This is a genomic window from Nocardiopsis synnemataformans, assembly GCF_965343085.1.
Lineage (GTDB): Bacteria > Actinomycetota > Actinomycetes > Streptosporangiales > Streptosporangiaceae > Nocardiopsis > Nocardiopsis alborubida.
Window position 1 is genome coordinate 1 of record NZ_CBDRFA010000040.1, and the last position, 57246, is coordinate 57246.

The following is a 57246-nucleotide window of genomic DNA, read 5'->3' on the forward strand; positions in this document are numbered from 1 at the left end:
AGTGTATCCCGCCTGAGGTGTGGGATTTGCCCGAGATGCGGCAGGCGTGGGAAGAACGGGACGCCTCCACCGTCATCCGCTTGGTGCGGTGGAACACCGACCTTTCCCTGACGGCCCTGGTGAAGCTCACCGGACTGGCCCAGTCCACGCTCTCCGACATCGTCTCCGGCAAGACCGTCCTGAAGAACCTCGACAAGATCAACACCGCACTCGAAGGACTCAGCCTCTTCTGCCAACAGGCTCAGGAAGTTCCCAAGGAACCTCGGCTTCAACGGGTGGGCGAGACCTCCATGACTCCGTGGTCCGCTCACCGAGACGTCTTCGATATGGAGGAGTTCGCTCACGCCTTGGAGAGGCTTGAGAAGGCCTACACCACCGTCCCCTCCACGACGGTGCTCGCGCAGATCGGACCACTACATGGTCAGCTTTCTCAAATCATGTCCGCAGAGTATGAAGCTCAAAGATTGCGTGCGCGCTCTAATCTGCTTATGGGGCAAGTGCTCTGGGACGCTTCACAACGACGTGACGTCCATAGCGCCGCGGGACACTTGGACGAAGCTGCCGTCATAGCCCAGGCCATCGGAGACCACGACGTTCTCGCCCACGCTCTTCTGCGCCGCTCCTTCATCCCCCTCTACAGCCCCGCAGGGGACCCGCAACTCGCACTCGCCACAGCACGCCGAGCCATGATCACCGCACATGAGGACCGGGAACTGCGAGCCTTGGCGGCCTTGCACGTTGGCGAGGCCCACGCCCGTCTCCGCGACCACCACGACGCCGAGCAACACCTTGACCACGCTGATGCGCTGGCCCGAGAAGCCCCCGACCTTGATTCCGGTACCTGGGAAGGGCGCCGTCTACGCATCGCCGGATCGGTATACCTGGAACTCGACCAACCGTCGCGTGCCCAATCCGCCCTTGAACAGGCGGTGCACGTGCTTAGGGATCGCCCGAAGACGCGTGGGATCGCGCTGGCCAACCTCTCCTTGACACACGTCCGTCAACGCGAGGTCGAAGGCGCCACCACTGTGCTCCACCACGCTATGGATCTCTCCTGCACCACGCACGCGGGCGGAGCGACACCGCTGATCGCCTCGGTTGTCCGAGAGCTCGCTCCCTGGCGTACTGTTCCTGCCGTCGTCAACGTCCAGGACCGGTTCATCGACCTGCTGACCCGATAGGAACTCATGACCACCGACCAGACCACCGAGGCCAAGAACCGTCTGCGCCAGAAGGTATGGGACCGCCTGGACACAGCACATGCTGGCCGTACCGGCCCCGTGAGAGGGAAGATCCCGAACTTCCACGGAGCCGATCGGGCAGCCGAACACCTGGCCGCGCACCCGCGTTGGCAGAGTGCCCAGGTCGTCAAGGCCAACCCCGACAAAGCCCAGACCGAGGTCCGTCTCGCTGCCGTGCAGGACGGCAAGCTGGTATACATGGCGGTGCCGAAGATCGCCGGCACCGACCCCTTCTACCTCCTCGACCCCCACGCCCTCACCGTGCCGACCCATCTCGCTGTCACCGGCGCAGGAGCGGCTGAACACGCACCGCGCACCCGCCCGGAGAGGATGCAGCCGGTGGACGTCATCGTCTGCGGCAGCGTCGCCGTCAATCACCAAGGCGTCCGCATCGGCAAGGGTGCGGGGTACTCCGACATCGAGATGGGCCTCCTGGCCCATGCCGGACTCGTGCACGAGCACACCCTCATCGTCACCACCGTCCACACCCTCCAGGTCTTGGACGAACCCATCCCGGAGACCGGGCACGACGTGAGCGTGGACCTGATCGTCACCCCTGAGGGGATCATCACCTGTCCGCCCCGTCGCCGGCCCACTGGGATCATCTGGGAGGACTTGGAGGAGGAGAAGATCGACTCCATTCCGATCCTCCAGGAACTGCGCAAGTTCGCAGCATCCACAGGAGCCTCCGAATGCGGGTTCGAGGCCCGGCGCCAGTGGAGCCCGGTCCCTCACCGCGGTTCTGACGGGCAGGCGGGGTGTCACGCGGACCATTGGTCCGACGGCAACGCCATCGGCCAAGGGAAGTAGGCGCGCCCCCAGGTCCGCTGTCGCCCAGCGGACCGAGGGGCGGTGGGGGCCTTATTCCTTCGTTATCCTCAGCCCGCTGTACGCGTCGGAGTATTTGTCCAAAAGCCAGTAGGCCTCACGTCCGTTGCCGTTGTGATCGCCCCCGAACTTGGACGTGCAGTTGAGGTGTCCGCCGTATTCCCTGTTATAGATTCGAATGGAGTTATTGGAGCAGATCACGCTTTTTCCACTCACCGTGGCGTTGATACCGATCTCCAGCTTTCCGCCGTCGTTGTAAACGCTGTCGGTCAAGAGACGCAGCTTGTTTCGAATATCCACGGTGTCTTTGTCGGCGTGCAGGATACGGTCTCGCGACCGATCGCCTCCACTGGTGACCTTGAAATCGTCGTAGACGGTCGCGCCCTGCTTAGCGGTGATGGTTTTCTCCACCGTCGCCGTACCCTCGACCTCCACGTCCCCGGTGATCTTCGCGGGTCCAGCGACTTCCAGCTTTCCACTGTTGCTGTAGGCGCTGCTCTTCAGGAGTTGGGTTTCGACCCTGAACTGGGCGTTGGAGGTGTCCACCCAGAACATGTGGTTGCTCGCCGAGTCACTGCCCTTGGTGACCTTGAACTCTTCACGGACGACCGCGCCTCCCTTTGCGGTCAACTCTGCGGCCACCTCCACCTTGCCGCTGTCGGTGTAGCTGGAGGAGGTCAGCGTGCGGAGCTTGGATCGGACGTCCATGGTCTTGCCATCGATCCACAGGGCACGGTCCTGCTCCCTGTCGGTGCCCTTGGTGACCTTGAAGTCGTCGTAGACGGTCGCGCCGCCCTCGGCCTTCAACGCACCTTCGACAGTGAGGTTCTTGACCACCATGTCCGGCTTGAGGACGGTGACCATCACCGACCTCATGATCTCCACGTCACCGACCTTGCCTATGAGATAGAACGTCGTGGTCTGCTTGACGTCCTTGATCTCCTTGCGTTCGAGCTGAGTGACGTCCTCGGGCGGCTTGCCCCCGTACAACAGGGTGGTGGTGACCCCTTCCGACCGCTTCCAGGTCAGGACGACCTTCCCACCGTTGTCGATCTCGTAGACGTTGGCGGCGAAACCGTCGAGATAGAAGTCCTGCGGGAACTTGCCGGTGATGATGCTGAGGTTCCCCTGCCCCGTGCCCTCATAACCCTCGGTGATGCGCAGCTCCACCGCGCCGACCTCGTGGTTGACCGGGATCTCGGCGATCTGGAAGGTGAGCCCCTGGCCGGGTGCGATCTCGGTGTAGGGGGCGGTGGTGGTGAACTCGATCCGCTCACCGCTCCGGGAGGCGGTCCACCCGTTGAGGCTGATGGTGGACTCCACCCGCTCCAGGCTCAACGCCAGTTGGGCGGCCAGGTCCCCGGTGGGGATCTCCACGGTCAACTTCCTCAACCGCACCGGGTCGCGGCTGTTGTTGGAGGCCACGAACACCAACTGCGCGCGCTCGGGGTCCAGCTCACCGCCCTCCTCGGCGCCCTTGGGGGAGACCCGGATCGGGTACGGGGTCGTGTAGAGCGTGTACTCCAAGGCGGCCATGTTCTCCGGGCCGCTGCTCTGGGTCGCGATGATGGGCATACGCTGTGTCCTTGTCCGTTGTCGAGAGAGAGTCAGCTGTTCGGGCGTTGCGCGGCGACGGCGTCGTCCAGGACCAGGAACCCGGAGCGAAGGTGCGGCTTGGCCGCGGGCGGGCGTGTGGGGTCGGCCGCCTCGATCGGGTATTCCTCCCAACCCTCACCGACCGGTTCGGTCCACGACCAGGCACCGGTGACGGTCGAAGGGCGCGGCATCGACACCGCCGCCACCGGGGAACCGTTCACCTCCCGTTCGACGGTGGCGGCCAGGAGCGGGCCGGTCCGGAAGGACACCGACATGTGCTCCAACACCGGGTCCACGAACCGTCGGGGGATCTCCAGCCTCCCTACGGGCAGCACATCGGTGACCGCGTGTACGGGGGCGCGGGGGTCGATGAGCAGCATCACCTCGGCCGTGTCGTCGGGGTCCAGGCGGAGCCTGAGGCGTTCGCCGTTGCCGATGGGGCGCAGGTAGTCGGTGTCGGGTCCTTGGGGGGCGACCACCGTCTCCAGGTGCTCGTAGTCGCGGTTGAGCACGTATCCCACCAGGCCGTCGTCGGTCTGGGCGGCCTCGCCCAGGCGCACGGCCCACCGGTAACCGGTGGTGGCGGGGGCGGGCGGGTCGATGGCCTCACGCCAACCGAGGTCGGCTCGGGCCGGCCCCTCCAGCCGCATGTCCAGGCGGGCGCGGACTAGGGCCAAGGGGCGGCCGAGGAAGAAGGCGGCCCCGGCCGGGTCGGCGCCCCCGGGGTCGATCCCGGCCACCGCCTCGTCCACGGTGTCCAGCAGTGCGGCCAGTGTGTCCGGGCCCTTGCGCCGTACCGGTTCGAGTACCTCGTACAGATGGGGGTGGTCTTCACGCAGTTCGTCGAGGGTGTGCAGGTCCGAGCCGGGCAGCCTCCGCCAGGCGACCACCTGTTCCCCGCTATCGGGGTCCATGACCGTGCGCAGTTCCCCCAAGGCGTTCCCAGCCGGGTGGTAGCAGGCCAAAGAGGCGTCCAGTCGGTTGTGCAGTAGCCATCCGCACACTGGGTTGGCGGCGGGATCGAAGGCGGTCGGCTCCTCACCATCGGAGACGAGCGGTTCGAAGGAGAGCCGGGCCGGCTGGAGCAGCCGGGGGCCCAACTCCACGTACCGGTCCGCGCCAAAGTCGCCCACCGGATGGTCGGGCACCATCGAATCGGGGACGGCGTCCAGCGCGAAATGGGCAGGGTCGTCCTCGGGCACCAGGCGCACCGCTCGGCCGAACCGGTCCACGATGGTCAGGCTGGAGAACAGGATCTGTCCGGCGCGCAGATCGACGAACTCCGATTCGGGCCAGGGGTCGAACCGTCCGGGGAGCTTCCCCGGGTCGGGGGCCAGGCGCTGGCCGTCGCCGATCAGTTCGGCGATCTCGCCGGTGGGGGAGACGTGGCCTCCGGCCAGGCGCTGGGCCAGTCGGGTGGAGAAACCGTCCAGGCGTTGGGAGAGCAGATCGAGCTCTCCGGCCTCCTGACGCAGGGCCCGAATCGACGCCGGGTCGAGGTCGTCGCGGTAACGGGTGTAGGCGGCGAGCCTGCCGTCGAGGTCGGCGCCGGCGCTGGGCATCAGGTACTGCTTGCCGGCGATCTCCCTGAAGCCCTCCTCGCGCTCACCGCCCTTCCAGCGGTAGCGGACCCCGTCGAAGGTCCATCGGTCCGTCCCCTCCTCCTGGAAGGGGGTGTGGTAGTAGCGCAGGCTCCAGTGCAGGGACAGTGGTTGCCAGGCCTGCTCCCAGTCGTCGGTGCCGTACTCGGGCAGGGTGCCCTCGTGGTCGTCCAGGCCCAGGCTCTGGGCACGGGCGCGTTCGAGCACGAGGAATTCGGCGGCCAGCGACTCCAGAGCGGTGGGAAGCCCGGTCAGCTCCAGTCGATCCATCTCCTGACGCACGCCGGGCACGTCGACGCTGTTCCCGCCATCGGTGACCTTGGTGATGGCCTGGTCGGGGGTGCGGCAGGGCAGGAACCCCTCCCTGGAGAGCGGGGCGTGCAGTCGTGCCCCTTGGAGCAGGACGACCGGGTCGGCGGAGTGGTCGAAGCCCGTGTCGGGCACGCGCATCAGGACCCGGGTACCGGTGATCCCGTGTTCCTGCGCGTAGGAGCGCGCCTCCGTCTCCAGGTCCTCGTCCTCCCTGCCCCAGGGCAGGTCCTCACGACGCATACGGGCGAGCTCGGTGGCCAGTCGACGCACGGTGCCCGCGGCCCCGTCGGGGTTGTCCGGATCCAGTTGGGCGGCGATCTCGTCGGTGAACTCGCGGGGCTTGTCCTCGTAGGTGGGCATCCGCTCCATGAACCACAGGTGGTAGAGACGCTCGCGCGCGGCAGCCAGGTCACGTTCGATCCGGTCGTGCTCGGCCTGGAGCCGGTTGAGCTCGCCCACCAGGGAGTGTTCGGTGCGCAAACGCTGTTCGCGGACGGCGGCCGGTTCGGGCGGCAGCGCGGAGGGGTCGCCTCGGTCGACGATCTGCCAGGTGTAGCCGCCGGGTCCACGTCCGAAGCCGGAGCGGTGGGCGGCCCGATCCAGCAGGGTCCGTCCCTCGGGGCGATCCATTTCGTCCAGGGTGTCCAGGAGGAAGGCGCGGAACAGGTCGGCGTCCTGTTCGCTCATCGCCCCGGAGGCCTGGAGTTGCATCGCACCTTGGGCCTCGGCGGTGCTGTTGCCCACTGCCACGGCCACGTCGCGCCGATCGGGGATGGGGTCGTCGATCATCCCGGTGGGTTTCCAACCGATCCCCAGGACGGTGCCGGTGTAGAGCGACCGGCGCCGCTGTCCGGAACCCGAGGGGGCCCTCCACTCCAGGCTCTCCAACAGATCGGCGTAGTCGACGTCGTCGGAGAGGACGTCGCTGTCGGAGTCGGCGTACCATCCGGCCACGAAGTAGCTCAGTCGCTCCTCGCCCTCGACGTCCTCCAGTGGGTCGTGGATGGAGAAGACGTTCTCGTTGAAGGGCTGGTAGACGGAGAAGGCGAGCAGGCCCGGGCCGACGGCGGTGAGGAAGGGTTCGCCTTGGTCGTCGGGTTCTTTCCAAGGGGAGCCCTTGGTCAACTCCACCTTGCGGCCGATCTTGGTGGCCTCGGGGCGTGCGCTATGGGGGTCGACGAAGGAGACGGTGCCCTCCCACGCGTCCACGAAGTCGCTGTGCACCATCCAGGTCCGTACCTCGCGGGAGCCTGAACGGTAGCGGGTCACCAGCCACCGGTTGGGCACCAGGGGGAAGTCGCCGATCTCCCCGTCGGGGGTCTGGCGGCCCCGGGCGAGCGCCTCGGGCAACTGCCACTGGAGGTAGACGCCGGGCACGTCGTCGTTCTGCCACCACTGGGTGTCGTTGGAGAACGGGTCGGGGTCGGCTCCGCGCTCACCGTTGAGCACGGGGTAGTAGTTGGCGGCGGCCCGGTAGACGACGCTGGTGTCGCGCACGGTCTCGTTGACCGCCAGCGCCGCCACCTCGACGGGCACCACCAGGGTGTCGGACGCCGGGAAGCTCGTTGTGGTCATGGGGTGTCTTCCTAGTTCTGTGGGCGGGAGAAGCGCTGGATCTCGGGTGCGTTGACCATCTGGAGGGCGAACTGCGCCGGGGTCAGGGCGCCTGCGCCGACGGCCTCGGCCATGGCGGGCGCCAACGGGTCGCCGCCCTCGGTGACGGCGATGACGTCGGCGCCGAGCGCGGCGTCGGAGGGGTTGCGCAGGAAGCGGTCGAAGGCGTGCGTCTCCTGCGGGAACGGACCGAGTTCGGTGCCCACTTCCCCCTCGTTCGGGTCCAGGTTGCGCAACGCGAGCTGACCGCGGCTACTGACCCCGAAGTGCAGACCCTGCGGCGGTTCGGTGATGGCGAAGGCGTCCACCACCTCGGGGTACAGGAGCAGCACGATGTCCTCACCCACCCGTGCCCGGCGCGCCTCGCGGACCTCCTCGCCGTCACGATGAGCGGTGTAGAGGGTGTCGGGCCAGTTCGGCACCAGTTCGGAGCGGACCAGCACCGCCGACGCGGCCGTGACGGCTCCCTCCGCCGCCAACTCGTTGAGCGCGGAGTCCAGGACGTGGCCGACACCGACGCTGAGCGCCCCGTCCACGGCGGCCCGCACCCAACCGGGATCGATGTAGGCGAAGCGGACGCTTTCGGGCGGCAGGGCCCCTTCGTCGTCGCGGTCGTCGAAGGTGGGGACCACGTGGTCGAAGGGCACCTGTTCCAGTAGCCGCAGTCGGTCCAACCAGGCGGTGACCGGCTCCAACTCCTCCGACAGTACGGAGGTCAACGCCGCACGGGTCCGGCCACCGGCGACCATAGCCCGCAGGTCGGCCGTACGGGCCCGTAGCGGCGCGGTGCTCCGGGTACGGATGCGCTTTCGGCCCGAGAGCAGTGCCGGACCGGCGCCGCTGAGCGCCGCGGCCATCTCGCGTCCACCACCGGCGGTCAATAGCCGGTCGAAGGAGCGCCGTGCCCCGCCCGACCTCAGCAGAGCGGTGGTGTCGGCCACCGAGAGGTCCCCCGCTTCGGGTAGGGCGGCCAAACGGCGGGTGGCCGAGCGGGCCGCGGCCCGGTAGGCGAGCAGGTGGCGGCGGAACTCGGCGTCGGCCAGCGCCAGGGTGCGGCCCAGGGTGAAGGCGGCGGCGTAGGTGGAGTCGAAGATCCCGTACTCGGCCAGGTAGATCAGCGCGGAGCCGGCCGAGTCGAATCGGGGCGGCAGATCGTCGGGCAGTGGTCGAGCGGGGGCCGCGGTCAGCGGTCCCCGGTAGAAGGCGTAGCCGGCCTCCCCCGATTCCAGACGCTGGGGGAGCGGGGTGTAGCCGTTGGCCACGTACTCACGGGCGGTGCGTTCGGCGGCCGTGGCCCCGGAACCGTCCGGTACCCGCGACCGCAGCAGCAGATCGGGCTGTTCACCCTCGGGCAGCCCCTCGGTGGCCAGGTTGTTGACCACGTCCCCGAACCCGAGGGTGGTGCGGTCCTCCGCTTCGAAGGACCACGACCACAACGACACCAGCCGGACGTCGCCCTCCGGGGCGGTGCCGTCCAGGTAGGGCTCCCAGCCTTCCAGAGAGACCAGGTGAACGGCGTGCCGGCCTTCCGGGGCCGGGAAGCGGTTGGCGACCACCACCGAGGTCAGTTCGTCCTCGCGGGGCGGGTCGTCCTCGTATCCACTCCGGGTGTGGGTGGCGTCGGGCGGGCCGCCCTCCCGGGTGTGCGCGAGCAGCGCTGCCTCCTTCGCGCGGGGCAGTACCGCCGCCAACAGGTCTCCGGGGACCCGGACGGTGTCGCAGACCAGGTTCCATTCGTCGTCGAAGATCGTCTTGGGGTCGATCCCGGGTGGGGTGCCCTCCAGCTCTCCGTCGAGGAGCCCGCGGACGGTGCACGGTTCCACCAGCCCCAGGGCTTTGAGATCGTCGGGCAGTTCGTCCTCCCGGAAGACCAACAGCGCGGTCCACGGGATCTTGCGATCCTGGTCCGGCAGTATTCGTGCCCAGGCCAGAGCGGGCAGCTCGGTGGTGATGTGGGGGAGCAGGTGCTTGTAGTCGCCGACGGTGTCGGGGACCGGGTAGCAGGCCCGCACGTCGTCCTCGCCGAGCACGAACCGTTGGGTGCGCACGTCGAAGGGCTGCTTCGTCTGGGGCAGGTCCGAGCCGGTATCGAGGTCCTCGATGCCCTGGGTGAGGGTGATCTGATATTTGCCACCGGGGAGGGAGGGGATGCGGTGGTCGAAGAACCGGGTGCGGGTCTGTACGGGGTTCTCGGTCATGTCGAGGTGTCCTGTTCTCAGCCGGCGGGGACGAGCAGCGGCTCGCGGGTGAAGGCGACGGCGGCTTCGCATGCGTAGCCGGGCAGCTCGACGTCTCGGTCTCCCAGATCGAAGCCCAGCCCGGTCAGCGCGTCGGCGAGAGCGTCGCGCTCGCTCCTGGTGGCCGAGTCGACCGTGTCGCGGATCGTGGCGGCCGTGCCCTGGCGGTACACCGGAGCCGGTCCGTCCGGAGAGGCCTCGGGGTCCAACGGTTGCGGACCGTCCGGGACCAGAGTGGTGTGCGCCAGTGCCCTCTCGCTGATGTAGCCGGTGGTGGTGCCGTGGGTGACCGGAGGCGAGGTGAGTTCGACACCGGTGAGCCGGTCCGGGACCACCTGGTCTCCGGGTGCGGGCAGAGTGGACCCGGATCCGGGTCCGTAGAGGGCGGCGGGCATGGCGCCGCGCAGAGCGCCGTCCTCCCAGCCCGTCAGGGGCTCGGGGGAACCGTCACGTTCCAGCTCCACCCGGTGCACGCTGGTGAGACCGGATTCGTCCATGGGACGGATGCGCAGTGCCTCCGAGGAGTGCGCCGGGGCGGTGGCGTCCTTGTCCAGGTACAGATCGCGCACGGGCAGGGCCGAATCGGTGCGGAAGGTGAACCCCGCCGCCGAGACCTGCCAGGCCGGCCCCCGCTCGTCCCGGGCAGCGATGTCGTCACGCTCCTCGGACATCAGGCCGTTGCCCGCGATGATCCGCGCGGTGTGCTCCGGGGGCGGGAGCATCTCTCGAAAACCCTGCCAGTCCACCGTGGACCGGCCACTGTGCCGGCTCGCGCCGAAGTCGATGGTGAAGGAGACGAACCAGAGCTTGATCTTGGCCTTGCCGCCGGTGGGAGGCCCCCACACGTGGATGTCGGCGCCCACCTCGACCGTGATGGTGACACGGACGAACAGCAGCTTCACACTGGCCTGGACGCCGATGTAGACGCCGATGCCCACGTCGAAATGGAACGGCTTCCACTTGACCAGGGCGTCCAGCCACGCGTCCGCCCAGGCCTTGACCGGACCCGCGTGGAAACGCACCGCCAGCAGGCCGCCGGCCATCGCCGCCCCGGAGGTGAGGGCGAAGTAGGCCTGCCCGGTGATGCTCACCTGCGACCCCAGACCCCATTCCAGTCCCAGACGGGGCACTCGGGGGTAGTGCGCGGGCAGGTTCTTCTCGTAGTCCTTGTGGTAGCCGCCCACGGTGTAGACGAAGTCGCCCGCGTTGGGATGGTCACCGAACCACACCGCGAGCGCGTTGCCACCGCTGACCTTGCAGTTGGGATCCAACACGTACGAGGCGGGGGTGAGCTGGGAGCTCAACGACAGCTCGCCCTGGAGCGGCTTGAACACCGCGCTCACCGCCAGTTCGATGTTCGCGATCTTGCGTTCGCTCTCGGCGGGGAAGGACATCCCGCCCCGCCCCAGGATCGCCAACGCCAGGTCGGAACCGGCCTGGAGGACCATCACCGCCTCGCCCTTGAGCAGGTCGAAGCTGCTGAAGGCCATCCCTGCGGCGATCCACAACTCGTCCTCGGCCGGGGTGATCCACGGAGCCGCTCCACCGGTGAGGTTCTTGAGGATCTGCACCGGATCGCCCTTGGTGTCACCGATCGCCCCGGGGTCTTGGAGAGCCTGGACCAAAGGGAACCCCGGTACCTCACCGGCGTCGGCGGGCATCCGGATCCGGCTGTTCCACCCCATCCCGGCGGTGAACCCCCGAATCTGGAAGGGTGGGGGCCCGATCGCCTTGCGGGAGTTCAGCGCCCCGTAGGCGAAGAACGAGGGGTCGGTGCCCTCCTCGGGTTCGAAGAAGGCCGCGGCCCCGCTACCGGCCAGCGTCTTGGCGTCGACGGTGACCGCACCGCCGAAGACCCGCTTGTAGGCCGGGTCGTCGACGTCGCGCATGGTCAACGCGCCGGCGATCCTCAGGGGCGGCTTGCTGTAGGCGATCGAGACGATGCCGTCGGAGTAACCGGGTTTGAGACCGAGCGGGGTCACGGTACGGCCGGACATCCCGAGTCGACGTGAACCCCGGCCGCCTCGGTCCACCACCAGGAAACCCTCGATCCCGGCCACCACGTGCCGCCGGGCGCGGTTGGCCCGCAGCCAGGCTCGGGAGCGGCGTTCGGGGACGTCCTTGGGCAGAGCCCGACCCAGACCGTCACGCTGCTCGGGGTCCAGAACACGGCGCGCGCGGGCACGCAACGGCAGGGTCTCGACCGCGGCGCCCGGTTCCATGGAGGCGGACAACCAGGTGCCCTCGCTCAGCCGTTCGAGCTTCGGTGGCCGGGGGCCGCCGTCCACCGACTCCAGCCGGGCCGCGGCCTCACGTACCTCTTCCGCGGACAGGTCACGGTCGGTGTGCAGGACCTGCCAGTCGGCGTCGCCCTCGGCCACCAGCAGCCGGGCAGAGCCGTCGCGGTCGTGCACCACCGCCGTGCGACCGAGGTCGCCGGTTCCGGCCACGACGACGCCGTCCGGTCCGGGGTGCGCGGTCAGGGTGGTCGAGGGGGCCAGCGCGGCCTCCGGCAGCGCCGGGGCGTCGACGAAGCCGAGTGAGACTCCGAGGACGTGCAGTGGAACCGGATCGAGGCCTCGGGCGGTGAAGGGCTCAGAACCGTCGACCGGGGCGGTCAACTCGATGGGGAGGCCGTCCTCGGACATCAAGGTGACGGAGTGCCGTTCCCGATGGCCGTCGACCGAGGAACCCGAGGCCACGACGACCCTGGGTTCGGTGAATCCGGCGCGTACCAACGCGGCCAGGTCCTCGTCGAGTTCGTCCTCGGCCAGAGCGGCGTGGATCTTCGCCCCGGTGACGTGCTGATCATCGGCCTCGAAGACGATGTGTACGACTGTGCCCCGTTCCGGGGAGACTCCGCTGACGGACAGCCGGTCCAGGTCCACACGGGGGGTGTGGAGGCGTAGTTCGGGGGAGCCCAGAAGGGATTCCAAGCTTCGGGACGATCCGTCGAGATCGAACACCGAAGAGGGTAGTTTCACATTGTCGCGGGGGTCGTCCAGGAGAGAGCGCAACTCTCTGATTGTAAAGGGCATGACACCTCGAAGAAGACGGACGTGCGCGGAGCCAACGGGAAGTGGAGTCGCTCGCCTGTTGCGCGAGCGCGTCCCGATAACGGTGGACTGGTGTCCGCGTTCCGGGCCAGGAAACCACTTCAAGGCCGGTCGTCTGAGGAATTCTCTTCCCGGTGCCTATGGGCTGCCGGTATGTGGTGATTTGTTGACGAGGTTGCGTCAGAGTGTTCGGTAATTACAGACAAGAGAATTTTGGTTTAGGGGTAGGTCCGGAAAAACTGTGTCACGCTTTGGGAATCTGACGTATTGGGTTGTGCGTCGTCTTCGCCCGAGGAAGGGTTTGAAAGGGAACGTTGTGGTTTTCGCTCTGTTCGCGAAACCGGGCCCGCTCTTCGACCGGTGCGGCCACATCTTCGGGCCCGACTGCTCCCACAAGGAAAGGCCTCAGGAGGCGAGGACGAGGACGTGGATTAGGGCGACGAGGGTCCCTGAACTCAAGATGCGTCCCTCGGAGATCAGGCTGCGGACCTTGGCCAGGGGCACCCACTCGTAGACGCCCTCGTCGAACTCGGTCGGCCCCGCCACCAGCTCAGCTTCGCGGCCGGCGAACACTTGGTGGGGGCTGCCAACCGTGCCGATCATCGGCTCGAACGTGGCCACATGCTCCACCGAGCCCACCCGATGACCGGTCTCTTCCAGAGCCTCACACGCGGCCGTCTGCTCCGGTGTCTCCTCGGGGTCCAAGAGTCCACCGGGTAGTTCCCACCCCCCACACGTCGGACACGAACCGGTGCCGGTAGCTCATCAGAACGTGCTCGCCAGGCCGGTCCAGGACGGCGATCACCGCGGCCGAAGGCAGAGTAACCGTGTGGTGCTCGAACCTGTCCCCGGAAGGCGTGGTGATATCCGCCTTGCCCAACCGCACCCACCGATTGTCGTAGATGGTGCGTTCACCATGAACGGTCCAACGGCCGCTACCGTCCCCCGAACCCTCCGTACATCCCATGTACCGGACTGGCGTGACCGGACATGGCATGGAGATCGGGATCAGCCTCCTCGGAACGGTCCCGTTGACGGGGCCAGACCGGAGGCCATGGATAACCGCCCGGGCCACTCCACGGGTGACACGCGAGCTGAGGCTGAGTGATCCTCAGCTAAGCACCGTTTTCTGGCACACACTCGACCAAGCGGACACGCCCCTTCGCGGAGAAGTGCGGGAACCGATCCGTGCAGCATTTTCGTACTCTGACGTGCGGATTGGGCACTGGCTTACCCGTCTCTCCCTCTCTCCCCCCTCCGGAGAGCGGTAGCCCTAGGTGATCGCTCAACCACGGTGAACACCAGTGATTTTTCGCATCCCCGGACAACTCCCCTGCCTACGCTTTGGGCTGGAAGGTAGAACAGCACAGAATGTCTGGATACGGGTCCGTGCGCGATCCCCAGGACGCTCCGATGGAGTCCGCAGCCACGGCCGGGGATCCGATCAGTTCGCCGAGGAGAAGGAGTTCCCCGCATCAGGGGGAGGAGGAACGCCGTCGAGGTGATGGGACCGCTCTGGCGTGTGCTGTCGGGTATGACGGCGGTGTGGAGGTCGGGTGTGACCCACAGGTGTGTGCTCAGTGGTCGCAACGCCACTCGCTCCGGAAGGGAGTCGTTGGTGCACACCAAGGTGGTCTGGCCGTCTGCCATGGCGCGCACGTGTGAGGTGACGGCCAGGGTCGTTCCCGCCGCCGTCCCTACCCTCGCGGCCGGAGGAACGCTGTCTCCGCTGTCCCATCGTTGGAGGGTGAGCAGGCTCGGATCCCAGAACAGGGAGAACCCCGGCCCGCTCCTCACCTGGTAGGCGGGGCCGAACCACGCACCCATGGTGGACGCGAGCTCCAACGACTCCTCCTCACCCTCACACTTCTGTCCGTTTCCGTGGACAGCGACCACAAGCCCGGGCGGGCGGGTGGTTGTCCCGTACACGCTCTCGCACGCCTCCTCCATGCGCTCCGGGGTGGAGCGCACGCGCTCCGCCTACAACGCCGGCGGGCACGTGATTGAGGAAGCCATCGTGGTCGAGGGCGGTGAGCTGGTCACCAGCTATGAGGTCAACGAACTCGGACTGGTCACCGCTGTCACCGACCCTCGGGGCAACGAAGCGGATGCGCAGGCTTCGGCTTTCACGTCACTGATGCGCTACGACGTGCTCGGCCGTCTGGTCGAGGAACAGCTGCCCCAGGTGCAGATCGAACACCATGCCGAGCCCGCCGCCCCAGGCCGTCCCACGACCCGGTTCGGCTATGACCTGGTCGGCAACCTCACCCACCAGCAGGACGCCGAGGGACACACCTCCGTGTTCGGCTACGACCTCGTCGGACAGCAGACCACCAGCCGAGCTCCCGGCTTCACCGGAGTGGGCGGAACACAGGTGACCCCCCAGTCCAGCACCGAATACGACGCCTTGGGACGCGTCATTTCCCAGACCGATGCGCGGGGCAGCACCCGCACCTACACCTGGGACCAGCTCGGCAACCTGGCCACCATCACCGACCCCCAACTGGAGGGCTTCGCCGAAGCGGGGCAGTGGTCCTACTCCTACAACCCGGTCGGCGAACTCCTCGCCGTGACCGACCCGCTGGGAGCACGCACCGAAGCCACCTACGACGACCTCGGACACCAGGTCACCGACACCCAGATCGAACGCATCCCCGCAGCGGTGGCCTACACCACCCGCTACACCTACGACGCGGCGGGCAACGCCCTGTCCGTCGCCGACCCCCTGGACAACGCCACCACCAACACCTACAACCCCGCCGGAGAACTGACCCAAGCCACAAGCCCCACAGGCGAGACCAGCACGTTCGGCTACGACCTGGCGGGGCGGGCCACCACGGTCACCAATCCGGCTGGAACCCGGACGGTGACGGAGTTCGATCTGGCCGGACGCCAGATCCAGGAGAGCGTTCTCGACTCTGAGGGACAGGAGCTGCGGACCTCGTCCACCGCCTATGACGCCGCAGGCTTGCCCATCTTCCAGACCGATCCACTCGGCCACACCACCCAGACGGAGTTCAACGCCCTGGGATGGCTGACCCAGAGGGTGGAGCCGGTCAGCGACACCGAAACCATCACAACCACCTTCGGCTACGACGCTCTGGGGCAGCAGACCCGCATCACCGACGGCCGGGGCAACAGCACCTACACCACCTACACCCCCACCGGCCAGGTTCAGGACCTCATCGAACCCGCCACGGACGCCACTCCCGACCTGGCCGACCGCACCTGGACCACCTACTACGACGTCGCGAACAATCCCGTCCAACAGCATGTCCCCGGCGGAGTGGTGCGCGAGCGCACCTTCAACGCCTTCGGCAACCTGACCAGGGAGAGTGCCGCCGGAGCCGAAGTCGAAACCCAGGACCGCAGCTTCGGCTATGACCTGCTCGGCCGGCCCAACGCGATCGGTACCTCGGACGAGCACATCGAGATCGTCTACGACGACCGCGGCAACCAGGTCCAGTTCCTCGGCCCCACCACCGTCTCCTACACCGGCACCGCGCCCGGCACCACCACCAACTACGACGCCGCAGGCCGTGTCACCAACCGCCTGGACATGACCGGCACCACCACCTTCGCCTATGACGCCTCCGGCCGCGTCACCGAACACCATGACCCGGTCACCGGCACCGACCTGAGCATCGACTACAACCAGGCCGGCCTCACCGAATCCATCACCACCAACGGCGGAGCGGTCCGCACCTTCGCCTACGACGCACTCTCCCAACTAACCGAAGACACCCTCGTCTCCGCTGCCGGTGAAACGACCGTGTCCACCACCTACACCTACGACGACGCCGGACGCCTCACCGAACGCACCAGACAGGGAACCTCCACTACCGGCACCCACCACTACGCCTACGACCACGCCTCACGCCTGATCTCCTGGACCGCGCCGAACGGTGAAGAGACCGCCTACGCCTGGGACGCCTCCGGCAACCGGACCCAAGCGGGCACGGGAACCTTCCAGTTCGACGAACGCAACCGGCTGGTCTCCTCCAGCGACGGCGACGCCTGGTCCTACAACCCCGACGGGACCCTGAGCTCTGCGTTCGTCGACGGACAGCTGCGCACTCCGCAGTTCGACGGTTTCGAACGCATGGTCAGCTCAGGGAACGGTTCAGGCGAGTACGCCTATGACGCTCTGGGCAGAGTCGCGGAACGCACAACCGAGGGCGGTGAGGTCCACACCTTCGTCTACGCCGACCTGGAAAACAACCCGATCGGAATCCTGGACGGAACCGACACCCCCATCGCTGAGTACGGACGTGATCCCCACGGGCAGCTAGTCAGCATCGCCGACCAGGGCCAGGCCCCGGCACTGGCTTACAGCAACACCCACGGGGACTTGGCCGCGACCTACACGAGTACGGGTTCTCTCATCCAGGCCACCGACTACGGGCCCTTTGGAGAGACGGACGGTACCGAACCGGCGATGTCACTGGGTTACCAGGGCGAGTGGACGGACCCTGATACCGGCGACGTCAACATGCACGCCCGCTGGTACCAGCCCGAAACCGGCAGGTTCGCTTCCCGCGACACTATGACCCTGGAGCCGACGCCATCAGTACAAGCCAACCGGTACACCTACGCCAACGCTAACCCAGTTTTGTATACCGATCCCAGTGGACACTTCGTTCCTCTGGTCATCGGAGGGGTTTACCTCAGCGCGAAAGCTGTTGCTGCTATTAGCGGTGGTTTGGCGCTTGCTGGAAGTATGTACAGCGTAGGTATATACCAGCAGACGTCAAGACGTCCCATCAGTATTCGGACGCCTTCTGCGGAAGATCTGCACAGAATGTTTCCTGGCTTTAGAAGGTCTTCTCGAGGCAGGGTGGCGCCTGGTGGATACAGCTACAGTTCTTATCCATCCAAGAGTTTTAGGTTCTCCAGAACTTCAAAGAACCCCATTTCTCATGGTGGGTCTTCTTCTGCATGGGCTTATGCAAGCGCGTCAGGGAGCTCTGTCGTCAGGAGTTGGAACGGCTTTAGTGGTGGCCGCTATGGCGTCTTCGTTTCGGGCGGTGGAAGAAGTAGGTTTATTCCGCTCGTTGATCCGAGGCGGAGCATCCTTAAGAAGATTCTCAACACTCCTCAGGCTCGTCCTCCCATTAAGAACGAGTGGACTCAGGAAAGGCTGGACGAGCACCGAAAGCAGCGCGAAAAGGATATTAAAGTCGTCGAGGAGGTTGATTTTGACCTCGATGACTACAGTGAGTACGAGGATGCGTTGGAAAACCTGGATGAAATTCCTGGGTTTGAAAAGGTAGACGACTCGGGGGAATGTCGTTCTTTTATCGAGCTCAGCGAGATTAATAAACATGATCAGCGGGGAACTGCCGTAGGAAGATTCTGCGGGAAAGAGGATATCAATCCTGATGGCAAGGACGGGAGGTACGAGCCAGAGGGGGACCCGCCGGGGTATGTTTATGGCCAGGACAACAGGGCACATCTTATCGCGAGCCTCTTCTTTGGCCCTGGAAGTCCCGAGAACATAGTGGCAACTTACGCTAGAACGAATCTTTCCTCAATGAAAAAAATCGAGAGCAAAGTTAGGAGAATGCTGCAGAGCGACCAGGAGGTTATCTATGTTGTCTCTCCAGTCTATGAGGGAGACAAGGAGAGGCCCTGGGGGATCCACATGGCAGCGATTGCCGAGGATGGAACCAGTTTCGAATACTGTGTGCTGAACAGTAATAAATATTTCCGCAATGGTGGAGCTGTCGGTGGATCTGTTTGCCGAGGCTCTAAGTCCGCAGATTTCACCTACTGATAGGGATTGGCGAGAAGAATGACGAGCTTTGCTCGTGAAATAATCGAACTGGCTGGGCCAAGTCTTGTGTCAGACAAAGAGAAAATAGACTGGAAGGGAGTGGAAAGAAGAGTTGGAACTATGCTTCCCGAGGACTATAAGGCCCTCAATTCTGAGTACTTCGCAGTAAATCTGGGCCCTTTCTCGGTGGGTACCCCGAGGAGAGGGGCTCCCGGTTGCGCTGATCCGCTGGAGGCAACGATGGAAGCAGAGGAAATATTCAAAGAAGTTTACCTGGATGAACCTGAGGAGGTTTCAGAAGCTTACAAGGCAGATGGTACGCCTCTTGGCTCTCGGCCTGAGGTGCCGAAATTCTACCCTTCCGTGCCAGGACTGCTTAAGTGGGGAATGGATCAAATTGGAGGCCAGTTCTACTGGTATGTAGATGGACCTCCAGAATTGTGGACAGTAGTTGCTCAAGCCCGGGACGGATGGTGGGATGAACACGACATGTCCATGAGTGAATATATGTATCGAGTAATTAAAGGGAGTGTTCAGTGTACTGTTGTGGAAAAGGTAAATGTCGTTGGTCCTCTGTTGCGAGAATGACTGCAAAATAATGCCTGTGGAATTGTTTTAATTTTTTTAAAAAGAGCCTCTAGTGAAAGAGGTGTAGTAGTCCGCCCGGTGTATCACCGAGCGGACGCGTCGAGTGAGGTGCTATCCGCGCCAGTCGAGGACCTTGGTCACCACGTAGGACCTCAGATTGGCGGAGGACGCTCCGCACACGGCCCGGCGTTCAAGGCACACCCGGGCCGTCGCGACCAGGACCGCCTGCTGCCTGCCCACCTCCCAGGTCTCGAACGCCAACCCCGGGCGCACCAACCGCACGTGCAGGCAGCGGCCTCCGTCCGTAGCGGGGTGCTCCAGACCGACGACGAAGGTGTTGTGCAGCCGACGCATCGCCATGGCGGGCGGCAGCCGGTAGGTGTACCGGCAACGCTGCTGACCGGCGCCGGACACGTTCGCGCGGGCTTCGAGGGTCACGCACTCCCAGTCCTCCTCGGCGACGGTGACGGTCGCGTGCCTGGCACGCACCCACCGGTCGAACTCCTCGCCGTCGTTGACCAGGACGCTTTCCACTATGTCCATCGGTCGTCTCCCGTCGTCATCGCCCCGGGGGAGAGGTGGGCGGGCGCGACACCGATGACGTAGGTGCGCACCCGACGGGAGCGACGCCGTTTCGCTAGGCTGGGCATCGTCAACAGCTCCGTTCTGTTGGCCGTGCCCCGGACGGCCCACACCGTCGCGGGGCTGACTTGTGTCCAACTGTGGCTGCCGACGTCCTGAAAACACAGGCCATGCCCACCCAGCGATTAATTTGGATTGCACTGTGTTCGCTTGAAATAATCTGTGTTTCACTGGAGGCATGGAGGAACAGCACCCGGAGGCGAACGCTCGCTTCGGTCGGGAACTCAGCCGTCGCCGCCGAGCGAGCGGCTACACGCAGGAGCGGTTGGGCAAGCAGGTCGGAGTGAGCCAGGGGCACATCGGCAACATCGAACGCGGCGAGCGCTCTCCCGACCTGAAGCTCGTGACCGAACTGGACCGGGTTCTGGGCGCGGACGGACGACTCGAGAGGTTCTGGGGCCAGCTCAGCGGCGACGGAGAACCAGTCTGGCTGGACGACCTGGACCAGGTGGAACGCGACGCCGTGTCGATCATGGAGGTCCAGACGAACCTGTTCCCGTCCGTGCTCCAGGTGGAGAGTTACGCCTACGCCGCGGTGCGCGTGTTCTCCCCGTGGATGACGCCGGACGAGGTCGAGAGCAGCGTCCACTCGCGCCTTGCCCGAGCCCAGAGGTTCGCCTCCTCCGCCACCGTGTACAGGGCGGTGATCGACGCGGCCGTGCTGCGGCGCCGACCGAACTCCGATGCGGAGCTCATGTCCGAGCAGTTGCGGCGGGTGGTGGACCTCATCCAGGACCGGCGGATCTCCATCCAGCTCGTGACCACGGGCTGGCACGCCGGGCTCGTCGGTACGTTCAAGCTGATAGCTTCCTCTTCGGCTCCGGAAGTGGTGTATGTCGAGTCGGCGTACTCGGGCCGACTGCTGGACGACCCGCAGGCGGTGCAGCGCTTCCGTGTACTGCTCAGTGACGCGCAGGCCGTGGCGCTCTCCCCTCAGGAATCGCTGCACCTGCTCCAGGAAGAGTTGGCGAGGTTGGACCATGGTTGAGCAGACGTGGCGTAAGTCGTCCTACAGCGGCGGCGGGCACCAGGACTGCGTCGAGTGCCGTGCGGACGGTTCCGTGGTCCAGGTTCGCGACACCAAGTACCGCCAGCTGGGCCACCTGGCCTTCCCTGCGATGGAGTGGACCGCCCTGCTGGCGGGAACACAGCACACTACGTCCTGAGGGGTTGAGACTGACGGTGACAATTCGTTGAAGCAACGCCCTCGTTCTGGCCCCCCAGTAGCTGTTTGTGGAACACCTCTTGCGGTGTGTAGAACCCCAGACAGGCACGCGGCCGGGTGTTGAGCTCTTCGGCGATCGCAGTCGGATACGGCTGGTGCTGCGGGATCTTGATGCCCCTGGGTGGGTACTCCTGAATCAGCCAGTTGGTGTTCTCGTTGGAGCCGTGCTGTCAGGGGCTGCCCGGGTCGCAAAAGTAGACCGGGATTGAATTTGCTTCGTCCGCGTTACCACCTGTGACACACCAGGTCAGTGCCAGAACCGCGAGGGCTTTGCGTACGCATCGTCTGCCGCCACGTGAGCGAAATCGGGTCCCTCGGTCCTCTTGATAGCTAGAGGCGTTCGATACGGGCCGACCACGCGATGAGAACACCCACCCCACGACCGCGATTGCGGCTGTTGCTGCTGGACGGCAGCCCCGGAGCCGCCGCTCTGCTTCTCCTAGCCGCTCACCGGGCACTGCCTCCCTTCGACGCGGTGCTCGTCCCTGACACCGGGTGGTACCCGGCCGCCGGCTACCGTGCACTGGACCGCTTGCGCGGTATCGCCTCCGAGGCCGCTATGGGCTGGGAACCGGTCAAGACCGCGCCGATCGCCCACCGCACCCTCAACCCCCGCGGCTCCGTGCCGCTGCTCCCCCTGTTCGCCCTGCACCCCGACGGAACCCTGGGACGGTTTCCCGAAGGGTGCGCACGCAGCACCGCGATGGCCCTGACCCAGTGCATCCGCCGCCTGCTCGGTTACCCGCGCCCCACCCCGATCCCCGACGGCATCGTGGCCCAGTGCGCGACAGGAACCGGAACCGACCACGCTCATCCCGGGCCTGCCGTCGGCCCCCCGTTCGTGCGCTTGCACCGGCCCCTGGCCGACATCGGCTGGAGCGCGCAGGATTGCCGCGCGCTGCTGTTCCACCATGGCCTCGACCCGAACCCGGACCTGTCCTGTACGGCATGCCCCCACCGCTCTAACCGGTCCTGGGCGCGTTTGAGACGCACGGAGCCGGACGTGTTCGCCGACGTGGTCGCGGTGGACGTCCTCATCCGGCACTGCGGCCCCCAGGCGGCAACGCACGGCATGCCGCCCGGCACCACCTTCTTCCTTCACCCCTCCCGGACACCCCTGGACCAGGTCGACCTGAGCGCCGACACCGATGTCGCGCCGGACAGGTGTGTGCCGTGGGCATGCCACGGCTCTGCCACCGGCGGCACAGCGAACGGGGACGGCATCCGATGACCGTGACCCTGCCGCCGAACCAGCTCGCCGCCTCTGACCCCGCTGTGGTCACGATCGGTTCCCTGTGCACCGGTTACGCCGGGCTCGACATGGGCGTGGCCGCGGCCCTGAACGGCAACGCACGCCTGCTCTGGGCAGCCGACAACGACCCTCACGTCACCCGGTTGCTCACGCACCGGCTCTCCGACGCTCCCAACGTCGGGAACTTGGCGGCGGTGCCGTTCGCGTACGCATGGGGTGCCTACGAACCCGCCATCCGGCGGTGGGAGAAGGTGCTCGGCAGAGCGGCACCCCCACCCACCGAACCTGGCACCCGGGGACAACCCCGGCTGAGTGCCGCACTGGTCGAGTGGATGATGGGCCTGCCCGAAGGATGGGTCACCGATCCCGCCCTCACCCTGCCGCGCGCTGCCCAGCTTCAGGCGCTCGGCAACGGGGTGATGCCGCAGCAGGCGTGCGCTGCCGTGCGGCACCTGCTGGCCCAGGACCCCGAAGCCGAGTTCTTCAGCGGAAACGACTGAGGTGCCGATGCCCGGACACACCCCGCAAACCCCCGGAAGGACGGCATGCCGCGGCACCGGAGGTCGTGCCGCGGCAGGGGAGAGGAGTACCGGATGAGTGGCGGCACTAATCCACCGCACCGGCACGGAGAAACGGTCCCTGAGCAGGACGAACGCGGTTACTCTGCAGGCTCTGGTGGGCGGCGGGACAACACCGCGGACGCGCTTCCTGAGGTCTTCACTCCTGCGGAGGCCGCCGCACTGCTCAAGGTCCCCGAGTCCTGGCTGCGCAAGCGCGCCTCCGCGCGCCAGGTGCCCTGCACCTTCATCGGCAAGCATCTGCGCTTCAGCTCCAGCGACCTGGAGCAGATCATCCGCTCCGGACACCGCGCCCCCGTGTCCGGGAGCACCCGCCCCCGCCAACGACCCATCGAATGAGCACGTACGCAAGGAGTACGCATGGCCTACGCCGAACGACTCGCCAGGACCTGGCGGGCCCGCTACAAGCGCCCCAACGGCCTGTGGGGGTCCAAGTCGGGGTTCGACACCAAGGAAGCCGCCCTGCACTGGGCGGAGGAACAGGAGACTGAGGTGCGCCGCCGCACCTGGATCTCCCCCAAGGACTGTGAGATCGCTTTCGGCGACTTCGCCCGGACGTGGCTGTCCCAGGCCCGCCTGGCCGAGACGACCCGGGACAAGTACCGGTCCTACCTGGACACCCACCTGTTGCCGCAGTGGGAGGACTGGCCGCTGATCAGCATCTTCAACAGCCACATCGAGATCCAGGCCTGGGTCAACGAGCTGCACGAGGAGTTGGCCGAACCGAGCGTGTCCTCGGTCTTCGCCCTGTTCTCCACCGTGCTCAACGTGGCGGTGCGCGCCCGCCGCGTCCCCGCCAACCCCTGCAACGGGGTCCGGGTCTCCTCCGGTGACTACGAGGCCGACCGGCAGGTGGCCACCCCCGTGCAGGTGCTGCGGGCGGCGATGCGGCTGCACCACACCTTCGGGCGGGCCGGGTTCGTGCTGGCGCTGATGGACGCCTACACCGGCGCCCGTTGGTCGGAGCTGGTGGCGTTGGAGGCCCATGAGTACGACGAGGTGAACCGGGCCGTTCCGGTGCGCGCGCCGTTGCGCGAGTCCGGCGGCAGGATGTCCAAGGCCAAGCGTCCCAAGACCCCGGCGGGCAAGCGCTGGCTGCACCTGCCCGACTTCCTCGACGCGGTCTACACCGACCTGGTGGCCGACAGCGAGGGAGGGTGGGTGTTCACCGGTGGCCGTGGCGGGGTGTTGCGGCGGGGCAACTTCCGCTCCCGGTTCTGGCGGCCCGCGTGGGACGGCGACTCCCGTAGCGATCTGGGGTGGCTGCGCTCACCGGTTCTGCCGGGCTTCACCTTCCATGAGGGGCGTCACACCCACCGCACGTGGTTGGCGGAGGACGGGATCCCGGAGGTGGCGCGGGCGGCGCGGCTGGGGCACCGGATGACGGGCATGGCCAACGTCTACGAGCACGTGACCCCGACGATGAGGGCTCAGGTGCTGGCCGTGCTGGAACAGAGGTGGCGGGCGAGCGTACGCGCGCTGGCTCCGGGGGAGCGGGAAAGGCTCATGGAGATGGTCCCGCGGCTGGGTGAGTACTACCCTGTGGAGAACGAGCGCGAGGCTTCGTGAGAGGGGAGAGGCAAGATCATCTCCAGATCCTCTCCATAGCCGAAGCGATCGACATCTGAAGAGGACCGTTGGACGGCCTCTGACCTGCAGAAGCTGTGGTGGGCGATACAGGATTCGAACCTGTGACCTCTACCGTGTCAAGGTAGCGCTCTAACCAACTGAGCTAACCGCCCTCATCGGGGGATGAGGTGAAGCATGCTACGAGGCGGAGACGGGAATCGAACCCGTGTGCAGGGATTTGCAGTCCCTTGCCTCAACCACTCGGCCACTCCGCCGGAACGCGATGGGGGGCTGTCGAGTGACACCCATGCGGGCCTCTCCGAGCGGACGACGGGATTCGAACCCGCGACCCTCACCTTGGCAAGGTGATGCTCTACCAGCTGAGCCACGTCCGCGTGCGCCCCGGAGCGGACTCCGGAGCCGGAACCGTTCCGCGACCCTGGGGAGGCGGAACGGTTCCGTTCGAGCGGACGACGGGATTCGAACCCGCGACCCTCACCTTGGCAAGGTGATGCTCTACCAGCTGAGCCACGTCCGCGCGGCGAGTCCTGCTTTTGGGGTCTGTCCCCCTCAGCGCCCCTCGCTGCGTTAAGAACTCTAGCGGATTCCCGGCCAAGCGCGAAATCGGCCGGGCGCACCGGGCACACCCGTGCCCCGCCGTGGCAGGTCCCGCCGACCCGCCGAGGCGGCGGGAGCTACTTCTCCACGTGGGCAGGCGAGGAGGGCATGTCGGGCCGGGGAGGCGCCGAGAGGTACTGGCCGACCCTCTCGATCACCTTGTTCATCTCGTAGGCGATCAGGCCCACGTCGCTGTCGGAGGCCGACATCAGCGCCATGCAGGCGCCCTCTCCGGCCGCGGCGACGAAAAGGAAGGCGCGGTCCATCTCGATGATGCTCTGGCGGATGCCGCCCGCCGCGAACTGCTTGCTCGCTCCGCCCGCGAGGCTGTGCAGCCCCGAGGCGATCGCGGACAGGTGCTCGGCGGCGGGACGGTCCAGTCCGCTGGAGGTGGCCATGAGGAGCCCGTCGGTGGACAGGACGATGGCGTGCTGCGTACCGGAGGCACGCGTGAGGAGATCGTCCAGCAACCAGCTGAGCTCTCCGCGGGCGGTACTCGGTGGGGTCATGTCTCTCTTTGCTCTGTCAGTCGTCGTGCGTGACTTGGGACACGCGCACTGCGGGCCGCCGCCGAGGTGCCTTGGGGGAGGGCTCCGAACTCGGCTGCCACCGGTCCCGCATAAGCGTTGCCCAGATGATAGTCATTCGTAACTTATCTGTCCGGTCGCCACGGTGGATTCCGGGTGGGCCGCCCCGGCCGTGGAGCCGCGTGACCAGTCGCGATACCGCCGCAAAACGGGCACGGGTACCGGACCATCGGCCGGTGCCGGTCACGGGGCTTGCCAACCCGCCGTACGGAGGTTACGGAAGGAGCGGGCCACGACGCGCCGGCAAGGTGGGAGGATCGTGCGGACACCGGCCCTACCTGGGCTCTTGAGAACGTGGGGGTGGCAGATGAAGGTGTGGATCGCGGGTGCCGGGTACGGTCGCGGCACCGTCGTCGACGAGAGCGAGGCGCGCATTCCCGTGGTCGACCACGGGATCACGGTGGGTGACGGGGTCTTCGAGACGGTGCGGGCCCGCGAAGGCCGCCCCTTCGCCCTCACCCGCCACCTCAGGCGGCTGGCCCGCTCCGCGGAGGGACTGGGCATGGCCGAGCCCGACCTGGAGCTGATCGCCGACGGCGTCGCCCGCGCGGTGGCGGCCAACCCGGACCTGTCCGACGCCCGGGTGCGCATCACGGTCACCGACGGCGCCGGACCGCTGGGTTCGGACCGCTCCCCGGGCGAGCAGACCGCCATCGTGGCCCTGGGCCCCTTCCCCGGGATCGCCCCGCACGCCGACGTGGCCACGGTTCCCTGGCCGCGCAACGAGTTCGGGGCCCTGGCCGGGCTCAAGACCACCTCCTACGCCGACAACGTGCGCGCCCTGGCCCACGCCAAGCAGCGGGGCGCCAGCGAGGCGCTCTTTCGCAACGTGAGCGGCAACCTGTGCGAGGGCACCGGCAGCAACGTCTTCGTGGTGCTGGACGGCAGGCTGCTCACCCCGCCGCTGTCGGCGGGCCCGCTGGCGGGCGTCACCCGCGAACTCGTCCTGGAGTGGTTCGGGGGCGAGGAGGAGGACGTGCCCATGGAGCGCCTCCCCGAGGTCACCGAGGCCTTCCTGACCTCCACCGGACGCGACGTGCAGGCGATCCTGCACGTCGACGGACGCGCGGTGTCGGTCGAGCCCGGGCCGGTCACGGCCAAGGCCGCGTCGGTGTTCGCGGAGCGCTCCGCGGCCGACGTCGACCCCTGATCCCCGCCGCCGGGGACGGACACGGCTGAGGGGGCGGCGCGTGGTGCGCCGCCCCCTCAGCCGTCGGGAGTGCTCCGCGAAAGGCCCCGGGGCCCGCGGATCAGGAGTGCAGGTGCTGCTGGATCTCCTCGTCGAGGTTCACGAACTGGCCCTCCTGGCCCGCCGGGACGATCTCGTAGGTCCGGTGGAGGAACTCGGCCAGGGGAGAGACCTGGGTGTCGAACTCGGCCTGTCCGAAGGGGGAGGAGAGCGCGATGCTCACACTGCGGTCGCCGTTGTCGTCCTTGGAGGGCCACACGCGGACGTCGCCCTCGCCGACCGGGCGCACGATGCCGACGGTCAGGAGCTCGCGGGCGAAGATCCACTCGACGGGGTTGTCCTCGCCGGTGTGGAAGGCGACCCGTATGGCGTAGGGGTCGTCCGCGCTGTAGTCCAGGCGCGCGACCAGAGGGACCGCCGTGCGTTCGGGGACCACGAGCCGCAGGCCCAGCTCGGCGGTGGCAGTGGTGTCGCTACTGTTCATGTTCGCCAAACCTTTTCTCGTCCGGCCTTGCTGTTGCGGCGCGGGTCGGTTGCCGTCTCACGGGCTCCAACGCGGCTTCCCGCGGAACATGACGTGAGTACGGAGGCTTTCTTGGTGGGTGGGACCGGAGGTCTCGCCGCCCGTGCGACGGGCCCGGCGTGCCGCGGTGCGGCGCCACGATCCTTCGTCACTGTAATGACCAGGACAAACCAAAGATTTCCCAATGTTGGGTGTCCCACGTCACGCGGAGGTAATGAAGGGGTGGTGTTCGACGGGTCCACGGGGGCGGGAACTCCTTATCACTGCGGGGATCGGGGGTGGGTGCGGACACTCCAGCGATCCCCTCGGAAGGTTGTTGTGACCTCCGTCACATGACACAGTGTTCGCCGGGCGGTTCCGTGTGCGTCGAGCACCCCCGAACGTGCGCTAGAGTCTTACTTGTCCGGCCGACAGGGCGGACAGGCAGGCAGCTCAGGGCGATTAGCTCAGTTGGCTAGAGCGCGTCGTTCACACCGACGAGGTCACTGGTTCGAGTCCAGTATCGCCCACACGGCTCTGAGACGGTCCCACTCGGGGGTAGGTACCCCCGGCGGGGCCGTTCTCGTTTCCCAGGTGCTTCGCGGGACACGGCGCGGGTGCTTCGGCGGGGGCGCGGCATGAGGCCCGCCCGCGGGCCGCTGAGGGCCCGGAGGCCGTTCGGGCGGTGCGGGCGGGCCACCGGCCCGCAAACGGGCCCTACTCGGACGGGGTGTCCGGCAGCGGACGCCCGCGCCGCACGGCCCTGCGCTCGCGCAGACGCCGGAAGAACTCCTCCTTCAGGCGCATCCCGTACCGCTCCGCGCGGTGGAACCACACCTGGGCGGGCCGCACCACCTTCTGCGCCCACCGGAACTCGGTGCTGAGGATGACCAGTCCCAGGACGACCGAGGCCAGGCCCGGGCCCGGAACGACCATCATGACGAACCCGGCCAGGATCACGACGACGCCGACGGTCCCCACGAGCACGCTCCAGGGCAGGCGCAGCGCGGGGTGCGTGTGCATACGCCTGCGGAAGAGGCGCAGCCGCGCTCGCATCCTCCGCCATCTGCGCGCGCGGATGCGGCGGGTGGGGGATGTCTCCGGGGCCGACGGGTCGTTGGTGGGGCTCGGTGACATGCGCTCACAGTATTCGGTCGAAGCGAGTGGATGCATTCGGGTCGACTGGGGGCGATAGCCAGGGCATCTGTTGATTCTCACCGATCCCGACAGCGGGATCAATGGCCTTTCGTCAGGGTGTGGACAGCCCCTGGAAAGGTGACGTTCCATGACAGATCAGTCCCTGACTGGTTCTCTGCCCCGCCTCCGGCCGGTTCACGCGGGTACGCCCCGAAGAGTCCGAATCCCTGGCCGAATCCCCGACCGGGCTCCGGGGCCCGGACACCGGAATCCACCGCCCCACCACGTGTTCCGCGCCGCCAGCGCGGTCGCGCTGCCTGTGGACAACCGGGGCGGCCCCGCCCCGAAGCCGCTAGCATCGGGAGGGAGTACACGCCCGGCCGCGCGGAGCGGCCGGTCCGCGTTCGACATCGATCCACGTCTTCCTAGGAGTCACCGTGTCCGCCGCGCCTGAGCTGCACATCACCCTCGCCGGAACCCCGCGTGCGGTGGCGGCGAACACTACGGCGGGCCAGGCTCTGGAGGCCGACGGCAGGACCGTCATCGCGGCGCTGGTCAACGGGGAGCCGCGCGACCTCGCCCGGGAACTGCGCGAGGGCGACGCCGTCGAGCCGATCGCCATCGACTCCGAGGAGGGCCGGGCGATCCTGCGCCACTCCACCGCGCACGTGCTGGCCCAGGCCGTCCAGGAGCTCTTCCCCGAGGCCAAGCTGGGCATCGGCCCGCCCGTGGAGAACGGCTTCTACTACGACTTCGACGTCGCCGAACCCTTCACCCCCGCCGACCTGAAGAGCATCGAGAAGAAGATGCAGCAGATCGTCAAGCAGGGGCAGCGCTTCGACCGCCGCGCCGTCTCGGACGAGGAGGCCCGCGCCGAGCTGGCCACCGAGCCCTACAAGCTGGAGCTGATCGGGCTCAAGGGCGGCGCCACCGAGGCCGCCGAGGGCGCCGGTGTGGAGGTGGGCGCAGGTGAGCTCACCATCTACGACAACGTCCACCCGCGCACCGGCGAGCTGTGCTGGAAGGACCTGTGCCGCGGGCCGCACCTGCCCACCACCCGCGTCATCCCGGCGTTCAAGCTCATGCGCACCGCCGCCGCCTACTGGCGCGGCAAGGAGACCAACCCGCAGTTGCAGCGCGTCTACGGCACCGCCTGGGAGAGCAAGGAGGCCCTCAAGGACCACCTGACCTTCCTGGAGGAGGCCGAGAAGCGCGACCACCGCAAGCTCGGCTCCGAGCTGGACCTGTTCTCCATCCCGGACGAGATCGGCTCGGGCCTGGCGGTCTTCCACCCCAAGGGCGGCACCGTCCGCCGGGTCATGGAGGACTACTCGCGCCGGCGGCACGAGGAGAGCGGGTACGAGTTCGTCTACACCCCGCACGCCACCAAGAGCACCCTGTTCGAGAAGTCCCAGCACCTGAGCTGGTACGCGGACGGGATGTACCCTCCCATGCAGCTCGACGGCGGCCAGGACTACTACCTCAAGCCGATGAACTGCCCGATGCACAACCTGATCTTCGACGCGCGCGGGCGCTCCTACCGCGAGCTGCCGCTGCGCCTGTTCGAGTTCGGCACCGTGTACCGCTACGAGAAGTCGGGCGTGGTGCACGGCCTGACCCGCGCCCGCGGCTTCACCCAGGACGACGCGCACATCTACTGCACCAAGGAGCAGATGGCGGACGAGCTCGACTCGCTGCTCACCTTCGTGCTCGAACTGCTGCGCGACTACGGCCTGGACGACTTCTACCTGGAGCTGTCCACCAAGGACCCGGAGAAGTACGTCGGCGGCGACGAGGTCTGGGAGGAGGCCACCGAGACCCTGCGCGAGGCCGCGCAGAAGCAGGGCCTGGACCTGGTCATGGACCCGGGCGGCGCCGCCTTCTACGGCCCCAAGATCTCGGTGCAGGCCAAGGACGCCATCGGCCGCACCTGGCAGATGTCCACCATCCAGCTGGACTTCAACCTGCCCGAGCTGTTCGACCTGGAGTACACCGCGGCCGACGGTTCGCGTCAGCGCCCGGTGATGATCCACCGTGCCCTCTTCGGCTCCATCGAGCGCTTCTTCGCCGTCCTGCTGGAGCACTACGCGGGCGCGTTCCCGGCCTGGCTGGCGCCGGTGCAGGCGGTCGGCATCCCCATCGCCGACGAGCACGTGCCCTACCTGCGCGAGCTCGCCGCCAGGCTGCGCGCGGAGGGCATCCGCGTCGAGGTGGACGCCAGCGACGACCGCATGCAGAAGAAGATCCGCAACGCCCAGAAGCAGAAGGTGCCCTTCATGCTGCTGGCCGGTGACGAGGACGTCAGCAAGAACGCGGTGTCCTTCCGCTACCGGGACGGCTCGCAGAACAACGGCGTGCCGCTGGACGAGGCGGTGGCCGAGATCGTCGCCGCAGTGCGCGAGCGCCGCTAGACAGCGTTCTTCGGGGCCTCCGCTTCGGCCCGGACCGCACACGAGAGGAGCGCCCATCCGGGGACCGGGTGGGCGCTCCGCCGTCTCGGGTCAGCGCCGCTCGCCGGGTGTCTGGGACTCCTCGTCGTCGCGGAACAGGTCCGCTCGGGAGATGCGCGCGGTCGCGTTGGGGTCCGGGGCGGTCGTCTCCTCCTCGTCGTCGCGGAACAGGTCCGCGCGGGAGATGCGCGCGGTCTCGTTGGGGTCACTCATGAGGGTGCTACTCCTTGTTGCTACGGGGGCAAGGCGAATTTTATCCGCCTCCCGGGGCGGGGCAGGGCACTCGGACGTGCGCGAAGGCCGCTCAGCGGCCGGGGGCGCGCCGTTTCCAGGCCTCGGCGGGGACCCGCTCCACGAGGGCGATCAGGTAGTCGGCGGCGGTCACGGCCCGGTCGGGATCCAGCCGCATGGCCGCCCACGTGAGGACGTAGTCCCCGCTGAAGCGTACGGGAAGGGATCGTGACCTGGGATCGGTCAGCAGCCACTTGGTGACCACGTTGTCGAGCACGGCCCCGGTGAACGCGGGATCGTTGCCCGACGTGTGGAAGGCGCCGGCGAAGTCGTCGTCGGAGGCGTCCAGGTCCCGCCTGCGCAGTACCTGTAGTTCGGCGTTGGGTCCGGGGGTGCGCACGGCCACCACGCGGTGGACACGGCGGACCCGCTCCGTGCCCCTGCCCGTCGTGTGGGTCTGCTCGAAGGCGACGACCAGGTGCTGGCCCCGGCGGCCGGTGAGCACGTGCTGGGCGCGCGGGTGCGGTCCGAGGGTGGCGCGGGGGAGCACGGCCTCCCCCAGCGGGCTGGGGAGTTGCTCGGTGTAGGTCCACCCGCGCTCACGTGCCCACCCGCGCAGTTCGGTGGAGCGTTCCTTGCGAAAGTGCGCGGCGACCGCGATCGTGCCGGCCGACATGACGACGGCGACCAGCGCGATCACAGACAGGGCGCCTTCCATGTCTCCTCCGGCTGGGGGATGTGGGGTGGCCGTGGGCCCGCGGCGGGCCCATCCTGAGCAGGCCGGGTCGGGAAAGTCGGGGACCCGCGCTGGCCGTACGGGTCCATTCTGTGTTGATTTCGGGTGCTTGTCACCCCTTGTTGTTGTTCTGCGGTGACGCTGGGGGTTCGCGGCCTCGCGGCGTCCGCCGACGGTCTACCCGCAACGGGCACGACATCACCGTCACCGCGCGTCCCCGCCCGGTCACCACCTGCGCGAACGCCTCCCTCCGCGCGGCTCGGGGAACCTCCTTCGCCTGCTGCGCCGCCCTTCACGCCACCACCGCCTCACGGGAGCGCGGTCATATGCCCATCACGCACGGTGATCACTGTCCGGAACCGGCCACCGTCCGCCCCGTCCGTGCCGGAACCGCCCTCACGCGTCGATCGCCGCCGCGGTGGCACAGGCCCGGCGCCTCCGAACCCGGACAGGACCGCGTCGGTCTCACGCGGGTACTCCGCTGGCCGGGCCCGGGCGCGAGGAGGCCCCCGGGAGGAGCGCTCCCGGAGGCCGTGCGCGTTCGGATCGCGAAGCGCGGACGCCTAGGGTCTGTTTTTTGAACCGGCCTTAGCTTGTGGGGGGTTGGTTCGGGTGCCCACGGGGTTCTGGAGGTGGCGGAGGCGGGTTCGTGAGGAACGGGCGAGCCCGCCGGAGACACCGAAGGTTCCCGTGCTTCGGGCGCCCGAACACGGACCAAAGCGAAGCGAAGGTCCCAAAAAACACTGCCTAGGCGGGCAGGCCCAGCTCGCGGGCGATGAGCATCTTCTGCACCTCGCTGGTGCCCTCGCCCACCTCCAGGATCTTGGCGTCCCGGTAGAAGCGGCCCACGGGGTAGTCGTTCATGAACCCGTAGCCGCCGAACACCTGTGTGGCGTCCCGCGCGTTGTCCATGGCCGCGTTGGAGGCCACCAGCTTGGCGACCGCCGCCTCCTTCTTGAAGGGCTCGCCCGCCAGCATGCGCGAGGCCGCGTCGTAGTAGGCCAGCCGCGCGGTGTGCGCCCGCGCCTCCATCTCCGCGATCTTGAACTGGATCGCCTGGTAGCTGCCGATGGCGTTGCCGAAGGCGTGCCGCTCGTGGGCGTAGCGCACGCTCTCGTCCACGCAGCCCTGCGCCAGGCCCACCGACAGCGCCGCGATGGCGATGCGGCCCTCGTCCAGGATCCGCAGGAACTGGGCGTACCCGCGCCCGCGCTCACCGACCAGGTTCGCCTCGGGCACCCGGCAGTCCTCGAAGACCAGCTCGTTGGTGTCGGAGGCGTTCCACCCCACCTTGGAGTACTTCTGGCCCACGGAGAAGCCCGGCGTGCCCGCGGGCACCAGGATCGAGGAGATCTCCGGCCGCCCGTCCTCCCGGCGTCCGGTCACGGCGGTGACGGTCACCAGCGCGGTGATGTCGGTGCCCGAGTTGGTGATGAAGGACTTCGTCCCGTTGATCACCCACTGGCCATCCTCCAGGCGGGCCGTGGTCTTCGTGGCGCCCGCGTCGGACCCGCCGTCGGGCTCGGTCAGCCCGAACGCGCCCAGGGACTCACCGGAGGTCAGCCGCGGCAGGTAGGTCTGCCGCTGGTCCTCGGTGCCGAACCGGAAGATCGGCATCGCGCCCAGCGACACCCCGGCCTCCAGGGTGATCGCCACCGAGGAGTCCACCCGGGCCAGCTCCTCCAGGGCCAGGCACAGGGCGAAGTAGTCGCCGCCCATGCCCCCGTGCTCCTCGGGGAAGGGCAGCCCGAACAGGCCCATCCGGCCCATCTTGGCGACGATCTCGTACGGGAACGCCTCCCGCTCGTAGTAGTCGCCGATGACCGGGGCGACCTCGGTGCGGGCGAACTCCTCCACGGCGGCCCGCAGGTCGGCGTGCTCGGTCGAGAGCTGGTGACGGTTCATGTGTGCGACTCCTCGCTGGTGGCGGGGGAGGGCGCGTCCGACGGGGTGCCGGCGGACGCGTCCCGGACGGGTTCGACGGTGACCAGGACGGCGTCCATGGGTACGGACGCGCCGGGGCGCACCGCCACGGTCGCGACGGTCCCGTCGACGGGTGAGGTGACGGAGTGCTCCATCTTCATGGCCTCCACGACGGCGAGCGGGGTCCCCGCGCTCACCGCCTGCCCCACCCGCACGGCGACGGAGAGCACCGTGCCGGGCATGGGGCTGCGCACGGTCCCGTCGGCGGCCGCGTCGTCCTCGCGCAGCGCGGCCGCGACGGGCTCCTCGTGCAGGCTCCAGGCGGTGCCGCCCGTACCCAGCCACCGGTGCCCGGTGGCCGGATCGTCGGCGCGTCTGTAGGCGCGGCGGCGGCCCGCGTAGGTGACGGTCAGCCAGTCGTTGTCGGGGGAGCGGCGGACACGGGCCGCGACGGGTTCACCCGCGCCGACCCGCACCCAGTACGTGTCCCGGCCCACGCGCCGCACGCGCACGACGGCGGGGTCGTGCCGGGGCGCCCGCAGCCGCCACGGTGTCCACGCCGGTTCGCCCATGCGCCACCCGTCGGGGACGGCGAAACGGTCCGCGGTGGCGGGCCCCTCCAGGTCCAGCTGGTGGTCCAGGGCCGCCGCCGCGTAGACCTCTTCGGGAAGGGACTCGGGCGCGGGCTCGGGCGGGTCGGACCCGATCAGGTCGGTGCTCAGGTCACCGGCCACCACGCGCGGGTGGCGCAGCAGGCGGCGCAGGAACGCGGTGTTGGTGACACACCCCAGCAGCAGGTACTCGGCCAGGGCGTGGTCCATCCGACGCAGCGCCCTGGCCCGGTCCGGACCCCAGGTGATCACCTTGGCGAGCATGGGGTCGAACACGGAGGTGATCTCCCCGCCCTCGGCGATCCCCGAGTCCACCCGGACCTCGTGGCCGGAGGGCTCGGTGAGGGACAGGATCGGACCGCCCGTGGGCAGGAACCCGCGGTCGGCGTCCTCGGCGTAGATCCGCGACTCCACGGCGTGCCCGTGCCAGGACACGTCCTCCTGGGCGAAGGGCAGCGGTTCGCCCATCGCCACCCGCACCTGGAGCTCGACCAGGTCGATGCCGCGTTCACCGCGCACGGTCACGACCTTCTCGGTGACCGGGTGCTCGACCTGCAACCGGGTGTTCATCTCCAGGAACGAGAACGACAGCTCACCGTCCGCGCCCGTCTCGGCGATGAACTCCACCGTGCCCGCGCCCACGTATCCGCAGGAGCGGGCGGCGGCCACGGCGGCCTCGCCCATGGTGGCGCGCTGGGCGTCGGTGAGCAGCGGGGAGGGCGCCTCCTCCACCACCTTCTGGTGGCGGCGTTGCAGGCTGCACTCGCGCTCGCCCAGGTGCACGACGTTGCCGTGGCCGTCGGCCAGGACCTGCACCTCGATGTGCCGGGGCCGCTCCACCAGCCGCTCCACCAGGAGGGTGGAGTCGCCGAAGGAGGCCAGGGCCTCGCGCCGGGCGGCCGCGGCGCTGGCCGCCAGGTCGTCGGGGGAGTGCACGGATCGCATGCCCTTGCCGCCGCCTCCGGCGGAGGGCTTGATGAGCAGCGGGTAGCCGGTTCCGGCCGCGGCGTCGAGCAGCGCGTCGTCGTCCAGGGGCTGTCCGGGCCTCTCGGTGAACCCGCCCAGGACGGGCACGCCCGCGGCGGCCACTGTGTCCTTGGCGCGGATCTTGTCGCCCATGGCCTCGATGGCCTCGGCGGGCGGACCGACGAAGGTCAGTCCGGCGTCGGCGCACGCCCGTGCGAAACCGGGGTTCTCGGACAGGAAGCCGTAGCCCGGATGCACCATGGTGGCGCCGCCCTCCACGGCGGCGGCCACGATCGCGCCGACGTTCAGATAACCGTCCACGCGCAGGGCGAGGTCGGCGGCCAGGGTGTGCGGGGCGTCGGCGTCGGCGTCGGTGTACACCGCGACCGAGCCGATCCCCATGAGGTTCAGGGTGCGGAGGATCCGCAGTGCGATCTCGCCCCGGTTGGCGACGAGCACCGTCGCGGGGGCCGGGCTTCGTGGTGTGGCGGTCAAGGGTTCCTCACATCCGGAAGACGCCGTAGCCCACCGGCTCCAGGGGCGCGTGGCGGGCGGCGGACAGGGCCATGGCGAGCACGTCGCGGGTGTCGGCGGGGTCGATGACGCCGTCGTCCCACAACCGGGCGGTGGAGTAGTAGGGGCTGCCCTGCTCCTCGTACTGGTCGCGGACGGGCGCCTTGAAGGCCTCCTCGTCCTCGGCGGACCACTCCTGCCCGCGCGCGGCCATCTGGTCGCGGCGGACGGTGGAGAGCACCGAGGCGGCCTGCTCGCCGCCCATCACCGAGATCCGCGCGCCCGGCCACATCCACAGGAACCGGGGCGAGTAGGCCCGACCGCACATGCTGTAGTTGCCCGCGCCGAAGGACCCGCCCACGACCACGGTGAACTTGGGGACGCGGGCGCAGGCCACGGCGGTGACCATCTTCGCCCCGTGCTTGGCGATGCCGCCCGCCTCGTAGTCCCGGCCGACCATGAACCCGGAGATGTTCTGGAGGAAGACCAGCGGCACGCCGCGCCGGTCGCACAGCTCGATGAAGTGGGCGCCCTTGAGTGCGGACTCGGCGAACAGGATGCCGTTGTTGGCGATGATCCCCACCGGGTGGCCGTGCAGGTGCGCGAACCCGGTGACCAGGGTCGTGCCGTACTCGGCCTTGAACTCGGTGAACTCGCTGCCGTCCACGATCCGGCCGATGACCTCGCGCACGTCGTAGGGGGTGCGCGTGTCGGCGGGCACCACCCCGTACAGCTCCCCGGGGTCCAGCGCCGGGGGACGGGGCTCGCGCACCTCCCACGCGGGCGGTTCGGGCGGGCCGAGGGTGTCGGCGATGCGCCGGACGAGGGTGAGGGCGTGCGCGTCGTCGTCGGCCAGGTGGTCGGTGACCCCCGACACCCGCGAGTGCAGGTCGCCGCCGCCCAGCTCCTCGGCGGTGACGACCTCACCGGTGGCCGCCTTGACCAGCGGCGGGCCGCCCAGGAAGATCGTGCCCTGCTCGCGCACGATGACCGCCTCGTCGCTCATCGCCGGGACGTAGGCGCCGCCCGCGGTGCACGAGCCCAGCACCGCGGCGATCTGCGGGATGCCCATCCGCGACATCGTGGCCTGGTTGTAGAAGATCCGGCCGAAGTGCTCGCGGTCGGGGAAGACGTCGTCCTGCATGGGCAGGAAAGCGCCCCCGGAGTCGGCGAGGTAGACGCACGGCAGCCGGTTGTGCAGCGCCACCTCCTGGGCGCGCAGGTGCTTCTTGACGGTCATGGGGTAGTAGCTGCCGCCCTTGACCGTGGCGTCGTTGGCGACCACGACCGTCGGTCGGCCCATGACCCGGCCCACGCCCGCGATCATCCCGGCGCCGGGAGCGTCCTGCCCGTCCGCGCCGTAGAGCCCGTACGCGGCCAGGGGGGCGATCTCCAGGAAGGGGGAGCCGGGGTCCAGGAGGAGGTCGACACGGTCGCGCGGAAGGAGCTTGCCCCGTTCGACGTGCCGTGTCCGGGTCCTCTCCGGGCCGCCCAGGGCCGCGGTGGCGATCCGCTCGCGCAGCTCCAGGGCGAGGGCGCGGTTCGCCGCGTCGTTGGCGGCGAACGCGGGCCCGGCGGTGTCCACCGCCGTGCCGAGCACAGATGCCCTGCTCATGGTGTCCTCTCGTGGAGGGGTGTTAATGCTCACTAACATCTGGGATGTTAGTGACTACTAACATGGGTGTCCAGGGCCCGGCGCGACACCGGGGGAGGGGAGGAGACCGGATGGGGGTCAGACCCGCGGGCGAGCGGCGCACGGCGCTCCTGAGCGCGGCGGCGCGGCTCTTCGCCGAGCGCGGCTACCGGGGGGTGTCCATCGACGACCTCGGCCGCTCCGTCGGCACGACCGGACCCGCCCTGTACCGGCACTTCCGCGGCAAGCAGGCGCTGCTCGGCGCGGTGCTGGTGGACATCAGCGAACGCCTGGCGCGCCAGGGCGGCGAACTGGTGGCACGGGCGCCGGGCGCCGAGGAGGCGCTGGAGGCCCTGCTACGCGGGCACATCGCCTTCGCCCTGGACGAGCCCGCCCTGATCACCGTGCACGACCGGGAGCTGGGCAACCTCACCGACGCCGACCGGCGCCGGGTGCGCCGCCTCCAGCGCGGCTACGTCGAACAGTGGGTGGGGGTGCTGGGCGAGCTGCGCCCCGACGCCTCGGCCACCGTCCTGCGCGCCGCCGTGCACGCCGTGTTCGGACTGCTCAACTCCACCCCGCACAGCCGGGGCGAGCTGTCGCGGCGGCACATGGCGCGGCTGCTGCTGGAGATGGGCCGGGCCGCCCTGACCGCCCCCGCCGCCGCGCCCGAGTAGCGCCCGCCCGTGGGCCGTTTCCCTGGTACCCGCGTGCCCCTCCGGCCCCGCGTGTCCCCGCTCCCACCCCGCCCATCCCGGGATTTGGCGCCGGTCATGCCCTGCGCTGACCCGCCGCCGGGTAGACAGGGCGCCAGGCACCGGAGAGGAGGGCCGCCATGAACGTGGTGAGCAGGGGTTCCCAGGGGCGCCGGGGAGGCGACCCCTCGCGGGTGCCCCCGGGACAGTACGAGACCCACGACTTCCCCGTCCTCTCGGCCGGACCCACACCGCACGTGGACACGGCCGAGTGGACCTTCGCGATCGCCGACGAGGCGGGCGGCACGCGTTCCTGGACGTGGGAGGAGTTCCTGGACCTGCCCCAGGAACGACCCCGTGTGGACGTCCACTGCGTCACCCGCTGGTCCAAGCTGGACACCGACTGGGTGGGCGTCAGCGTGGACACCCTCCTGGAGGACGTGGAGACCGCGGCCGAGTACGCCCTGGCGGTCAGCCACGGCGGCTACACCGCCAACCTGCCGCTCCAGGACCTCACCGACGGACAGGCCTGGGTGGTGCACACCTTCGGCGGGGAGCCGCTGGCCACCGAGCACGGCGGGCCCGCCCGGCTGCTGGTCCCGCACCTGTACTTCTGGAAGTCGGCCAAGTGGGTGCGCGGACTGCGGCTGCTCGACGAGGACGAGCCCGGGTTCTGGGAGCAGGCCGGGTACCACGACTACGGCGACCCGTGGCGTGAGCAGCGCCACCAGGGCGACTGACGGCGGTCTGACGGGGACCGGGGCGGGCCCGCAGCCCGCCCCGGTCCCCGTCCTACATCTACATGCCGCCCGTGGCGCCGCCCGTGTCAGGGCTCTGCTCCACCGGAGCCGCGGGGGCCTCCTCGACGGGGGCCTGCGGGGCCTCCTCGACGGGGGCCTGCGGGTCCTCGCCGACCACCGGCGGTTCGGCGTCCTCCCCGAAGACCCCTTCGAAGAGGAAACCGAGCACCCCCCCAGGGCGCGAGTCGTCCTGGTCCGAGGTGGCGGCCAGGGCCGCTCCCGTCCCGGCGACGGTCAGTCCGGCGGCCAGCACCGCCGCGGCGGTGATCCTGGTGAACGCACGCATACGCGTTCACGACTCCCTTCGTGTCGGGTGTCAGTACATGACGTGATTATTCTGTTACAGAAAGTCACCAAGGTCACGAACTCCTCGCACGTGGGAGTTTCGGACCGACCCGGGGAACCGCGCCGCCCTCCCCCAGGGGCCGCCAACGACGGGCAAAGTCCCCGGAACGCCGCGGGTGGCGGCTCCGGGATCTCCTGACCCGGCCATACATTGGCCGCGGCCATGTGGGTAGGGCTGCGTCCAACGGTCCAACGGACGCACACAGCCGTCCCGCCCCACGACACGTCAGAAGGAGCGCTGTATATGTCTCGGCCTCGTATCGTGGTGGTCGGCGCGGGCTTCGGTGGTCTCCACACCCTGCGCCACCTCGAACGCCGCATCCCGGCGGGCGCGGCGGACATCGCCCTCGTCGCGCCGCACGACTACATGCTCTACAGCCCCCTGCTGCCACAGGTGGCCTCGGGACTGCTCACACCGCAGTCGGTCGCCATGTCGGTGCACCGGCTGACGCGGCAGACCCGGTTCGTCCCCGGGCACGCCGTCGGCGTGGACCCGGGGGACCGCGTGGTCGTCGTACGGCGCCCCACCGGCGAGCTCGCCCCGGTCCGCTACGATCGCCTGGTCCTGGCGCCCGGCGGGGTCACCCGCGCCTTCGACATCCCCGGTCTGACCGAGCACGCCTACGGCGCCAAGACGCTGGCCGAGGCGGTGCTCCTGCGCGACCACGTCCTGGCCCAGCTGGAACTGGCCAACGACAGCCGCGACCCGGCCGAGCGCGAGGAGCGCTGCCGCTTCATCGTCGTCGGCGGCGGCTACACCGGGGTCGAGACCGCGGCCTCGCTCATGCGCCTGTGCCAGGAGGCGGCCAAGCGCTATCCGGACCTGCGCTCGGTGATCCGCTGGCACCTGGTGGACATCGCGCCCAAGGTGCTGCCCGAACTCGGCGACCGCCTCGGCCGCAAGGCGCTCGACCTGATGCGCTCCATCGGCGTCGAGGTCAAGCTCAAGGTGAGCGTGCGCGAGGTGACCGACGACAAGGTGGTGCTCACCGACGGCCGCGCCCTGCCCTGCCGCACCCTCATCTGGACGGCGGGCGTCTCGCCGAGCCCGCTCATGGAAACCCTGGACAAGCCCACCCAGAAGGGCCGTCTGGAGGTCGACGCCGACCTGCGGGTCCCCGGACTCGACGACGTCTTCGCCATCGGCGACGCCGCGGCGGTGCCCAACCTCTCGCACGAGGACAGCGACTACTGCCCGCCGACCGCCCAGTACGCCACGCGCCAGGCGGCCACCGTCGCCGAGAACGTGGTCTCGTCCGTCCTGGGGCGCCCGATGAAGGAGTTCCGGCACCGGGACATGGGGCTGGTCGTGGACCTGAGCGGGAACGACGCGCTGGCGCGCGTCATGCAGCTGGAGCTGAGCGGACTGCCCGCGCTGGGCGTCACCCGCGGGTACCACCTGATGGCGGTGCCCTCCGCGACCGCCCGGGCGCGCATCCTGGCCAACTGGGGGATCCGCAAGGCCACCGGCGGCGACACCTCGCGCCTGGGGTTCGCCGACGGCGGGCGCCCGTCCTCGTTCGTGGCCAACGAGTCGGTCGACTACCTGGACGCGGACTCCTCCCGCCGGGAGGGCGCGCGACTGCTGGAGAACCTGCACGCGCGCTACGGCGAGCACTGACCGGGGGCCGTCCGGGTCCGGCGGGCCCGGACGGCCACGCCTTCGCCGACCGGCCGCGGCGGCCGCCACGCCCCGCCGCGGCCGGTCGCGTGCGGGGCCGCGGGGGTCAGGAACGGACCAGGCGGGCGATCGCGTCGGAGGCCTCGCGCACCTTCGCGTCCGCCTCCTCGCCGCCGTTGGCCACCGCGTTGGACACGCAGTGCTTGAGGTGCTCGTCGAGCATGGACAGCGCGAAGGACCGCAGCGCCTTGTTGGCCGCCGACGTCTGGGTCAGGATGTCGATGCAGTACTGGTCGTCCTCGACCATCCGCTGCAACCCGCGGATCTGGCCCTCGATACGGCGCAGCCGGTTGATGTGGCTCTGCTTGTCGTTGCTGTAACCGTGGGTCGCAGCCATGCTCCCGCTTCCGTGTCGTTCCTGCTCAGATGCCATTACCATACCCCCTCGTGGTATCCAACGGCGGGGACTGGGAACGCATTCCGCCGGTGCGCCCCCTCCGAGTGCGCGTGTCGCCGCCAACGCGGCCGTAGTAGGAGTTTCCCAGACGAACGGGGACCGCTCGCCGTGCCGGGAGGCACGCGCGCCCCGCGCGCGGGGGCCGTCACCGCGCGTAAACGTCCGGTCCGCTCTGGGCAACGCGGGGGCGGGGCCCTTGCCCGGGGCCCCGCCCCGAACCGACCATGGGCGGTATGACTGACAGCGCCGAGAACGACATCATGGCCACCATCCGAGGGCTGATCGACGAGGAGCACGCGCTCCGCTCCACCACCGAAGGGCTGGACCCGCAGGAGCGCGCCCGCATCAAGCAGGTCGAGGAGGCGCTCGACCAGTGCTGGGACCTGCTCCGCCAGCGCAGGGCCCGCAGCGAGTTCGACCAGGACCCCGACGAGGCCGAGCCGCGCCCGGTCTCCGAGGTCGAGAACTACCGGCAGTAAGGGGTCCGAACCGAAAACCCCGCGTGCTCCGCGAGCGTCAACACGGGTACAGCGGTGCCGGGCGGTAACCGCATGACCGCACGGCGCCCCACCCCGGGAGCACAGAAGGAAGCGCATGCTCACCACACTGACCGGGCTGGGCCTGGCCTCCGCGGCCGGGCTCAACGCCTACATCCCCCTCCTCCTCGTCGGGCTGCTCGCACGCTTCACCGACCTGGTCCCGCTCGGCGAGTCCTGGCAGTGGATCGAACACCCCGCCACCCTCGTGGTCCTCACCGTGCTGCTGGTCGTGGAGTTCGCGGCGGACAAGATCCCCGCGGTCGACAGCTTCAACGACGTCCTCCAGACGGTCGTGCGCCCCACATCCGGCGGCATCACCTTCGGCGCGGGGGCCTCCGCCGTGGAACTCGGTGAGATCACCGGGGCCGCCTCCGGCGCCGCCGCGGGCGGGGACGGGGTCTCCTGGTGGGCGGTGGTCGCGGGCGTGGTCGTCTCCCTGGCCTTCCACGCGGTCAAGTCCCTGGCCCGGCCGGTGGCCAACTCCGTGTCCCTCGGGTGCGCGGCACCGGTCGTCTCCTTCCTGGAGGACGCGGTCAGCTTCGTCACCTCGCTGCTGGCCCTCCTGGTGCCCGTCCTCGTCCTCGTCGTGTTCCCGCTCCTGGTGGCGGGGAGCGTGTGGGCGGTCCGGCGCGGTCGGCGACTGCGCCGGGAACGCCGCGAGGCGCGAGGCGCCGAGCGGCAGGGGGCGGACGCGGACACGTGGACCGGTGCGGACGGCGGTGGCCCGGCGGGGGAGTACCGCCCCGGGTGAGGCGCCCCGGCGGGCAGGGGAGTCCGGCCCGGGGTGGCGCACGACGCATTCCCCGGCCGGGGCAGGTGCCCGTAAAGTGCGGTCAATGGCTGAGACGACTTTCGACCGAAACGACACCACGCACATCGTCTGGGACTGGAACGGCACGCTCCTGGACGACAACCACGCCAACCTCGCCGCGGTGAACGCCGTGTGCGGCCTGTTCGGCCGCGACCCCGTGGAGATGGACCACTGGCGCTCCGTCTTCCGCCGCCCCCTCATCCCCTGCTACGAGGAGCTCCTCGGCCGGGCCTTCGAGGACGGCGAGTGGGAGCGGGCGGAGCGGCACTACGACAGCAGCTACCTGGAGCACCTGCCCTCCTGCGAGCTCACCGTGGGCGTCCCCGACGTGCTGCGGGAGTGGACCCGCGGCGGCGGCACCCAGTCCCTGCTGTCCATGGCCTCCCACGACCACCTGGTGCCGCTCATCGAGGAGCGCGGCCTGACCGCGCACTTCACCCGGGTGGACGGCCGCCAGTTCCAGACCGAGCACGACTCCAAGGCCGAGCACCTGGTGCGCCACCTCGAGCACCAGGGCATCGACCCGGCCCGGGTCGTGCTGATCGGCGACATCGACGACGACGCCCGCGCCGCCCGCGAGGCCGGGGCCCGCTCCATCCTCGTCGCCAGCGGCCTGATGTCCCGCGCCCGCCTGGAGGCCACCGGCTCCCCGGTGGTCGACTCCCCGGTGGCCGCCGTGGCCGCGCTGCGCGGGAGCTGAGGAGACCGGCCGCGCCCGGGGCCGCCGCACCGGCCACCCGGCCCCCGGCCGATCGGACCTTCGGGCGCCGGACTGGCGGGGACGCGAAAGGTCCGGTCACCGGTCCTCCCACCCGCCTCCGGGCCCTGTCAACGGGGGCCGCCCACGCCCGCGCGCCCGCCCGGCTGTGGGCCCCGCACACCGGTTCCCTCCCACCGGTGACCTGCGCACTCGGCGCGCATCCCGGCCCCCGTCACTCCGGGGGCCGGGCCGTCGGCGCCGACATGGTGTGTTGTTAGATGGGTCTCACAGCGACACACGGTCGGCAACACACGGTCGGCGACACACAGCCAGCAAAACACCGTGCGAGACACAGTGCGAATGGGAAGGCGGGCCAATGACGGAGAACAGCGTGCCCCGGGTGCTCTGGAAGCCCGACGAGGAGAGGGCCGCGTCCTCCAACATCGTCGCGTTCGCCCGATGGGCCGAGCGCGAGAAGGGGGTCCGGGCCTTCGGGGACGCCTCCGCCGCGTCCTTCGACTACGACTCCCTGTGGCGCTGGTCGGTCACCGACACCGACGGATTCTGGGAGTCCGTCTGGGAGTACTACGGCGTGCGCTCCGAGACCCCCTACGAGCGGGTCCTGGGCGAGCGGACCATGCCCGGAGCCGAGTGGTTCCCCGGGGCGACCCTCAACTACGCCCGGCACGTCTTCGAGGGCCGCGACGACGACCACGTCGCCATCCGCCACGCCACCGAGCTGCGCGGCCTCGGCGAGTGGACCTGGGGCGACCTGCGCCGACGCACCGCCGCCATCGCCGCCGGACTGCGCGAGCTGGGTGTGGGCCCCGGCGACCGCGTCGTGGCCTACCTGCCCAACCTGCCCGAGACCGTCGCCGCCTTCTACGCCGCGGCCTCCCTGGGCGCGGTGTGGTCCTCCTGCTCCCCGGACTTCGGCGTGCGCAGCGTCATCGACCGCTTCGCCCAGATCGAGCCCAAGGTCCTGCTCGCCGTGGACGGCTACCGCTACGGGGGCAAGGACTTCGACCGCCGCCCCGTCGTGGAGGAGCTGCGCGCGGCCCTGCCCACCGTCGAGCACACCGTTCTGCTCGACTACCTCCACCCCGGCGGATCCCTCGACGGCACCCTGCCCTGGGACCGGCTGGAGGAGTCCGGAGCCGGGGCCGAGCTGGAGTTCGCGTCCGTCCCCTTCGACCACCCCCTGTGGGTGCTCTACTCCTCGGGCACCACCGGTCTGCCCAAGGCCATCGTCCAGGGGCACGGCGGCATCCTCCTCGAACAGCTCAAGAACCTGCACCTGCACCTGGACGCCCGGGAGCACGACCGGGTCTTCTGGTTCACCACCACCGGCTGGATGATGTGGAACTTCCTGGTCAGCGTGCTGCTGACGAAGGCCTCCATCGTCCTGTACGACGGCAGCCCGGCGGCACCCGACCTGGGCGCCCTGTGGGACCTGGCCGCCGACGCCGGGGCCACCGTCTTCGGCACCAGCGCCGGATTCCTCTCCTCCTGCATGAAGGAGGGCGTCCACCCCCGTCAGGGCCGCGACCTGTCCGCGCTCAAGGCCATCGGCTCCACCGGCTCGCCGCTCAGCCCCGAGGCCTTCTCCTGGGTCTACGAGGAGTTCGGCGAGGACCTGTGGCTGTTCTCCACCTCCGGCGGCACCGACGTGTGCAGCTGCCTGGTCGGCGGCACCCCGACCCTGCCCGTCCACGAGGGCGAGATCCAGTCCCGGGCCCTGGGCATGGCCGTGGCCTCCTGGGACCCCGACGGGAGGGAGCTCGTCAACGAGGTCGGCGAACTCGTCGTCACCAGGCCCGCCCCGTCCATGCCCCTGTTCCTGTGGGGCGACGACAGCGGCGAGCGGCTGCGCGACAGCTACTTCTCCGTCTACCCGGGCGTCTGGCGGCACGGTGACTGGATCGCGATCACCGACCGCGGCACCGCGGTCATCTACGGCCGCTCCGACTCCACCATCAACCGCGGCGGCGTGCGCATGGGCACCAGCGAGATCTACCGCGCGGTCCTGGCCCTGGACGAGGTCGTCGACGCCCTGGTCGTGGACGTGCCCCAGGCCGACGGCTCCTCCCGGATCGAGCTGTTCACCGTGCTGCGGGAGGGCGCCGACCTGGAGGGCGACCTGCCCCGGGAGATCGCCCGCCGCATCCGCACCGACTGCTCGCCCCGCCACGTGCCCGACCGCGTCCGCGTCATCGGCGCGGTGCCCCGGACGCTGTCCGGCAAGGTCCTGGAGGTGCCGGTCAAGCGCATCCTCATGGGGGAGCGGCCCGACCGGGTCGCCAGCCGGGACTCGCTGGCCAACCCCGAGGCGCTCGACTTCTTCAGCACCCTGGCCGGAGAGCGGGAGGACGCGGGCTGACCGGGGCGCCGCCGGGCGCGGGTGAGCGACCCCCGCGTCCGGCGGCGCGTGGCCGTCCGCGGCCATGTGCCCCGGCCCGTTGTCGCCGCGCGGGCGACGGCATAGCCTGACGGGCGTGACACAGAACCGGTCTGGCGAGACCTCCGCCGCTCCCGCGGGTCCGGCCTCGGGTCGGGGCCGGATCGACGGCATCGACGCGGCACGCGCCCTCGCGGTGTTCGGGATGTTCGTCGTCCACCTCGGGGTGGATTCCATGGGGCTGCTGTCGCCCGAGGGCTACGCCTGGGACGTGCACGGCGTCGTGCGCGGTAACTCCTCGGCGCTCTTCGCCCTCCTGGCGGGGACCTCCCTGGCCATGATGACCGGGCGCACCGACCCGGTCGGCGGCGACCGCCTGCGCGCGGCCGTCGTGCGCATCCTCACCCGTGCGGCGCTCATCGGCGTGCTGGGGCTGGTGCTGGACCTCGTGGGGGTCCCGGTCGCCATCATCCTGACCTACTACGCGGGCTTCTTCGTGCTGGCCCTGCCCCTGCTCAAACTGCGCTCGGGCGCACTGTGGGCGGTGGCGGGCGTCCTGGCCGTGCTCGGCCCGCCGCTCTCGTTCCTGCTGCGGGACAACGTCTTCCCGCCCTCGCCGCGCACGTCCTCGCTGACCTCGTTCAGCGACTTCTTCCTGACCGGCTACTACCCGGCGATCACCTTCATGGCCTTCGTGACCGCGGGGATGGCGCTGGGGCGGCTGGACCTGGCCGCCACCGCGGTGCGGCTGCGCCTGCTGGCCTCCGGCGCCGCCCTGCTGCTGTTCGGACACCTCGGCTCCTGGGTCCTGCTCAACCCGGTGGGCGGCATGGACCGCCTGGTGGAGGCCAGCGGCCCCGCCCTGACCGGCCTGCCCTCGGGCGAGGTCACCGACGAGGCGACGGCGGCCCTGGTGCGAGCCGCGGTGGTCGAGGAGACGCAGTCGCTCTCGGGGCAGGTGCCCACCGACTCCTGGTGGTGGCTGGCGGTCGGCACGCCCCACACCGGCACCACCTTCGAGATGGCAGAGGCGGTCGGCCAGGGACTCGTGGTGCTGGTGGTGTGCATGTTCCTGTGCGACCGCTTCCGGGTCCTCATGTACCCGCTGACCTCGGTCGGCCGGATGCCGCTGACCGTCTACTCCGGTCACATCCTGGTCCTGGCGATGGTCATCGCCGCCTCCGGCGGGATCGGCTGGCACCAGCCGTGGCTGCTGGAGGGCTTCGTCCTGGGGGCGCTGGTCTTCGCCACCCTGTGGCGGCTGGCGGCGGGCAGGGGACCGGCCGAGCTCCTCCTCGGCGAGGCCGCCAACGGCGTGGCCGCCCTGGTGGAGGAGCGAAGAGCCGCCGCCGACGGGCGCCTTCCCCGCCGTCCTAGCGACGATCCCCCCGCGTGATCCTGGCCGAGGTGCGGTCGCGGTGGGCCAGGGAGTCGGTGGTGGTCCGCGCGTTCTGCCGCATGAGCCTGCGCGCGTCGTCGGCCGCCGACCGCGCGACCGCCGGGCTGGCCACGGGGCGCTGCGCGACCTCGGCGTCCTCGGGAAGGCCGATGTCCATGGGCAGGCCCGCCCGGCTGATCACCCGCAGCTGGGCGTCCTCCTGCGACATGGAGGGCCGGATGTCGCCGTCGGGGGTGCGCCACGCCTTCAGGCGGGCGTGCAGCCAGTCGGTGCCCTGGTAGTCGGGGCCGCTCGGCCACGGCACGCCGTCGGGGCGGTGCCCCAGCGCGTGCAGCGCGTCGGCGACGGTCCACCCGGCGGAGAAGAAGCGCGCGGTCTCGCTGCGCAGCACGCGAAAGTCCACGCGGCGCAGGGACGCCTCCTCACGGCGCAGCGTCTCGCAGGCGTCGTGCACGTCGCGGGGGGTGTGCCGGGTGCGGTGCAGGGGGTCGGCCTCGGGTTTGCGCAGCAGGGAGTCGTCCACCGTCACGATCACCTCGCCACGGCGGTTGTCCCAGACGCTGACCTCCTCGCGCGCCCATCCCTGGGACTCGGCCAGGGCCACCGCCATCCTGCGCAGGTCGACCCGCTCGTCGTCGCTGCTGATCCGGAACTCCGCCATGCCCCCAGCCTAGATGAGTCCTTCCGCCCCAGATGAGCTCTTCCGCGTCAGGGGTTGAGGTGGAGTGGATGGTGGTGGTGCGCCGCAAGGGGGTTGAGCCTTCCAGGTGAGCTCAGCCAGGCGTCGGTAGAGCGTGGGCTGGTGCTGGGGGCAGCGGGGTTGGTGTGGAGCGTCACTGCATCAGAAATTTAAAGGGGTGTGGTCCAGGTCTGCGGTCGCGTTTCGTTCCGGGGGGTTGAGGGGGAACTTCAGCGGTGGCCCGCCCCAGGGGGTTGGACCCTCCGCGAAGCGCAACCACCCACCCCCCTTCGGCTGGCGGGGAACCCGCACGCCCTACGGGTGCCTGGCTGAGGCCGCCTGACAAGGGACACCCCCTGTGACGGAGCGCCGCTGCGCGCTCTACGGGCGCCTGGCTGGGGCCGCGTGAAAGGCCCTAACCCAGTTCCACCGGGCGGACCATCACCAGCTGCGGTCCCCCCGCCGCGTCCACGAAGCGGCGGCCGGTGAAGGCGAACCCGGCGCGACCGTAGACGCGGGCCGCCGCGTGGTTGGCCTCGTCCACGCACAGCACCAGCTCGGCCGCGTCCGGCGCCACCTCTCCCGCCAACCGGTCCAGCAGCGGCGGGGAGCACACGGTTCGCCCCACGCCCCGGCCCTGCCAGGCGGTGGTGACGTAGAAGGCGCGCAGCAGCACCGCCCGCGTCGGGTCGGGTACCAGGTCGCGCGCGTGCACGGCCCGGTCCAGCACGCCGAAACCGGCGCAGGCCGCCCGCGCCCCGGCGGCGTCGGTGACGGTTCCCGAACCGACGACGGCGAAGGGCGTGCGCGCCGGGTCGGCGTCGGCGGCGGGCAGGGTGGTCACCGGCAGCCGCACGTGGCCGCGCTGGCCGGGCGGCAGGCGGTGGCGCAGCACGGTCTCCCGCAGCAGGTCCGCCTCCGGTGTGGCCCGGTCCAGCCGCACCAGGCGCACCGCGATCCGCTCTCCGGCTGACATCACCGCTCCCGTCACCTCAGGGTCCACCCCTCCGGCTCCCGGGTCCGGCGGGGGAGGGGCTTCCGGGGGGAGGATTCGGGCCAGTCTCGCATCCCGCCCACGCCCACAAAGGGAGTGGTCCGGTCTAGACCGCACGTGTCCGCCCGAACGGGGAAGGGACAGCATGGATGTTCTTTTTTGGGGATTTTCCGGGACGGATTGGAGAAAAGGACAGCGAAAACCCACCGCACGCGTTGGAGGCTCCTCCAACCTTGGGCGGCTCGATCCGGACGGATGCTGACGGCGGCTCCGCCCGGCGTTAGGGTGACTGCCTGACGGCCCGGCCCCGGGGGAGACCTCTCCGCGCGCCGCGCCGAAAGACCCGTTTTCGCTGGCCACAGCGGACGGGCAGGCCAGCAACCCGAAGAGCTGTAGGTGCCCGTGCCCCACACCGCATTCGCGCCCGAGGCGGCGACCAACCGCGAACTCCGCGCGTTCCTGCACGGCCTCCCGGGCGTGGACGAGGTCGGCGCGCGAGCCCGCGCCCAGGACCTGTCCACCCGGTCGGTCAAGACCACCGCCAAGGCCCGGGCCATCGACCTGGCCATCACCATGGTGGACCTGACCACCCTGGAGGGCGCCGACACCCCCGGCAAGGTCCGGGCCCTGTGCGCCAAGGCCGCCCACCCCGACCCCACCGACACCACCGTGCCCCGCGTGGGCGCCGTGTGCGTCTACCCCGACATGGTCGCCACCGCCGTCGAGGCGCTGCGCGGCACCGGGGTCGGCGTGGCCTCGGTGGCCACCGCCTTCCCCTCCGGTCGGGCGCCCATGGAGGTCAAGCTCGCCGACACCCGCCGCGCGGTCGCCGACGGCGCCAGCGAGATCGACATGGTCATCGACCGCGGCGCGTTCCTGTCCGGCGACTACCTCAAGGTGTTCGAGGAGATCGCCGCCGTCAAGGAGGCCTGCGGCACCGCCCACCTCAAGGTCATCCTGGAGACCGGCGAGCTGGCCACCTACGACAACGTGCGCCGCGCCTCCCACCTGGCCATCCGGGCCGGGGGCGACTTCGTCAAGACCTCCACCGGCAAGGTGTCCCCGGCCGCCACCCCGCCGGTCACCCTGGTCATGCTGGAGGCGGTCCGCGACCACCACGCCGCCACCGGCAGGCGCGTGGGCGTCAAGCCCGCGGGCGGCATCCGCACCACCAAGGACGCCATCCGCAACCTGGTCCTGGTCAACGAGGTCGCCGGTCCCGAATGGCTGACCCCCGACCTGTTCCGGATCGGCGCCTCCAGCCTCCTCAACGACCTGCTCATGCAGCGCACCAGGCTGTCCACCGGCACCTACCCGGGCCCCGACTACTACACGCTGGACTGAGAGCCGTGATCTTCGAGTACGCGCCCGCACCGGAGTCCCGCTCCGTCGTCACCCTGCGCGAGACCTACGAACTGTTCGTCGACGGCGCCTTCACCCCGGCCGAGGGCGGCGAGTACCTCACCACCCTCAACCCCGCGGACGAGACCGGGCTCGCCCAGGTCGCCGTCGCCGGGCCCGCCGACGTGGACAGGGCCGTCGCCGCCGCCCGCCGTGCCTTCGACACCGTCTGGGGGCCGATGCCTGGCGCCGAGCGCGGCAAGTACCTGTTCCGCATCGCCCGCATCATCCAGGAGCGCTCGCGCGAACTGGCCGTGCTGGAGTCGATGGACAACGGCAAGCCCATCAAGGAGACGCGCGACGTCGACCTGCCGCTGGTCGCCGCGCACTTCTTCTACCACGCGGGGTGGGCCGACAAGCTCGCCCACGCCGGGCTGGGCCCCGACCCGCGCCCGCTGGGCGTGGCCGCCCAGGTCATCCCGTGGAACTTCCCGCTGCTCATGCTCGCGTGGAAGGTCGCCCCGGCGCTGGCCACCGGCAACACCGTCGTGCTCAAGCCAGCCGAGACCACCCCGCTCACCGCGCTGGCCTTCGCCGAGATCTGCCAGGAGGCCGACCTGCCCCCGGGCGTGGTCAACATCCTCACCGGCGCGGGCGAGACCGGCCGCGCCCTCGTGGAGCACCCGGGCACGGACAAGGTGGCCTTCACCGGTTCCACCGGGGTCGGCCGCCAGATCGCCCGCTCGGTCGCGGGCACCGGCAAGCGCCTCACCCTGGAGCTGGGCGGCAAGGGCGCGAACATCGTCTACGACGACGCGGCCCTGGACCAGGCGGTCGAGGGCATCGTCTCGGGCATCTTCTTCAACCAGGGCCACGTGTGCTGCGCCGGTTCGCGGCTGCTGGTCCAGGAGTCGATCGCCGAGGAGCTGCTCCCCCGGCTCAAGGAGCGCGTCTCCAGGCTGCGCCTGGGCGACCCGCTGGACAAGAACACCGACATCGGCGCGATCAACTCCGCCGCGCAGCTGGAGCGCATCCGCGAACTCACCGACACCGGCGAGGCCGAGGGCGTCGAACGCTGGTCGCCCGCCTGCGAGCTGCCCGCGAGCGGCTACTGGTTCGCGCCCACCGTCCTGACCGGCGTCAGCCAGTCCCACCGCGTGGCCCGCGAGGAGATCTTCGGCCCCGTGCTCTCGGTGCTGACCTTCCGCACCCCCGACGAGGCCGTGGCCAAGGCCAACAACACCCCCTACGGCCTCTCCGCCGGGGTGTGGACCGAGAAGGGCTCGCGCATGCTCTGGACCGCCGAGCGCCTGCGCGCCGGGGTGATCTGGTCCAACACGTTCAACAAGTTCGACCCGACCAGCCCCTTCGGCGGCTACAAGGAGTCGGGATACGGCCGCGAGGGCGGGCGGCACGGATTGGAGGCCTACCTTGGCTGAGCGGCGCGAGAACCGGAAGACCGCCAGGAGCGCGGCCAGGGCCGCGGAGGGCACGGCCGACGCCGCCGCGCCCGCCCGGCTGGCGGTCCGCAAGACCTACAAGCTCTACCTGGGCGGGGCCTTCCCCCGCTCGGAATCGGGCAGGAGCTACCCCGTGACCTCCGCCAGCGGCCAGCACCTGGCCAACGCCTCGCTCGCCTCCCGCAAGGACGCCCGCGACGCCGTGGCCGCGGCGCGCAAGGCCTTCGGCGGCTGGTCGGCGCGCACCGCCTACAACCGCGGCCAGATCCTGTACCGGGTCGCGGAGATGCTGGAGGGGCGCCGCGACCAGTTCACCGCCCAGGCCGTGGCCGCGCAGGGGCTCTCCCGCTCCGACGCCGAACGCGTGGTCGACGCCGCCGTGGACCGGTGGGTGTACTACGCGGGCTGGACCGACAAGGTCGCCCAGGTCCTGGGCGGCGCCAACCCCGTCTCGGGGCCCTACCACAACCACTCCGCGCCCGAGCCCACCGGCGTGGTCGCGGTGTTCGCCCCCCAGAGCGCGCCGCTGCTCGGACTGACCTCCGTGGTCGCCCCCGTGATCGCCACCGGCAACACCGCCGTCGTGGTCACCTCCGAGGAAGCGCCACTGGCCGCGGTCGACCTGGCCGAGGTGCTCGCCACCTCCGATCTGCCGGGCGGCGTGGTCAACCTGCTCACCGGACGCGTGCCGGAGCTGGGCCCCCACCTGGCCTCGCACGCCGACGTCAACGCCCTGGACCTCACCGGAGCGGGGGAGCTGGCCGCGGAGTTCGAGAGGGCCGCCGCGGACACCCTCACCCGGGTGCTGCGCCCCGGCCCCGGCTCCGACGGCGGCGAGGACGCCTGGTTCGACCCCGATCCCGGTACCACTCGCCTGAAGCCCTTCCTGGAGACCAAGACGGTCTGGCATCCCGTCGGGATCTAGGTGTACTGACACGAGGGCTCCGACCTGCGCTGATCTTGTACCTATAGCGAGGTTCGACGCCCCGGACACGCTATAAGTACAAGACCACGCCGAGAGTGTCCGCTCTGCGGACCGACACGGCGCAGGCACCAACGAACGGAGAGACCCGCTGTGACTCGCACACCCCAGGCAGCCGCCGAGGAGGCCGCCGCCGAACTGCGCTCGCGCACCGGCGTGGACGCCTACGACGTCGCCCTGGTCATGGGATCGGGGTGGGCCTCCGCGGCCGACCTGCTCGGCGACTCCGGGCAGGAGCTGCCCACCACCGACCTGCCCGGCTTCGTGCCCCCCGCCGTGGAGGGCCACAGCGGCACCGTGCGCAGCATCAGGGCGGGCGACCGCTCCCTGCTCGCCTTCCTGGGCCGCACCCACCTGTACGAGGGCCACGGCACCGACGCCGTCGTACACGGCGTGCGCACCGCCGTGGCGGCCGGGGCCACCACGGTCGTGCTGACCAACGCCGCGGGCGGCATCAACCCCGCCTACGCGGTGGGGTCCCCGGTGCTCATCGCCGACCACCTCAACATGACCGCGCGGTCCCCGCTGACCGGCGCGACCTTCGTCGACCTCACCGAGACCTACACCCCCGCCCTGCGCGAGCTGGCCCGCTCGGTGGACCCCTCCCTGCCCGAGGGTGTGTACGCGGCCATGCCCGGCCCGCACTTCGAGACGCCCGCCGAGATCCGCATGCTCAGCGCCATGGGCGCCGACCTGGTCGGGATGTCCACCGTGCTGGAGGCGATCGCCGCCCGCGCCGCGGGCGCCCGGGTGCTGGGCCTGTCGCTGGTCACCAACGTCGCGGCCGGGCTCACGGGGGCCAACCTCGACCACGAGGACGTGCTGGCCACCGGCCGCGACGCCGCCGGAACCGTCGGCCGTCTGCTCGCCGACATCGTCGCCAAGCTCTGAGGGGAGCCCCCATGACCGACCTCGCCCGGGCCAGGCAGTGGATCGCCCAGGACCCCGACCCCGACACGCGCGCGGAGCTGGCGGGGCTGGTGGAGCGCGCCGACCGGGGCGAGGCCGACGCGCTGGCCGACCTCGACTCCCGCTTCGGGGCCAGCCTGGAGTTCGGCACCGCCGGACTGCGCGGCGCGCTCGGCGCGGGCCCCAACCGGATGAACCGGGTGGTGGTCATGCGGGCCGCGGCGGGGATCGCCGCCTGGCTCGGCGAGGGGCCCGGGCACGTGGTCGTCGGCTACGACGCCCGGCACCGCTCGGCGGACTTCGCGCGCGACAGCGCCGCCGTCCTCACCGGCGCCGGGCACCGCGTGTCCCTCATGCCCGGACCGCTGCCCACCCCCGTCCTGGCCTTCGCCGTCCGCGACCTCGGCGCCGACGCCGGGATCATGGTCACCGCCAGCCACAACCCGCCCCAGGACAACGGCTACAAGGTCTACGCGGGGGCGGCCAAGGCGGGCGGCGACGCCGACGCGGGAACCCAGATCGTCTCCCCGGCCGACGCCGAGATCTCCGCCGCCATCGACGCCGTGGGCCCGGTCGACGCACTGCCCCTGGGCGAGGGGTGGACGGTGCTGGGGGAGGAGGCGGTGGAGCGCTACCTGGACGCGGTCACCGCGCTGGTCCCGGGCAAGGACCGCGACCTGGCCACCACCTACACCGCCATGCACGGCGTGGGCGGCCGGGTGCTGCTGGCGGCGATGGAGCGGGCCGGGTTCCCCCGCCCGTCCGTGGTCGCCGCCCAGTTCGAACCCGACCCCGACTTCCCGACCGTGGACTTTCCCAACCCGGAGGAGCCCGGCGCCATGGACATGGCGCTGGCCACCGGTGCCGCCGACCGCTCCGACCTGGTCATCGCCAACGACCCCGACGCCGACCGGCTCGCGCTCGCGGTCCCCGGGCACGGCCTGCTCACCGGCAACGAGGTGGGCGGGCTGCTGGCCGAGTACGTGCTCGACCACACCAGCGGGTCCGACCGGGTGGTGGCCGCCTCGATCGTCTCCTCCAGCCTGCTCGGCAAGATCGCCCGCGACCGGGGCGTGCACTACGAGGAGACCCTCACCGGATTCAAGTGGCTGGCGCGCGCGGGCGGCTCCGGGCAGCGGCGGGTCTTCGCGTTCGAGGAGGCGCTGGGCTACTGCGTGGGTGCCGACGGCGGCCGTCCGGTCGCGGACAAGGACGGGATCAGCGCGGCCCTGGTGGCCGCGGCGCTCGCCGCCCGCGCCAGACGGGACGGGGTGACCCTGCTCGACCTGCTCGACGACCAGGCGCGCCGGTACGGCCTGCACCTGAGCGACCAGCTGTCGGTGCGGGTGGAGGACCTGTCGGTCATCTCCGCGGCGATGCGGCGGTTGCGCGCCGAACCGCCCGCCGCGTTCGGACCCCTGCGTGTGGTGGGGGTGGACGACTTCGCCGCCGGACACGCGGGTCTGCCGCCGACGGACGCCCTGCGCTTCCGGTTGGAGGGCAGGGGACGTGTGACGCTCAGGCCCTCGGGGACCGAGCCCAAGCTGAAGGCCTACGTCGAGGTGGTGCTGGATGTGGACGGTGACGTGGCGGCCACCCGCGCACTGGGCTCGGACCTGCTCGCCGAGCTGATGGCCTCGGTCACCGTGGTTGTCGGGGGTTGAGGGTTCCTCAGTCGCCGTCGGAGGGTTCCACGACCGGTCGGTGTACGACCTCGTCGATGACGGTGAGCGTCTGGGTGGACGTCACACCGGGAAGCGACTGCAACCGGGTGAGGATCAGGTCGCGGAGCTGGTTGGTGTTGGCGACGCGGACGAGGAGGACGATGTCCGCCGAGCCCACGACGTACCAGCAGTACTCGATCTCCGGGTAGGAGGACAGGATCTCCCGGTTGGCCCGCCAGTCCGGCTGGCTGCCCGAGATGAGGACGAGCGCGGTGACGCCGAGCCCCATCTTGGAGTGGTCGGTCACCACGGAGTAGCCGCGAATGACGCCCTCGTCGGTGAGCCGCTTGATGCGGTTGTAGGCCGTCGCGCGGGACACGTTGGCCAGTGCGGCGATCTCGGTGATCCCGGTCCGCGCGTCCTTGGCGAGCGCGCTCAGGATCGTCTGGTCGGTCGTGTCCGGCCGCCGGCCGTTCCTCCTCTGGTCGCCCATGGCCATGTGCGTGCTCCTCGTGTGCTCTTGTTTCAGGACGAAGCCCCTCGCTGTCGTCATTGACCGGGGCTAACGAGTTACCAGGTAAACGTTGTTTCCGTCTATCGGAATCTCAGTCGGCGAGATGCGCCGCGTTCGGACACCTCCTCCGGCCGCCGCGGGGACGACGCCGGAGGAGGACGGGAGCGGGGACCCTGGCGCGGGGTCCGACGGGCGGGGGGAGCGCGTCGGGAGTCCGACTGTACTCGCGTGTCGACGCTGTCGGTGGATGAGTGGTTTCCCGGACCGGCGGCGCCTACACCGCTCGGACCGGAACACGACAGAACTTCTTGTCGCGGGGCTCCATGGGATCCAAGTGTCGGGAAATCGGGGGGTTTCGTTGACCGTATGACCGGTGCCTCGAACGTATGCGCTCGGCGCCGGGACGCGCATCCGCCGCGGCCGATCGCGGCTGTTCCGTGACCCTAGGCCCTCCCCCCGACAACCCGGTGTGCGCTCCCGGTCGCAGCTCGCGCTCTCCGGGGATCCGGCGGCGTTCGTGAGGTGTATAGGCCCGTGTGTCGTTTTCTCGGGTGGAACGGGGTTCAGGCTGGATATCAGGGGACGATTTGGCGTGTTTCGTTCCCGTACGTATCAACTATCCGTGGATATCTAGCGAAAGTGTCGAGTCTTCCGGAGAATCTGCGTACAGGACAGACACCACCCGGAGCCCGGCCCGCGCCACCGCGCGGGACAGGGCCACGTTGGGAGCCGCTCGACATGCCCGCCCGTCGCCCGCCATCGCCCCAGAGTCCGCTTCGCGGAAGGCGCGGGGCCACCACCCCCAACGGAGGCGCCGTGCGCCCAGTCTCGTCACTCCACGAGCCAGCGGGCCGGGACGCCATCGCCGTGGGCCACCTGCCGCCCGACCTCACCCGTGCGCTCTACCGCCACATGAGGACCGCGCGCGACCTGGACACCGAGGCCATCGCCCTCCAGCGCCAGGGCGTCTTCCCCGCCTACGTGTCCGTGCGCGGGCAGGAGGCCGCCCAGGTCGCCAGCGCCTCGGCCCTGGACCCCGCGCGCGACTTCGTCTTCCCCACCTACCGGGAGATGGCCTCCGCCCTGGCCTACGGGGTGGAGATGGTCGGCTACATGGCCACCCACCGCGCCCTGTGGCACGGCGGCCTCTACGACGTCATGGCCTCGCGGTTCGGCGCCGTCAACGCCGTGGTCGGCGGCCCCGTCCCGCACGCGGTCGGCTGGGCCGTGGGCGAGCGGCTGCGCGGTGACGACGGCGTGGCCCTGGCCTACTTCGGCGACGGCGCCAGCTCCGAGGGCGACGTCCACGAGGCCATGAACTTCGCCGGGGTCTTCGGCGCCCCCGTGGTCTTCTTCTGCCAGAACAACCAGTGGGCGCTGTCGGTGCCCAACCACCGCCAGGTCGCGGGCGGCTCGGTCAGCGCGCGCGCCGAGGGCTACGGCATGCCCGGCGTGCTGGTGGACGGCAACGACGCGGGCGCGGTCCACGAAGCCACCGCCGAGGCCGTCGCCCGCGCCCGCCGCGGCGAGGGGCCCACCCTCATCGAGGCGCTCACCTACCGCGTGGAGCCGCACTCCACCTCCGACGACCCCGGCCGCTACCGCGACGACGCCGAGGCCCAGCGCTGGCGCGAGCGCGACCCCGTCACCCTGCTGCGCCGGGCCCTGCTCGCCGCAGGGCACGCCGACGAGGACGAGCTCGCCCGGGTCGACGCCGAGGCGCGCCG

The 57246-nt window shown here is 69.8% G+C and carries 44 protein-coding genes, 5 tRNA genes and 1 pseudogene (1 of these 50 only partly in view); 27 read left to right on the forward strand and 23 right to left on the reverse strand.

What is annotated here, in order from left to right; genetic code table 11:
• The coding region (locus ACSIH6_RS22350; protein WP_435110267.1) for an NsdA family TPR-like regulatory protein at window positions 1-1181 on the forward strand (1181 nt) is incomplete at its 5' end.
• Between the two features lie 6 nt (window positions 1182-1187).
• Entirely contained in the window at window positions 1188-2051 is an 864-nt protein-coding gene (locus ACSIH6_RS22355; protein WP_435110268.1) for a 5-formyltetrahydrofolate cyclo-ligase, read from the forward strand.
• Window positions 2052-2102: 51 nt separating this feature from the next.
• On the opposite strand, the gene ACSIH6_RS22360 is transcribed toward ACSIH6_RS22355, so the two are convergent.
• The 5 genes and pseudogenes from ACSIH6_RS22360 to ACSIH6_RS22380 form a co-directional block, all read right to left on the reverse strand.
• Complete coding sequence (locus ACSIH6_RS22360; RefSeq protein ID WP_435110269.1) at window positions 2103-3644, reverse strand: hypothetical protein; 1542 nt, start codon at window positions 3642-3644, stop codon at window positions 2103-2105.
• Between the two features lie 32 nt (window positions 3645-3676).
• Window positions 3677-7153, reverse strand: a complete 3477-nt coding sequence (locus ACSIH6_RS22365; RefSeq protein ID WP_435110270.1) for a hypothetical protein — start codon at window positions 7151-7153, stop codon at window positions 3677-3679.
• 11 nt (window positions 7154-7164) lie between these two features.
• On the reverse strand, window positions 7165-9390 hold the full coding sequence (locus ACSIH6_RS22370) for a hypothetical protein (RefSeq protein WP_435110271.1): 2226 nt from the start codon (window positions 9388-9390) through the stop codon (window positions 7165-7167).
• Window positions 9391-9407: 17 nt separating this feature from the next.
• Window positions 9408-12365, reverse strand: a complete 2958-nt coding sequence (locus ACSIH6_RS22375; protein WP_435110272.1) for a DUF6603 domain-containing protein — start codon at window positions 12363-12365, stop codon at window positions 9408-9410.
• A gap of 525 nt (window positions 12366-12890) precedes the next feature.
• A pseudogene (locus ACSIH6_RS22380) lies at window positions 12891-13452 on the reverse strand (NUDIX hydrolase).
• A 981-nt stretch (window positions 13453-14433) separates the two neighbouring features.
• Between ACSIH6_RS22380 and ACSIH6_RS22385 the strand changes: the two are divergent.
• Together ACSIH6_RS22385 and ACSIH6_RS22390 are read left to right on the forward strand one after the other, a co-directional pair.
• The gene (locus ACSIH6_RS22385) at window positions 14434-18261 is read left to right on the forward strand and encodes an RHS repeat-associated core domain-containing protein (protein ID WP_435110273.1); all 3828 of its coding nucleotides are present in this window, start codon (window positions 14434-14436) and stop codon (window positions 18259-18261) included.
• 18 nt (window positions 18262-18279) lie between these two features.
• Window positions 18280-18849, forward strand: a complete 570-nt coding sequence (locus ACSIH6_RS22390; RefSeq protein ID WP_435110274.1) for a hypothetical protein — start codon at window positions 18280-18282, stop codon at window positions 18847-18849.
• 111 nt (window positions 18850-18960) lie between these two features.
• Here ACSIH6_RS22390 and ACSIH6_RS22395 read toward each other — a convergent pair whose 3' ends face one another.
• Complete coding sequence (locus tag ACSIH6_RS22395) at window positions 18961-19392, reverse strand: hypothetical protein (protein ID WP_435110275.1); 432 nt, start codon at window positions 19390-19392, stop codon at window positions 18961-18963.
• 277 nt (window positions 19393-19669) lie between these two features.
• Here ACSIH6_RS22395 and ACSIH6_RS22400 point away from each other — a divergent pair, with 277 nt between their 5' ends.
• From ACSIH6_RS22400 to ACSIH6_RS22425, 6 genes are all read left to right on the forward strand, one after another.
• Complete coding sequence (locus ACSIH6_RS22400) at window positions 19670-20479, forward strand: helix-turn-helix domain-containing protein (RefSeq protein ID WP_435110276.1); 810 nt, start codon at window positions 19670-19672, stop codon at window positions 20477-20479.
• Entirely contained in the window at window positions 20472-20657 is a 186-nt protein-coding gene (locus tag ACSIH6_RS22405; RefSeq protein WP_435110277.1) for a DUF397 domain-containing protein, read from the forward strand. The genes ACSIH6_RS22400 and ACSIH6_RS22405 overlap by 8 nt, the downstream gene beginning before the upstream one ends.
• A gap of 420 nt (window positions 20658-21077) precedes the next feature.
• Entirely contained in the window at window positions 21078-21947 is an 870-nt protein-coding gene (locus ACSIH6_RS22410) for a hypothetical protein (RefSeq protein WP_435110278.1), read from the forward strand.
• Window positions 21944-22468 (forward strand): hypothetical protein, encoded by a 525-nt coding sequence (locus ACSIH6_RS22415; protein WP_435110279.1) that lies wholly within the window; start codon window positions 21944-21946, stop codon window positions 22466-22468. Before ACSIH6_RS22410 ends, ACSIH6_RS22415 begins: the two co-directional genes overlap by 4 nt.
• Window positions 22469-22561: 93 nt before the next feature.
• Window positions 22562-22885, forward strand: a complete 324-nt coding sequence (locus tag ACSIH6_RS22420) for a helix-turn-helix domain-containing protein (protein ID WP_435110280.1) — start codon at window positions 22562-22564, stop codon at window positions 22883-22885.
• 21 nt (window positions 22886-22906) lie between these two features.
• A complete protein-coding gene (locus ACSIH6_RS22425) occupies window positions 22907-24115 on the forward strand; it encodes a tyrosine-type recombinase/integrase (protein ID WP_435110281.1) in 1209 nt (402 codons plus the stop codon).
• A gap of 96 nt (window positions 24116-24211) precedes the next feature.
• Here ACSIH6_RS22425 and ACSIH6_RS22430 read toward each other — a convergent pair.
• From ACSIH6_RS22430 to ACSIH6_RS22450, 5 genes are all read right to left on the reverse strand, one after another.
• Window positions 24212-24288 (reverse strand) — tRNA-Val (locus ACSIH6_RS22430).
• Between the two features lie 30 nt (window positions 24289-24318).
• Window positions 24319-24390 (reverse strand) — tRNA-Cys (locus tag ACSIH6_RS22435).
• A 47-nt stretch (window positions 24391-24437) separates the two neighbouring features.
• Window positions 24438-24510 (reverse strand) — tRNA-Gly (locus ACSIH6_RS22440).
• 70 nt (window positions 24511-24580) lie between these two features.
• Window positions 24581-24653: transfer RNA gene (locus ACSIH6_RS22445), tRNA-Gly, on the reverse strand.
• A 157-nt stretch (window positions 24654-24810) separates the two neighbouring features.
• Window positions 24811-25242 (reverse strand): roadblock/LC7 domain-containing protein, encoded by a 432-nt coding sequence (locus ACSIH6_RS22450; protein ID WP_435110282.1) that lies wholly within the window; start codon window positions 25240-25242, stop codon window positions 24811-24813.
• Between the two features lie 385 nt (window positions 25243-25627).
• Here ACSIH6_RS22450 and ACSIH6_RS22455 point away from each other — a divergent pair, with 385 nt between their 5' ends.
• Window positions 25628-26470: an aminotransferase class IV gene (locus ACSIH6_RS22455; protein WP_435110283.1), complete on the forward strand. Its 843-nt coding sequence runs from the start codon at window positions 25628-25630 to the stop codon at window positions 26468-26470.
• 100 nt (window positions 26471-26570) lie between these two features.
• Here the strand turns inward: ACSIH6_RS22455 and ACSIH6_RS22460 are convergent, their stop codons facing one another.
• A complete protein-coding gene (locus ACSIH6_RS22460; protein ID WP_013154284.1) occupies window positions 26571-26993 on the reverse strand; it encodes an SsgA family sporulation/cell division regulator in 423 nt (140 codons plus the stop codon).
• A 474-nt stretch (window positions 26994-27467) separates the two neighbouring features.
• Here ACSIH6_RS22460 and ACSIH6_RS22465 point away from each other — a divergent pair.
• Window positions 27468-27541: transfer RNA gene (locus ACSIH6_RS22465), tRNA-Val, on the forward strand.
• Window positions 27542-27728: 187 nt separating this feature from the next.
• Here ACSIH6_RS22465 and ACSIH6_RS22470 read toward each other — a convergent pair.
• The gene (locus tag ACSIH6_RS22470; RefSeq protein ID WP_435110321.1) at window positions 27729-28067 is read right to left on the reverse strand and encodes a PGPGW domain-containing protein; all 339 of its coding nucleotides are present in this window, start codon (window positions 28065-28067) and stop codon (window positions 27729-27731) included.
• 518 nt (window positions 28068-28585) lie between these two features.
• On the opposite strand from ACSIH6_RS22470, the gene thrS reads away from it, so the two are divergent.
• A complete protein-coding gene (thrS, locus tag ACSIH6_RS22475) occupies window positions 28586-30559 on the forward strand; it encodes a threonine--tRNA ligase (RefSeq protein WP_435110284.1) in 1974 nt (657 codons plus the stop codon).
• Window positions 30560-30649: 90 nt separating this feature from the next.
• Here thrS and ACSIH6_RS22480 read toward each other — a convergent pair whose 3' ends face one another.
• From ACSIH6_RS22480 to ACSIH6_RS22500, 5 genes are all read right to left on the reverse strand, one after another.
• Window positions 30650-30811 carry a hypothetical protein gene (locus ACSIH6_RS22480; RefSeq protein WP_435110285.1) on the reverse strand — a complete coding sequence of 54 codons (162 nt, stop codon included), beginning with the start codon at window positions 30809-30811 and terminating at the stop codon, window positions 30650-30652.
• A gap of 91 nt (window positions 30812-30902) precedes the next feature.
• On the reverse strand, window positions 30903-31547 hold the full coding sequence (locus tag ACSIH6_RS22485; RefSeq protein ID WP_435110286.1) for a hypothetical protein: 645 nt from the start codon (window positions 31545-31547) through the stop codon (window positions 30903-30905).
• A gap of 765 nt (window positions 31548-32312) precedes the next feature.
• Complete coding sequence (locus ACSIH6_RS22490; RefSeq protein ID WP_435110287.1) at window positions 32313-33470, reverse strand: acyl-CoA dehydrogenase family protein; 1158 nt, start codon at window positions 33468-33470, stop codon at window positions 32313-32315.
• Entirely contained in the window at window positions 33467-35560 is a 2094-nt protein-coding gene (locus tag ACSIH6_RS22495; protein ID WP_435110288.1) for an acetyl/propionyl/methylcrotonyl-CoA carboxylase subunit alpha, read from the reverse strand. The genes ACSIH6_RS22490 and ACSIH6_RS22495 overlap by 4 nt, the downstream gene beginning before the upstream one ends.
• 7 nt (window positions 35561-35567) lie before the next feature.
• Window positions 35568-37178: a carboxyl transferase domain-containing protein gene (locus ACSIH6_RS22500; protein WP_435110322.1), complete on the reverse strand. Its 1611-nt coding sequence runs from the start codon at window positions 37176-37178 to the stop codon at window positions 35568-35570.
• 125 nt (window positions 37179-37303) lie between these two features.
• On the opposite strand from ACSIH6_RS22500, the gene ACSIH6_RS22505 reads away from it, so the two are divergent.
• Both ACSIH6_RS22505 and ACSIH6_RS22510 read left to right on the forward strand, forming a co-directional pair.
• Window positions 37304-37888 (forward strand): SACE_7040 family transcriptional regulator, encoded by a 585-nt coding sequence (locus tag ACSIH6_RS22505; RefSeq protein ID WP_435110289.1) that lies wholly within the window; start codon window positions 37304-37306, stop codon window positions 37886-37888.
• Between the two features lie 158 nt (window positions 37889-38046).
• Window positions 38047-38646, forward strand: coding sequence for a molybdopterin-dependent oxidoreductase (locus tag ACSIH6_RS22510; protein ID WP_435110290.1), 600 nt, complete (start codon window positions 38047-38049; stop codon window positions 38644-38646).
• Between the two features lie 58 nt (window positions 38647-38704).
• Here the strand turns inward: ACSIH6_RS22510 and ACSIH6_RS22515 are convergent, their stop codons facing one another.
• Window positions 38705-38992 carry a hypothetical protein gene (locus ACSIH6_RS22515; protein WP_435110291.1) on the reverse strand — a complete coding sequence of 96 codons (288 nt, stop codon included), beginning with the start codon at window positions 38990-38992 and terminating at the stop codon, window positions 38705-38707.
• Window positions 38993-39295: 303 nt separating this feature from the next.
• On the opposite strand from ACSIH6_RS22515, the gene ACSIH6_RS22520 reads away from it, so the two are divergent.
• Window positions 39296-40672, forward strand: a complete 1377-nt coding sequence (locus ACSIH6_RS22520) for an NAD(P)/FAD-dependent oxidoreductase (RefSeq protein WP_435110292.1) — start codon at window positions 39296-39298, stop codon at window positions 40670-40672.
• Window positions 40673-40778: 106 nt separating this feature from the next.
• Here ACSIH6_RS22520 and ACSIH6_RS22525 read toward each other — a convergent pair whose 3' ends face one another.
• On the reverse strand, window positions 40779-41069 hold the full coding sequence (locus ACSIH6_RS22525) for a metal-sensitive transcriptional regulator (protein ID WP_017565228.1): 291 nt from the start codon (window positions 41067-41069) through the stop codon (window positions 40779-40781).
• Between the two features lie 293 nt (window positions 41070-41362).
• On the opposite strand from ACSIH6_RS22525, the gene ACSIH6_RS22530 reads away from it, so the two are divergent.
• The 5 genes from ACSIH6_RS22530 (at window position 41363) to ACSIH6_RS22550 (ending at window position 46973) form a co-directional block, all read left to right on the forward strand.
• Window positions 41363-41608, forward strand: coding sequence for a DUF2630 family protein (locus ACSIH6_RS22530; RefSeq protein WP_150253170.1), 246 nt, complete (start codon window positions 41363-41365; stop codon window positions 41606-41608).
• Window positions 41609-41723: 115 nt separating this feature from the next.
• Window positions 41724-42419 (forward strand): DUF4126 domain-containing protein, encoded by a 696-nt coding sequence (locus tag ACSIH6_RS22535; RefSeq protein ID WP_435110293.1) that lies wholly within the window; start codon window positions 41724-41726, stop codon window positions 42417-42419.
• Window positions 42420-42504: 85 nt separating this feature from the next.
• Window positions 42505-43179, forward strand: a complete 675-nt coding sequence (locus tag ACSIH6_RS22540; protein ID WP_435110295.1) for an HAD family hydrolase — start codon at window positions 42505-42507, stop codon at window positions 43177-43179.
• Window positions 43180-43555: 376 nt separating this feature from the next.
• A complete protein-coding gene (locus ACSIH6_RS22545) occupies window positions 43556-45559 on the forward strand; it encodes an acetoacetate--CoA ligase (protein WP_435110296.1) in 2004 nt (667 codons plus the stop codon).
• 115 nt (window positions 45560-45674) lie between these two features.
• On the forward strand, window positions 45675-46973 hold the full coding sequence (locus ACSIH6_RS22550; protein ID WP_435110298.1) for a heparan-alpha-glucosaminide N-acetyltransferase domain-containing protein: 1299 nt from the start codon (window positions 45675-45677) through the stop codon (window positions 46971-46973).
• Here the strand turns inward: ACSIH6_RS22550 and ACSIH6_RS22555 are convergent.
• Both ACSIH6_RS22555 and ACSIH6_RS22560 read right to left on the reverse strand, forming a co-directional pair.
• Entirely contained in the window at window positions 46951-47637 is a 687-nt protein-coding gene (locus ACSIH6_RS22555) for a hypothetical protein (protein ID WP_435110299.1), read from the reverse strand. The two genes, ACSIH6_RS22550 and ACSIH6_RS22555, sit on opposite strands and share 23 nt — an antisense overlap.
• Window positions 47638-48070: 433 nt before the next feature.
• Entirely contained in the window at window positions 48071-48631 is a 561-nt protein-coding gene (locus ACSIH6_RS22560) for a GNAT family N-acetyltransferase (RefSeq protein ID WP_435110301.1), read from the reverse strand.
• 414 nt (window positions 48632-49045) lie between these two features.
• Between ACSIH6_RS22560 and deoC the strand changes: the two genes are divergently transcribed.
• The 5 genes from deoC (at window position 49046) to ACSIH6_RS22585 (ending at window position 55005) form a co-directional block, all read left to right on the forward strand.
• Window positions 49046-49993, forward strand: coding sequence for a deoxyribose-phosphate aldolase (gene deoC, locus ACSIH6_RS22565; RefSeq protein ID WP_435110302.1), 948 nt, complete (start codon window positions 49046-49048; stop codon window positions 49991-49993).
• Window positions 49994-49998: 5 nt separating this feature from the next.
• Window positions 49999-51429, forward strand: a complete 1431-nt coding sequence (locus ACSIH6_RS22570) for an aldehyde dehydrogenase family protein (protein WP_435110303.1) — start codon at window positions 49999-50001, stop codon at window positions 51427-51429.
• Window positions 51422-52375 carry an aldehyde dehydrogenase family protein gene (locus ACSIH6_RS22575; RefSeq protein WP_435110304.1) on the forward strand — a complete coding sequence of 318 codons (954 nt, stop codon included), beginning with the start codon at window positions 51422-51424 and terminating at the stop codon, window positions 52373-52375. The genes ACSIH6_RS22570 and ACSIH6_RS22575 overlap by 8 nt, the downstream gene beginning before the upstream one ends.
• Before the next feature lie 150 nt (window positions 52376-52525).
• The gene (locus tag ACSIH6_RS22580; protein WP_435110305.1) at window positions 52526-53323 is read left to right on the forward strand and encodes a purine-nucleoside phosphorylase; all 798 of its coding nucleotides are present in this window, start codon (window positions 52526-52528) and stop codon (window positions 53321-53323) included.
• Between the two features lie 11 nt (window positions 53324-53334).
• Complete coding sequence (locus ACSIH6_RS22585; RefSeq protein WP_435110306.1) at window positions 53335-55005, forward strand: phospho-sugar mutase; 1671 nt, start codon at window positions 53335-53337, stop codon at window positions 55003-55005.
• A 7-nt stretch (window positions 55006-55012) separates the two neighbouring features.
• Here the strand turns inward: ACSIH6_RS22585 and ACSIH6_RS22590 are convergent, their stop codons facing one another.
• Window positions 55013-55504, reverse strand: a complete 492-nt coding sequence (locus tag ACSIH6_RS22590; protein ID WP_013154257.1) for an Lrp/AsnC family transcriptional regulator — start codon at window positions 55502-55504, stop codon at window positions 55013-55015.
• Between the two features lie 882 nt (window positions 55505-56386).
• Between ACSIH6_RS22590 and ACSIH6_RS22595 the strand changes: the two genes are divergently transcribed.
• Window positions 56387-57246 carry the 5' portion of a thiamine pyrophosphate-dependent dehydrogenase E1 component subunit alpha gene (locus tag ACSIH6_RS22595; RefSeq protein ID WP_435110323.1) on the forward strand. Its footprint extends 139 nt past the window's final position, so 860 of the gene's 999 nt are visible here — the first part of the coding sequence; its start codon is at window positions 56387-56389; its stop codon lies off the right edge, out of view.

Coding starts and splice junctions, on each gene's coding strand:
- ACSIH6_RS22510 (WP_435110290.1), top strand. CDS start 38,047: ATGAACGTGGTGAGCAGGGGTTCCCAGGGGCGCCGGGGAGGCGACCCC.
- ACSIH6_RS22515 (WP_435110291.1), bottom strand. CDS start 38,992: ATGCGTGCGTTCACCAGGATCACCGCCGCGGCGGTGCTGGCCGCCGGA.
- ACSIH6_RS22365 (WP_435110270.1), bottom strand. CDS start 7,153: ATGACCACAACGAGCTTCCCGGCGTCCGACACCCTGGTGGTGCCCGTC.
- ACSIH6_RS22450 (WP_435110282.1), bottom strand. CDS start 25,242: ATGACCCCACCGAGTACCGCCCGCGGAGAGCTCAGCTGGTTGCTGGAC.
- ACSIH6_RS22395 (WP_435110275.1), bottom strand. CDS start 19,392: ATGGACATAGTGGAAAGCGTCCTGGTCAACGACGGCGAGGAGTTCGAC.
- ACSIH6_RS22480 (WP_435110285.1), bottom strand. CDS start 30,811: ATGAGTGACCCCAACGAGACCGCGCGCATCTCCCGCGCGGACCTGTTC.
- ACSIH6_RS22390 (WP_435110274.1), top strand. CDS start 18,280: ATGACGAGCTTTGCTCGTGAAATAATCGAACTGGCTGGGCCAAGTCTT.
- ACSIH6_RS22520 (WP_435110292.1), top strand. CDS start 39,296: ATGTCTCGGCCTCGTATCGTGGTGGTCGGCGCGGGCTTCGGTGGTCTC.
- ACSIH6_RS22370 (WP_435110271.1), bottom strand. CDS start 9,390: ATGACCGAGAACCCCGTACAGACCCGCACCCGGTTCTTCGACCACCGC.
- ACSIH6_RS22410 (WP_435110278.1), top strand. CDS start 21,078: ATGAGAACACCCACCCCACGACCGCGATTGCGGCTGTTGCTGCTGGAC.
- ACSIH6_RS22540 (WP_435110295.1), top strand. CDS start 42,505: ATGGCTGAGACGACTTTCGACCGAAACGACACCACGCACATCGTCTGG.
- ACSIH6_RS22525 (WP_017565228.1), bottom strand. CDS start 41,069: ATGGCTGCGACCCACGGTTACAGCAACGACAAGCAGAGCCACATCAAC.
- ACSIH6_RS22560 (WP_435110301.1), bottom strand. CDS start 48,631: ATGTCAGCCGGAGAGCGGATCGCGGTGCGCCTGGTGCGGCTGGACCGG.
- ACSIH6_RS22460 (WP_013154284.1), bottom strand. CDS start 26,993: ATGAACAGTAGCGACACCACTGCCACCGCCGAGCTGGGCCTGCGGCTC.
- ACSIH6_RS22425 (WP_435110281.1), top strand. CDS start 22,907: ATGGCCTACGCCGAACGACTCGCCAGGACCTGGCGGGCCCGCTACAAG.
- ACSIH6_RS22470 (WP_435110321.1), bottom strand. CDS start 28,067: ATGCGAGCGCGGCTGCGCCTCTTCCGCAGGCGTATGCACACGCACCCC.
- ACSIH6_RS22530 (WP_150253170.1), top strand. CDS start 41,363: ATGACTGACAGCGCCGAGAACGACATCATGGCCACCATCCGAGGGCTG.
- ACSIH6_RS22355 (WP_435110268.1), top strand. CDS start 1,188: ATGACCACCGACCAGACCACCGAGGCCAAGAACCGTCTGCGCCAGAAG.
- ACSIH6_RS22415 (WP_435110279.1), top strand. CDS start 21,944: ATGACCGTGACCCTGCCGCCGAACCAGCTCGCCGCCTCTGACCCCGCT.
- ACSIH6_RS22535 (WP_435110293.1), top strand. CDS start 41,724: ATGCTCACCACACTGACCGGGCTGGGCCTGGCCTCCGCGGCCGGGCTC.
- ACSIH6_RS22490 (WP_435110287.1), bottom strand. CDS start 33,470: ATGAACCGTCACCAGCTCTCGACCGAGCACGCCGACCTGCGGGCCGCC.
- ACSIH6_RS22385 (WP_435110273.1), top strand. CDS start 14,434: ATGCGCTCCGGGGTGGAGCGCACGCGCTCCGCCTACAACGCCGGCGGG.
- ACSIH6_RS22585 (WP_435110306.1), top strand. CDS start 53,335: ATGACCGACCTCGCCCGGGCCAGGCAGTGGATCGCCCAGGACCCCGAC.
- ACSIH6_RS22555 (WP_435110299.1), bottom strand. CDS start 47,637: ATGGCGGAGTTCCGGATCAGCAGCGACGACGAGCGGGTCGACCTGCGC.
- ACSIH6_RS22420 (WP_435110280.1), top strand. CDS start 22,562: ATGAGTGGCGGCACTAATCCACCGCACCGGCACGGAGAAACGGTCCCT.
- ACSIH6_RS22590 (WP_013154257.1), bottom strand. CDS start 55,504: ATGGCCATGGGCGACCAGAGGAGGAACGGCCGGCGGCCGGACACGACC.
- ACSIH6_RS22505 (WP_435110289.1), top strand. CDS start 37,304: ATGGGGGTCAGACCCGCGGGCGAGCGGCGCACGGCGCTCCTGAGCGCG.
- ACSIH6_RS22545 (WP_435110296.1), top strand. CDS start 43,556: ATGACGGAGAACAGCGTGCCCCGGGTGCTCTGGAAGCCCGACGAGGAG.
- ACSIH6_RS22360 (WP_435110269.1), bottom strand. CDS start 3,644: ATGCCCATCATCGCGACCCAGAGCAGCGGCCCGGAGAACATGGCCGCC.
- ACSIH6_RS22405 (WP_435110277.1), top strand. CDS start 20,472: ATGGTTGAGCAGACGTGGCGTAAGTCGTCCTACAGCGGCGGCGGGCAC.
- ACSIH6_RS22400 (WP_435110276.1), top strand. CDS start 19,670: ATGGAGGAACAGCACCCGGAGGCGAACGCTCGCTTCGGTCGGGAACTC.
- ACSIH6_RS22455 (WP_435110283.1), top strand. CDS start 25,628: ATGAAGGTGTGGATCGCGGGTGCCGGGTACGGTCGCGGCACCGTCGTC.
- ACSIH6_RS22485 (WP_435110286.1), bottom strand. CDS start 31,547: ATGGAAGGCGCCCTGTCTGTGATCGCGCTGGTCGCCGTCGTCATGTCG.